The organism is Nitrosospira sp. Nl5, from assembly GCF_900102495.1.
Taxonomy (GTDB): domain Bacteria; phylum Pseudomonadota; class Gammaproteobacteria; order Burkholderiales; family Nitrosomonadaceae; genus Nitrosospira.
The window spans coordinates 1-57,671 of record NZ_FMVQ01000001.1 but is presented as its reverse complement, the minus strand read 5'-3'; the positions used below and the strand labels follow the sequence as shown (position 1 = coordinate 57,671).

Sequence of the window (57,671 nt, the reverse complement as noted above, 5' to 3'; positions counted from 1 at the left end):
AGCACTGCGCCGCGCTCTGACCGAGGGCGAGCAAAGTGGCCCTTCTGATTATTCCCTGCAAAACATACTGGATGAACTGGAAAGTGAAGACTAGATGGGGACGTTCATCCTCACCCAGAAAGCCAGGGAAGACTTGCTTGCCATTGGCCGTTACACGCGCAAGCAATGGGGCAAGGTCCAGCTGAGACGCTATCTGACCCAGCTTGACAGCGCCTTTCATGATCTGGCGGACAAGCCCGGTCTGGGTCGGGCATGCGATGATATCCGGGAAAATTATTTCAAATACGGGGTTGGCAAGCATGTGATTTTTTACCGTCTCACCCGAAAAGAACGGATCGAGATTGTCCGCATCCTGCATGGCCGTATGGATATCGAACAGCATTTATAGTTCTGTTTTCCGTTAACGGCCCTGATTCTATTGCCACCGAAGGTTAAACTGAGAGCGCTTGCATGACGTATCCCATTATTTCCACTTTCCCACTAAATAATTTATATCTATAAATCGACCACTTGCACCCAGCGATAGTTCAGCGAATGCGAAGATGCCCTTATAAAGTCCGATAGCGTCTTGTCCTTTCCCGATTTTTCCCGTATTTTGCCCAATATTACCAATCCCAACAACCCGGTGAGGAATGACAAGCGAGATCATGACGATCAAGGAAGTCGCCGTGTACCTAAAGATCACGGAGAAGACCGCATACCGCCTTGCAGCCGATGAGAAAATCCCCGGCTTCAAAGTGGGTGGAGCATGGCGGTTTCGTAAGGACGATATAGACAACTGGACGCGAGAGCACACAACGGGGCGCAAGAAGCATGGTTAAGAAGAGTGAACATCTCGATATAGGCGCAATGGAAACATGGCTGTGGGATGCCGCCTGTTCGCTCAGGGGGGCTCAGGACGCGCCAAAGTATAAAGACTTCATCTTCCCTTTGGTGTTCTTTAAACGCCTATCAGACGTGTTTGATGATGAGTTTACGCAATACATCGAACAATTCGGTGATGAAAATATTGCGCGTGAGATCGTTGAACAGGACCATGCGGACGCGCTCAAAAACAACCGGAAGCCGATGGTGCGCTTCTATATCCCCCGTGAATATAGTTGGAACAAGCTGCGCAACTATGGCCAGCAATCCGGCGATAGCGGGGGAAAGAAAAGAACGCTTGGCGAGTTTGTAACCGATGCGATGCGCGAAGTAGCGCGTATGAACCCGGACTTGCAAGGCGTTGTCGATGTTAAGGATTACAATGAGCGGCAATCAGGTCAGCGCACGATCGATGATGACCGCCTTGCCAAACTGATTGAGGTGATCAGTCGTCACCGTTTGGGATTGAAAAACGCAGAGCCGGACATTTTAGGCCGCGCCTATGAATACCTGCTACGCAAGTTCGCAGAAGGACAAGGCCAGAGTGCCGGGGAGTTCTTCACGCCGAAAGAAGTGGGCTGGCTTATGGCGCGTATTCTCGATCCGAAGCCGCGTACAACCGTTTATGATCCGACATGCGGCTCAGCCGGGCTCTTGATCAAAACCCGCCTTCATTACGAAATGGCACACCCGGCTAAACGGGCGCAAGCACCAAAGCTGTATGGGCAGGAAGCGATGGCCACAACCTACGCAATCGCTAAGATGAACATGTTTCTGCATGATTACATGGATAGTTACTTTGCGATTGGCGACACGTTCCGCAGTCCCGGCTTTGCCGCCGAGGGTGCGGGACTGAAACGCTTCGATTACGTGGTTGCCAATCCGATGTGGAACCAAGGCAAAGACAGCCTTCCCTACCTTGGTGAAGACTTCTATGCCAATGACCGTTACAACCGCTTCATCAAGTTCCCGCCAGATGACAATGCAGATTGGGGATGGTTACAACATATCTGGGCTTCGCTTAATGATACTGGACGGGCGAGTGTTGTGCTTGATACAGGTGCAGTTTCACGAGGCTCAGGCAGTCAGAACAAAAGCCGCGAACGTGATGCGCGGCAATATTTTGTTGAAAATGACTGGATCGAGGGCGTTGTCCTTCTGCCTGATAACCTGTTCTACAACACAACGGCGGCGGGTATTCTTGTCTTCTTGAACAAAGCCAAGCCGAAAGAACGCAAAAACAAGATCATATTGATCAATGCCAGCACGTACTTTGATAAGGAAAAGCCGAAGAACGTGCTGCGAATTGGTGATGACATTGCCAATGTGGTGAGTACATTTCAACAATGGAAAGAAATCGATAAGCTCAGCAAGATCATAACTCTGAAAGATGCCAAGGCAACCGATTACAATCTAAGTCCATCACAATATGTAGAAAATGGTGAGGCTGCATCACACCGCTCATTACCACATATCCTTGAAGATTTAAACCGTGCCCGTGCAGAGCGGGAGCAAGCTGATAAAGAGCTGGATGATCTTTTGAAGAAGTTGAAGGTGGCTTAAATGAAAAGTTGTGAGCTTCCTAAAGGCTGGAAAAGGACGACAGTAGGCGAAGTCTATGACTTCACTAAAAAGCCGCGTGGCCGTTCTTACTCTGAAAAAGTTGCCTTTATACCTATGGCTCTAATCCCGGAAAACTCATTGGAAGTAAGTGAACATGAGCTAAGAAACCTTGAAGATATAAGCAGTGGAACATATTTCGAAGAAGACGATCTTCTTGTTTCCAAGATAACGCCCTGCTTTGAGAATGGCAAACAAGGCATAGCAGTAAATATACCAAATGGCTATGGTATCGCCACTACAGAAGTCATACCCGTGAAAGGAAGGGCTGGTGTTAGTAACATTTATTATCTTGCAGGTCATATAAAAAGACAATCTGTCAGAGCTTATCTAACAGGAAAGATGCAAGGATCAACTGGTCGCAAGCGACTAAAGCAGGATGCTCTTGAAACATTGGAACTTCTTCTGCCTCCTATAGAAGAGCAGGAAGCCACTGCAAAGACATTGAAGGCTGTGCAGAGAGCCAAAGAAGCGCGAGAGGCGGAGCTTGCCTTGGAGCGTGAGCGCAAAGCCGCATTAATGGCCTATTTGCTCACGCATGGCACTCGCCGCGAAGCTCTCAAACAAACTGAAATCGGTGAGATGCCAAAAAGCTGGGATGTTTGTTCTCTGAAAAACTGCGCAGAAAAGCCGGAGTATGGCTATACGGAAAGTGCAAACAACCATCCCGTCGGGCCAAAGTTCCTAAGAATAACTGACATTCAAAATGGCTATGTAGATTGGAATAATGTGCCTTATTGCGTTTGTGATGAAAGAACATTCACAAAGAAAAGGTTGATAAAAGATGATTTGGTGATTGCTCGAATAGGGGCAACAACGGGAAAGGCCTTTTATATCTTTGATTGTCCAGATCAAGCGGTTTACGCGTCTTACCTTATTCGCGTAAGAGCACAGAAGAATGTTATGCATCCTAAATATTTCGCGCACTTCGCTGAAACTCCCCTTTATTGGGATCATATCAACAAAAACAAAGGAGGAAAGCTAAAGGGAGGGGTGAATATACCCATTCTGCAAGCTATGAAACTCCCTCTTGGATCGCTGGAAGAGCAAAAAGAAATCGTCGATATACTAGATGCGCAAGAAAAGAAAATACGTGCGTTGATAGAAGAGATGAAAGTGCTTAATGAGCTTTTCCATTCCCTGCTTGATGAACTTATGAGCGGTAAGTTGTCGGTTGAACCGCTTCTTGAACCTAAGAAGGTCGTTAAGAAAAAGGTGGCCGCATGAGTGAATACAGCGCAGTTCAAGAGCCCATGCTGAAATACGCCGATCAAATTGGCTGGGGCCGCGTGAGCCAAGAGCAACAACTGGAATGGCGTGGCGGGGAAGAAGGTTTGTTCTTCCGTGATGTGTTGCGTGAACAACTGCTTGTCTTGAACCCCGGCATTATAACGCAAGGCAATGTTGATGAAATCATTCGCCAGCTCTCGCTGATCAAGCCTACGATTGACGGAAACCGTGAGGCTTTGGGCTGGTTGAAAGGTGAGCAATCTGTATTCGTTGCCAGTGAGAACCGTGAGCGCAATGTGCGCGTCATCGATTTTGGCAGCATCGAAGATAACAAGTTCCATGTCACCGATGAATGGTGGCAAAAGGGTGTGGCCTTCCGTAACCGGATTGATGTTGTGTTCCTGATCAACGGCCTCCCGGTAAGCATGTGCGAAACCAAGGCGGCAGAAAAACGCGATGCGCTGGAGGTGGGCATTACGCAAATCCGCCGTTACCACCGCGAAACGCCGGAGATGTTTACCCATGCGCAGATGTTTGAGGTGACCGAGCTGATCCGTTTCTTCTATGGTGTAAGTTGGGGCGTAACGCGTAAGGGGCTCTTCAGCTGGAAGCTCGATGCGCAGCCGGGGCAGACCGACAACTATGAGAAGACGATCAAGAGCTTCTTTGACCGAACGCGTTTCCTCAATATCCTGCAACATTATATCGTCTTCTTGACCACGGAAGATCAGCTTACCAAAGTGATCTTGCGCCAGCATCAAACCCGTGCTGTGGAGAAAGTGCTGCAACGGGCGCAGGAAGAAGACAAATACCGGGGCTTGGTATGGCATACACAAGGCTCCGGTAAAACCCTTACCATGATCACGATTGCGGTGCGGCTGATCCGTGAAGCACCGGGCGATGTTAAGCCTACCGTATTGATGTTGATCGACCGGAACGAGCTGGAAGGTCAGCTTGATAAAAATCTCGATGCTTATGGGATAAAGACCTATGAAGTCGCCAAGAACAAGAAAGAGCTGCAAAAGTTCTTGTCTTCGGATTATCGCGGCCTGATCGTTTCCATGATCCACAAGTTCGACAAACTCCCTGCCAATATCAACACGCGGGATAGCGTTATCGTGCTTGTCGATGAAGCGCACCGGACAACGGGCGGCAAGCTCGGAAACTATCTTATGGGCGCATTGCCGAATGCAACCTACATAGGCTTTACGGGAACGCCGATTGATAAAATCAGCAAGGGTGAAGGCACGTTCAAAATATTCGGTACGGATGATGAAATCGGGTATCTTGATAAATACCCGATTGCTGAGAGTATCGAAGACGGTACGACATTGAAATTGAACTATGCGCTTGCGCCTTCTGATCTCACCGTTGACCGTGCGACACTTGAAAAGCAGTTCTTGCTGCAATCCGATGCCGAAGGTGTAAGCGATATTGAAGAGCTGAATGCCATACTCGACCGTGCCGTTGAACTGAAAGAAATGATGAAGACGGATAAACGGGTGGATGAAATCGCTCGGTTCATCGCGCAGCACTTCAAAGAGAATGTTGAACCAATGGGCTTCAAGGCGTTCTTTGTGTGCGTTGATCGTGAGGCTTGCGTTCTGTACAAGAAAGCTCTCGATAAATACTTGCCAGCCGAATATTCCGTTCCTGTCTATTCAGGGGGGCACAACGATGATGATGATCTTCGTGCCTATCAGCTTTCCGATGTTGAAGAGAAGGATGTGCGTAAGCAGTTCATCCGCAAGAACACGCAGCCGAAGATATTGATCGTCACGGAAAAGCTATTAACGGGCTTTGATGCGCCAATCCTGTACGCGATGTATCTTGATAAGCCTATGCGCGATCACGTCTTGCTGCAAACGATTGCACGGGTAAACCGTCCTTATGAAGATGATGAAGGGCTGATCAAGCCATACGGGTTTGTTCTCGACTTCGTGGGTATCTTTGAGAAGTTAGAGAACGCTTTGGCATTCGATAGTGACGTTGTCGCGGCCTGTATCCAGAATATCGATGTCTTGAAGCAGCTCTTTGAAACCATGATGAATGAGCGCGGGAAAAACTATCTTCCGCTTGCGCAAGGATTTGACGATAAAGCCAAAGACAAGGCCATTCAGCACTTTGCAGAGCAAAAGGTCAGAGACGAGTTCTTCCGTTTCTTCAAAGAAATGCAACGGGTGTTTGATGTTCTCTCCCCTGATCCGTTCTTGCGGCCTTGGTTAGAAGACTTTGAGAAGCTGGCCGCGCTCTACAGTCTGATCCGTAATGCTTATGATCCCAAGCCTTATGTTGATAGAGAACTCACAGAGAAAACTCGTAAGCTCTTGCGTGAGCATACGGGCTTTAGCGGCCTAAGCTTGCCGGGTGAAATCCATGTATTAGGACCGGAAGAGCTGCGCTTGATCCGCGATGCAGGAACATCCGATACAACAAAAATCCTTAACCTGAAAAAACTGTTAAGGACGATGATCGATAACGATGCCCGAAGCAAACCCTTCCTGATCTCTATTGGTGAACGTGCTGAGCGTTTGGCCGAAGCGTATGAAAGCCGACAACTTACAACGCAAGAAGCACTGAAAAAATACCTGGAACTCGCGCAGGAAACCGTTGATGCAACGGAAGAGCGGAATGAGCTGGGCGTTAATGAAAATACCTTTGCGATTTACACCGTGCTCAGAGCGGTTGGTGCTACGGTTGAAGTTAATCAAGCGATTGAGATAAATAATCTCTTCTTAAAGTATCCTGATTATCTCTGGAACACGATGGAGAAGAACAAGCTACGTGCAGAGCTTTACAAGGCGTTGCTTGCGATTGTTGGGAAAGAGCGAATGATAGATGTCGCCAATACGTTACTCAGGCTGCAAAGGGTGTGATCATGCTAAACGCTGTGACAAAGAAAAGTATAGCTTATTGGGATGATGCGGATGATCTACGTTGGGCTGTGCGCCATTGGGCAAGCAAAATCAATGTCAATCTTGCTGAGATACACTTGCGTCTTATGACCCAAAAATGGGCTTCTATTTCAACGCGTGGCCGCTTGACCCTAAACACAGAGCTCTTAGAAGTTCCCCGTCATCTTGGTGAGTACGTGATTGTGCATGAGCTTGTTCATTTGCTTGTCCCCAATCATGGCAAAGTGTTCAAGTCGTTTATGAGTGCTTATATGCCCGATTGGGAAGTATGCGATGATGCTTTGAAGGATTATGTAGCGATAGCGAGGTAAAGGTGGATGATCGGAAATAGCGGCGGAAGTTCGCAGACGACTTTATTAATATAGGTATGGTCGGCATTGGTTGGGATGTGTCAGTTCTCTATAAGGGGAATGATCGTTGCCTGACCCATTTTTTCAAGTTCGTCATTAACAAAATCGTTAGCGTCATTATCGGGTAAACCTTTATCATTAACAGCCGAAAATGTTTTTTCAGTGATACCTAGATAAGCATGTCTTACAAATGTTAAAAATTCCAACGAATCTTTTTGCTCGCCATTAAGAGGGCTTTTATTACGATAATGAAAAGCTTTTGTAAGAGGGAGTAAGGGCTGAAACGCAAAAAGATACGGTGATTCTTCGTTTTTTGAAGTTTCTGTAATTATCCCGTCATGTGGCATGCGAAGCTGTGCTACCGATTTATGTAATAGATGTTGAGATTTTAGATTAAATTCAGCGATGATGGCGTTACGTTCTACCCTGTCTCCGGGTTTTACATTCCAAACAAAGAAGGGTTGTGAAGATGAGCGGTCTTTGGCCAAGGTGTTATAAAGTTTGGTAGTCAGTTTTGGCATAGCGAGCACGAAAGGTATTGCCTCATAAATTGTGCTGTTGGAAAGATTTTCGTTGGTATTAATCCCGCTGGATTTTTCTTCACCTTTTCCAAACCCTGATAAAAATTTCATTTTTACTCCTAGCTGCTTATAAGGAAACTTCTGGCAAATCCTGTTCAAGACATTATCAGTTTCAGGTGAATTTGATAGGGTCCTGTCCTGTATCTCGCTCTACCCATTTCGGTAGCGTCTTCTTTTAATTCGTTTTGTAATTTTTCTATCTCTTTTTGGCTGCAATTTGCAAAAACGTCCTTATATTTTTTGGGATTGTTCATCACTTGATGTACGAAATCTATGATTTCTCCATGAGTTCGTTCCGAATTTTTCGAGATATAAGCATGCTTTAAAGGCTGAATTGTACATACATATAAATACGGCAAAACCGCGCTATGCTGGGCCTTCGGATATATCTCATTTTGCGACATGACTACAGTCTGCGGACGGAAGCGTTCCAGCACGCTACGCACGTAGGACGGATAAAAAATCGCAAAAGAAAACGGCTACCAGTTAAGAATAAACACCGAATATCAAATATGTACTTCTTCATGGGGTTTCCACGGATTGATTTTCTGGATTTTTATACCCAGTTCTGTTCTCGCCTTATCAAGCTCATAGGTTTTTTGCAGGTTCAACCACAGCTCCGGGCCGGTGCCAAAGAACCGTCCTAACCGTAGAGCTGTATCTGCTGTCAAGTCGCGTTTGCCACGAATAAGCTGCGAGATACGGTTTGCAGGCACATCGATCTGCCGCGCAAGCTCTGTGCGCGTCATAGCAATTTCTTCCAATTCATCAGCAAGAAATTCGCCGGGGTGAATAGCTTCTCTCGTCATGTTCCGTTACCTTTCTCTCTATAAAACTTAGTGATAATCCACAATTTCCACATCATTCGCGCCTTCGTCCCACGTAAAACATACACGCCATTGTTGATTGACGCGAATGCTGTATTGTCCCGCCCTGTCACCGGACAAGCGCTCAAAGCGGTTACTGGGTAAAGCAGCCAGCGCTTCAAGCGTATCGGCAGCATCCAGTATTCTAAGGCGCTTTTCCGCCTGGCGTTTAAAGCCGGAAAATGCCGCAACATGCTGGCCTTCAAAGAGGCGCTCTGTTTTCCGGCATTTAAAGCTCTTTATCATTCTTAACCCTATCACATATTGACGGTTTACGTCAATCGTCAATATAGTAGAATACCGTTAGTAAACCTCAGCCGGAAGTAGTGTTAAGACGGCTGGACACAAAACGTCCCAGATACACCGTCGTGTGATTCGCAACCCTGACCTCTGAACGTGCTTATTGCTAACCAATGCCTCTGCGGCCTATCGACGCAATGATCTTCTGATTGATTCTCGTTCTGGTTGCCATCTGAGCCTCGCTGAGATTCCGCTTCCGCATCGTGCTTTGCTGGAAGCGGTACTCCCAGTCGTTGATGATGCCTTGTTCGTAAAAAAAGGCTGTCGCGTCGGTTCCGACGCTCGCTTGGATCTCTTTTCGGATGCGTTTGAGGGATGCGAATATCAAGTCTGATCTGAAGCCAAGAAAGCGCTTCACGCAGACGTTCCCGACATCAACGGATACGCCAGTTACTCGATTGGAGATGCTGCAAAGTTCGATAATGGGGAAGTGAGAACAAAGACACCTTTCGGGCTCGTGCGCCTCCGAAATTGCGACGAGCTGCCATTCTTTCTTGGCGAGCTCCCAATCGCTAGCTCTGCTGCGCGCCAATATCTCACGCTTCAATTCCTCAAAATTGTAGCCATCCCCCATGAAACTCTCCCTCTGGCCCAGCTTATCACGGCAACATCTAAGATCCACGGGCAGGTTCTAATCGACTTTCCTGACCGACAATACCCAGTGGAAGTTAAAACCAAACCAACTGGCTTCGAAATCACCTTTAGGCTAGCATACCCGCGATTAATGTTAATAGCCGCTCGGGGAAAATCATGATCAAAAGAGTTGCGGTTCGAAATTTTCGCAGGCTGGAAGAGATTTCAATCGACCTCGAAGCGAAAGAAACCGTGTTTGTGGGGCCTAATAATAGCGGCAAAACATCTGCAACTGCGATATTCAGGAGCTTCCTTGCTGACCGCATTTTCAGCATCCATGACTTTTCGGTATCTAAAATCAAAGATATTGACGGTTTCGGCGACGCAGGTAATGGGAAGAATTTGCCTGCGATAGAGCTGGATATCTGGTTTGCAATCGACCCAGATAAGATCGAATTTGGCAGAGCCTTCGGCCTCCTACCGAACTTGACTGATAATTTTGAGGAACTTGGTGTCCGTCTTTCCTATAAGAGCAAGGACCCTGAGAAACTCCGCGATGCATATCTCTCAGCATATCCTCAAGGTGACGGGGGAAAATCTACCAAACGTCTTTCGGAGTTTCTATCTCAAGACAATAACTTAGGTCGGCATTTCGAAACAACATACGCATCCCTCGAAAAAAAGGATGGTGAGATTGTCGCCATGAGTCTTGATCAACGAGAAGGTAAGGCTCTCCTTCAAACTCTCATCCGCGTCGATTTTGTAGACGCGCAACGTAATGTCAATGATGACGAAGGAGGCAGGAGCAATCGCCTTTCGAATGCCTTCGCTAGCTTCTACCGAAAAAATCTGGAGCAGACGGACGCGGCAGCCGAGGCGCACCAAGTCATTGATGAGAACAACAAGCAACTTACCGAGCATTACGAGAAGCAATTTGATGGCTTGATGGTGATGATCAAGGGGCTCGGCGTGCCATCGATCAATGACCGTCAGCTACAGATAGTATCCTCACTTAGTCCAGAAACCGCGCTGCGTGGCAGTACCGATCTTCTTTATGTGGACTCCGACCGGGACCACAAATTGCCTGAGCTATATAATGGCTTGGGTTTCAAGAATCTGATCTACATGGCGATCCAGGCAAGGCACTTTCACTCGCAGTGGCTAAGGACCGCCGAAAATCGCCCTCTTTGTCAGATGATATTCATCGAAGAACCTGAAGTTCATCTTCATGCTCAGGTGCAGCAGACCTTTATATCTAACATTTGGAAGGTAATATCCCAATCGGCAAGGATCGAGAAGGAGAACTCTCTTTATCCGCAATTGGTGGTAACAACGCATTCCTCTCACGTTTTGGAGGCCACTGAGTTTGGAAAAATCCGCTATTTTCGTCGCTGTCTGCTGAAGGGCGAAGTAACAGAAAGTGCCAAGATTCTCAACGCTACTCAGGTTCATAGCTTGCGTGATTTCAAACCGAAGCCGGTAGATATTGAAGGCCAAAAGGCCAGCGAAGAGCAGGCCCTCGAATTTTTGAAGCGCTATTTGCGACTCACGCACTGCGATCTCTTCTTTGCGGATGCTGCAATCTTAGTGGAAGGCTCAGTCGAGAAACTTCTGCTTCCAGAAATGATAGATAAGTGCGCAAGCCGATTAGGTCAATCATACTTAACTATTTTGGAGATTGGCGGAGCCTATGCTCATCGTTTCGATGAGTTGATGAAGTTCTTGTGCATACCCTACTTGATAATTACTGACTTGGATTCTGTGTCAAAAGCTGGAAATCATGCCACATGCCGAGGCGACAAAGCTGAAGCGCTCACATCTAACGCTTCGCTAAAAAAACTACTGCATGTCACCACAGTTGCGGAGCTTCAAGCTCTGGACGCCCCGAAGAAAAGTGCTGGCGCACCAGCGAGATACATCAGTTTTCAAACTGCGGTGCTGGTAAGTGAAGGCGAAGCCAACCAGAGCATGCTAGCCAGAACCATTGAAGAAGCTTTTGCCTATCAAAACTTTTCTATGCTGCGTGCAAAGAAAATCGACTTAGGAAAACCCATCCCGCAAGGTCTCGCCGAAGCTTACGAGGCGATCTATCAACGCATCAAGTCGGATCAATTCAAAAAAACGGATTTTGCTATGAGCATACTAGCAGGCGACAGCTCATGGGCCGTTCCAAGCTATATTAAGGAAGGTCTAACGTGGCTTGAGACGAAGCTCCACGGCCCTGCTGAGATGGGGATGGAGTGATGGCAACCCTAATCCCCACAGAGGCTGACCGTGAAGTAGCCGAATGTCTTAAAGCCGAACGTGACTTCGCTTTGATTGCCGGAGCGGGATCAGGAAAGACAACTTCCCTGATTGAAGCGCTCACCTATATCGGGAGGGAGAGCGGGCCTAAACTACGGCAAGCGGGACAGAGGGTAGCGTGCATTACTTACACGAACAGAGCCGTCGATGTCATACGCTCTCGGCTAAAGTTTGACGACCTTTATGAGGTCACCACTCTGCATAGCTTCCTGTGGAGAGAGATTGGGCGATTCCAACATGATATTCGCTTAGCGCTTAAGAAGGATCGTATACCAGCCCTTCTAGCCAAGGCACGCGAGGATGACTCTGGGAAAAATACGAAGATAGCTCGACGAGCGCGTACACAGGTAGAGCGCTACGAAGGCGCGCTATCTGGTATCGATGACGTCCCTAAATTTAACTACGACAATTCTTCCTACAGCGATTATGTAGGCGGAACCCTTAGTCACGATGACGTAATAGAAATAGCCGGATATCTCATCGTCGAGCGTAAAAATCTGCGCAAGCTATTAGGTATGAAGTATCCATATATTTTTGTTGATGAGGCTCAGGACACTTTTGAATCTATAGTTTCAGGTCTCAATCTGATATGCAGCAACCAAGGTCTCCCCCTCGTGGGCTATTTTGGTGATCCTTGGCAGCAGATTTACGACGGCAGAGCCGCTGGGTTTGGCCCTCCAGAAGGCGGTCTGACGATCACCAAGAAAGAGAATTTCCGCTGCTCTAGGGCGGTAATCAAGTTGCTCAATGCGTTCCGCGACGACGTTGAACAGATGCCGGCGGGTGAAAACGCAGAAGTTGAAGGCAGTGTTGAGATTCGCTTGGTGCAAGCTGAGGACCCTGAGGGCGACCGTAAGCGGTATACCAATCCCCAGGTCGACCGTGCATTGGAACAAATGGACCGTGCGCTTGATGCTTGGGGCTGGAGAAATCGCGATGATGTCACCCGCTTATTTCTCGTCCGACAGATGATAGCACGGCGACTGGGGTTTTCAGAATTGCAGACCCTATTCACCGGGCCATTTGCCTCTGCTCGCGCAGAGGATGACTATGAGTCTGGCGAGCACTATCTCCTCAAACCATTCATCAAAACGATTTGGCCCTTAGTTGCAGCGCAGGCGAACGGCGACCAACGGGCTGTCATTGACATCTTACGGGCCAATAGCCCTGCGTTCGACATGAACGGCCCGAATGCGAAGAAGAGCCTCAGGTATATGATGGAGCTTTCGAAGAAGCACCTTGAGCGGCTGGGCGAAATATGGACGCAAGGATTCACCAAGGAAGCGCTCATTTACGTTCGGGATCACGAGTTAGTCAGCATGTCAGATCACTTCCTCGAACAACTTGCGAGAGAGCCGAGAAGCGAAATCTTCGATGAAGATGAGCACAGTTCGGAGAAAGGGGATTGGCTGGCAGACTCTTTTTTTTCGATGCATGCGAGCGCCCTGAAGCCGTTCTGCAAGTTCATGTTGAAAAATACAAACTACAGCACCCAACACGGCGTAAAAGGTGAGGAGTACCCTAACGTACTGGTTGTTTACGACGATATCGAAGCCGCTTGGAACAACTATAGCTTCACCAAGCTACTCACCCCTCAAACGGCGGGTGAGCCAACAGACGGCCAGCGTGAGCGAGGTCGCAAGTTGGCTTATGTCAGCTTCTCACGTGCCGAGGAGAATCTGCGCGTTCTGTTGTTTACACCTGATCCGGATACAGCGCGGCGAGAGTTGATCGAGCGGAAGTTGTTCAACGAAGAACAGATTACCATTGTGTGATCGGAGATATATCGGCCATTAAGGTACTGCATGGTTTGGGCGCAGGGAAGGCAACCTTGCGCATTTAATCCGCACAGGGTTGATCTCGGGAGATACTGGTTTCAAGGCAGCACGCCATTGGTTGGTAGGGTCCAAGGAAGGGCCGAAAGCGCCGCCGGTCATGGAGGTGTCGGAGGAGCAGGAACGCTCCTCTGACTGGCGGGTGTCAGGGGTCATTACCCTGACGCGTGATCGACCGGCGCAACGGTTGCTGGTGCAGGAAGGCTCGATGCCTGAGCTGTGCCAATGGCCGGGGGGATGCAACGGGGACGCGCTAGCGGGTCCCCTTGCCAAGATGCGCTGGACGAAAAAATTTCAAATTTTGTAGTACAGCGCACCTCTTGCGCGCGTAGCGTGGCGCAGTGTAGGACAGAAATAAATCGTACGTTAGGCATCTTAAATTCCACCTTGAGTAAAAACAAGGAGCATCATTTCTTCGTCAGATAGGGTGATCCTTACGTTTCTCTCCGCGTCGCTTGTGAAATGCCCTTTGATTTTGACGAGGCCCATTTGCACTCCTTCAGCTAAGCCTGTGGGCTGATCTTGCCAGACTTCCTGAGGCAAGCTATCAATCGATGTCCGCAAAGCATCCCAGACCAGAGTCACATAAGTTGGGCCACCATCGAAGGATGAGGAGACAATCCCAATTAAGCGGCCACCCTCGTTAAATACTGGACCACCGCTCATTCCTCCCAATGTTTCCATAGATACTTCAATGCACGGTGATCTCATGCGCTCACCCCGACCATGTGGATAGCAGGCTGTTACCAAACCCGAACTGACGAGCGGTGTTATTGGAGCTACGCCCGAGTCGATTGCTCCATGCCGAAAGCCTACAGCCCAAAGCCTCTGCCCCGGAAGTGGGAGACATAGCTCAATTGCTGCTAGCGACAATGGATGCGTGATGTGAGCCTCGGAGTTAAGACCGCACGAAACAACGGAGAGATCGGATATAACTTTATTATCATTCATCACGAACTCGCTCTTTCCTGAAGCAGTAACTGTGGCTGTGGGAATCCACGCGCGAGCCGCGCCCTCAGGAAGAAACGTGAGCATAACTGGACCAGGACCAGATCTTGGAAACTCATTAAGAACATGCGTAGCGGTAAGCATCAGGCCCGGCCCAATCATAATTCCGCTCCCGATACTGACTAATTCATTATCGAAAAAACTTACTACCGATACGACCGCATCTCCCGCTTGATGGAGATTGTCTAAAGGCCCTAACCCATCGTCTGCCGTAAATTTAGGCCGCCCCCATTGGAGTTCAAGTTTCTTTAACTCTTCGTTACAAGCAGTTATTTTTACCTGATGAATTATTTCTTCCTTGCTCATGTGCTTCCGATTTTCAGCCGTCGAACGAGTAATTATACTTAGGTCAATTAGACCTATATCATCCTAAAATGGGCACGATCCCGCATTATCGCCAGCTCTTCTTTGATATCAGGAGCTCGCGACAGAGCGCGGTAAATCGTGCGCGTGGAAACACCGAACTGGGCTGCGATTTGGGCGGGGGTCATGCTGGGGTGGCATTGTAACAGGCCCTGCATTTGGGTAATTTGGCGATGTGACAGCTTTTTCGGCCTGCCCAGATGGGCCCCGCGTTGCCGTGCGGCCTCCATTCCGGCCTTGGTGCGTTCCCGGATGAGATTACGCTCCAATTCCGAGAACGCATGACGTATCTGGTACATACATTTTCCCATTGCGGTGGTGGTGTCTATGTCCTCGGTCAGGCACCGAAACTCGATGGCGCGGTTTTCAAACTCCTCAAGAATGTTCAGTGCGTTTTTAAGCGAACGAAAGGCGCGGTCCATTTTCCAGACAACGAAAACATCGCCTGCCTGCAAGCTGGACAAAGCCTGCTCGAAGCCGGGCCGCCGCTTGGCCGTGGCCGATATACCTTGATCCTCGAAAATGGCGCTGCACCCGGCCAGCTTCAGGGCATTGATCTGAAGGTCCAGATGCTGGTCTTCTGTCGAGACGCGGGCATAACCGATGGTGCGGCATGCATCTTTTTGCGCGTGACTGTGCTTCCTATCCATTCCGGTCCTTTAACGATAGACAAAAGGGGACCCTTTTGACCTATCCTCATAACCGTTCCCCGTCAATAAAAAATGGAAAGATTGTGTCGAAAAAACACATCAGATGGGCTGCTTTTCATGCGTAAAGAGATATGTGAATTGTGACAAAATGGTCCCTTTTTGTCACAGCGCAAGGTTCTGAAAAGAAACGTTAGTTTCAGTTATTTGACTGCAATTCTGGGGGCTCTGTTCGTGACTTTCAGCAGTGTTACTGGATACGCGCAGGAGGCCTTATTGTCAGCCAAGAAAGACTATATCACCTGCTGGAAGCAGCCCTGCGTGGACGTGGCAGGGAGCGAATGGTCGGAGAAGAATCCCAACGGTGTGGGAATTTCTGTGCGTATGGGAACGCAGTCAGGCGTTACGGACGATCAGATCAAGACTGTGCTCACGCGGGATTTTAAAAAGGTCGGCTTGACGAACATCAAATTCTTCTTTGAACAGAACGATGCGCCCGCCGCCGGCATTGCGTTTCATGTTCGGGGCGGCACGGAAGGACTATTTTTTATTGATAACGTACGTGAACAGGTTGCGGGTATCGCCAGACGGGCGGCCAACACAAACCCGGTTTTCCAATAACCTACGACATAAATTTCAAGGGGGCGTCAGAAGAGCGTGCTTGTGACAGCATTTCATCATGCTTACCATCGCGGGTATCCCGTACAGATGTCTGTGTATCCAAATTGTTGGATACGCGGTCAGCAAACACCATTTCCTGAATAAATCCTCGTTCTTTCATTTCACTGAGGATTTGTTCTTTTCGTTGCAGGTCGGTGTTGTCGTCATCCAGTTCCGCGACAACAGCTCTAGCGCTGTTTAGATGGAACTGTTTCTGCGCCCATTCCGCGTAGTCTCCGTATTTCGCATCGTTTTTATATTTATCCTTGATCGTGCCATCGGCATTGAGCATTTCGTTGATAAGGTGCTGTTCCAGCCGCTGGCGGTACGCGTTAATGTTTTCGCCGGATCGCTGCTGCGGAATATCGTCCGCTCCCAGAATATCAAGCGCCAGCTTTTCCCGCCATGCGTCGCCGTCTCGCTTTTCGAACGAGGCCACTAATGCCTTAACATCGGTTTCCATCCGCTGGATGGAGGCACGGATTTGCTCAAGCAATTCGACAAACTGCGCCGTTCGGCGTTCTTTCGACTTACGTTCCTCGGCCTGTCTGGTTTGACCTGTATTGGCTACCGAATTGCGCTCGGTAACGCTGGCGACAGAACCGCTGAGCTGGCCGTTGTGAATATAGTTTTCTCTTTCGGTAGATTCCAAGCGGTGTAGACGATCAAAATCTTCGTCCGACAGACAGGTATGACAATGAATGAAGGTATTCGTTAATCCACCAGAAACCCGCAATTTTGCATTGGTCGGCTCAACCATTAACGGCTCCTATGGAGGAGCCGTGCCGCCGAAAAAGCGCGGTATGCTACGGCATACCGAAGGTTCAGAACAACTACGTTATTCTGAACCACTGCTGATGAAACTTTGGACCCATCACGCCCCAATGTCCCTGCCTCCCGGTTAATATCGACTTGTGCAGGTGTTATGCCTGCAAAAAAATGTCCTTTTACGCTAACAGCAATGGGTTAATAAGTGGTTAATTTATGGTTAAAACGTCTTTCCATTGCCATCCGGTAGGGTTTGTAAAAAATTCAGAAAATGCAGTACAGGTTGAAATTTGGAAATGATAATTTTGTGCACAATGAGCACTATATTTGCTCCCAGTCGTGCAACAGCCTCACCGTTCCGAAGTGAAAGTTGATGAGGGCCCAGATTAGCGCCGTCCAGCCCTTTTTATCGGCGATGTCCTTCCTCGCTCCTCTCTCAAGCAACAACCTGACTGTCTCGATGTGACCATTGGTGCAGGCCCCAATAAGCGCCGTCCAACCATTGTTGTCGGCGATATCCATCGTTGCCCCTTCATCGAGTAATAGCCTAACCATCTCAATGTGACCGTTGGTGCAGCCCACCATAAGTGCTGTTCGACCATTATTGGCGGCGGTGTCTATCTTCGCTCCCTTTTCTAGCAACAGCCTGACCGTTTCGATGTGGTTGCTGAAAGTGGCCCAGATGAGGGCTGTACAGCCATCTTCATCGGCGACATCTATGTTTGCTTGCCCATTAAGCAGACACTTTACGGTCTCGGTATGCCCCATCATACTTGCACACATGAGCGCATTAATATCATTGGGAAGCCTTGCTTCTATATTCACTTTGTTTGCTATTAATACCTTGATTACATTATTAAGATTATGATAACTTGCAAGCATCAGGGGCATGCCCTCGTTACCATTGGTTGCCTTAAATCGCTCAAACAACGCAAACATTTCATCAGGAAACTCAGGCGTTTTTTCAGTAAATTTGTGTGATATTTCGAAATAAAGCATGGCACGGATTACGGAATCTCTTAAAGAATGATCATTGGTATCATGATAGAGAATCGCGGGTTCGACCTTGGTGAGCAAAGCGACAATTTCGTCTTCGGGAAACCGATCTTTTATTTCGTCCACGATATCGATTAACCCAGCAGTTACAGCCCACTTCATAGGTTGAGCATCTTCGAAATTCGAGGGCGTCATGAAGCCAAAGAGCGCATTCCATAGTGATCGTGTTTCTTTATTGTTCTGGTCGTCATTTAGCAAGTTCCGTGTCAAGCGCTGGATGAAGCCAATAAATTCCTTGGCGTCCTTCGCCTGTGAATTCGCGTCCCCTGTTATAAATGCTTGCCGGAATTCTTCCTGATATTCCGAATCTTGAAGGAATTGAAGAAATTTGAGAAAAAAGCTTTCCCCGAGGATATCCGGCTCGAAAGGAGCTAAAATAATTTCATCGTGCCTAGTAATAACTTTTTGGCATATTTTTTTTACTTTGCCAAAATTTTTAGGAACAGAGTTAAATTTTTTTGCCGCTGTATATAACTCCCCATAAGCCATATTACGTCTTGCCGTCGCTACCGCAATAAAGTGCGATGCCCATCGCCCTGTTTTGGTCCCGTGTTCCCATGGCAAACGATCATTGCCTGAAAGATAATAATCGATCAATTCACGCCGATTCCACACTGTAAAATCTTTGCTCGACCTGATTGCATCCCCCACAAGCGCTGCGAAAAGAGGGAGATATGCACCCTGTTCCTTCAACCCGAGAAGGTATGTGTTGGCGTTAGCGACTGGGTTGCTTCCCTCATCGATATTAGCGCGACGCGCAATAATCGATTTGATGATTTCTTTCTGCGTTTGCCGCAGATCAAGCGGCTTTAATTTAAAAAAATAATCTTCATTTTGATTGAAACTGGACTGGGTGCCCGTAAGCCCCCAGCGTTCATCTTTGTGTAAATCCTCAGAAAATATATGATCGATAACGAGCAATCTTATTTTCGGTGAGGTTGCCTCGAAGCGATTCTTCATTAATTTCTGAATCACTTTTTCAAACCCATACATGTAATCGATGATGATCAGTATCGAGTCAGCGGAGGATCCTCTGACCCATTTGCCGGGGTCGGGTTCGGCTCGATCTTCTTTATGCAATACGCGGCAACGCCAACCGGTCAGTTTCGGCGATGTCGTCGACCACTCGGAAACCAGTCTTGTTTTGCCTGCACCGGAAGGCCCGGCGACGGCCCAGATTTTGAATGGACCGTCAGCTTCGATAAATTCATTGAGAAAATTAAATTCATCTCCTCGGCCTCTGAGGGGTAATTCCGTGTAGTTATTAGGGTCAAGCCATTTATCTTTACCAGTAACTGGTTTATAACCAGTCGAATTTTTGGTGACCGGTTGTTCAGGAGGTTCTTGATTGTCCTGAGAAAAAGGCGGAGGAGATATTGCTTGCGATTGCTCGACTAAATCCAGCGCATCCTGCAAAAACCTTTCTATGACTTTTTCATATTTTGCGTATGAAGAAAGTCGTATTTTTTTGGTCTCGCAATCTTCAAGAAACTGAGCCAGTAAACTGATGAGCGGAATTTTCAGAAATCTGGAGGCAGTACATATTCCTGTCGTTACTACTTTATTACTGACATTTCGATTGCGGCCTCGGCTAAACGCGGCCCACTCAATTGAAGAGTTATCTATCTCCAAATGAAGTTTCTGTAGACCAGTGCCAGTCCTTACCTTTAGAAAATCGAAAAGATGGATAAAATCGAGTCGTAGATAAGGAGGAGGATACAAGGGATGCGCCAGGACGGGAACTTTCTTCCCGTCCTTTTTCACCCATTTACTACGTAATCCACAATCCCCAATTTCTCTAAAAAGATTTCGGTAATTCGAATTAACAATAGATTCTGCGGTGAAAATTATATTGTTCTTTTTTTCTTCATCTTCCACATCCACTTTCTCCCCATAAATTCCGAGGAGATAAGTGTATCCAAAAATGAAAGAATGCGCCGCGGAGATATTTTTTTAACGCGGGAAATGAGAGTTATCCCGGTCCGCCGATATCGGAATCAACTATTTGATTTTGTCCCGACTGTTCAGCAGCATCGGCGCCAGCCAGCCTGTCACACAAATCCATAAATTGATCAAAGCTTTCCTGAGAAGGCGAGATGTCCCTGACTTTGAGTTTCAGGGCATGCCCTATTTGATCGGCAACAGGAATGCCACGATCTTCGGCATGCATTCCTATTGCATCCAGGAATTCGGTGTATTGGGTTCCCCAGTTTTGCGCATTAAACGTAATGGTAACTTTATCGTCCTTAACTTTTATCTTTAACGATCTTGAGCCAAGTGTTCTTTTCTGTGCCACTACTCACTTCCCTTCTCCAGCATCTTACCCTGTCCACTGGTGCTGCTTTTCCGTAGCATGGAATATCTGCCGTGCGCAATAAGTTTATGTAATCCCCTGATGTTTTTAATTTATTGAAGTCTCTTTCAGCTTTAATCCCCGCCATTTTTAGCAAGAACCAGAAGTAGCACTGTGGTCTGGTTAACTCCTGCTTCATCCCGACCAATTGATCTGAGGACTGTCCGCCGTACAAAACAGCGTACACGTCAGCGGACATTTGTACGCCATTTCATCCTGCAAACTTGAGTCGTTTTCGAGAGGATCAGATGAGGTGTGAGGTGAAAAACAAAATTAACCTGATTTTCAAATTCCTGACGCTTTCTCTTCTTTGCGCGGGTTTCACCTTAGCGATCATGGAAGGTCAGTGGATCTGGGCCTTCAGTCTTTCCGCTGCCTTGATCCACGAGCTTCGGCGGCTTCTTCTTTCTTAATCTTTCATCATAAATAAGCGAGTACAGACATGGACCATTTCCTAACCGAGCTGCACCGTCACTACACGAAACTGGATAAACCCCTACAGGCAATGGCGGACGCTCTCTTGGTGCTGTGCAAAGAGGCCGATGATATCAAAGGGCGGATCAAGCCTGACCATAGCGCCGACACTTCGCCCAATGCCCAGCTTGAAAGCGTCATCATCAAGGCGGAGCAGACGCTCCCGCAGAAAGTGCTGACGCTCCGGCAAGCCGAACAGTCGGAGAGAGCTTTCTGCACCACCCACAAACTGATCGATAAATCCGTCCAGCCGAACGCGGTGATATCCATGCTCTGGATTTCCGTTTGCGTGTTTATCGATGCGGCAGTCAACAGCTCTTTTCTCTACAACGCTCATATGGTCAGCGGTCCGTTTGCGGCACTGCTCGTGAGCTTTTTGATCTCCCTGACCAACGTGGCGCTATCGGTTTCCGCAGGATATTTCATTGGCCGTTTCCTTAGCTATGGCAGTAATAGTGCGGACCCGGAAGCGACGGAATTCAAAACGATCAGAAACCGCGCCAGATGGCAGTTCCGGGTTTTCATTGGCGTAATGGCATTCTTCATCTTGACGGTGGGTCTTGTGCGTTCCATGGGTTCTCTCGACCGCGTAGCGCATTCGCTGGCGCACTATCACGAATTGCTTGTGACGCCGGAAGCTGTATTTCTCGTACTCCTGAATGTCTGCATTACGATTTTTTCTTATAACAAAGGACGGACTGGATTTTCCCATCTGTATGGCGATTACAGTACGTACCAGCAAAGCGTTGTCGCTGCCCGTGACGATCTGTACCGGTTTTACGATGACCTTGTTGAAGAAATCGAGATGATCTGCGATGACTCCGAGGATAACGCGAAAGTCCAGGTAACTGCCCAATCGAAATCCGCCAAGCAGTACCACAAAAAAGTCACCGAGTGCCATCAGGCCTACCGGGAACTACAAGAAGCCATACGCGGAGCCGAGAATGAATTTTCGGCATCAGTGGCAAGGCTGATTAATTCCCAATCGGTGTTGGAAGGCAAGAACCTCACGATTCCCCACGATCTGCTCGTTCCCTTTGCCTTTACCAATATCGCCGCCATCAAGCTGCCCGATGCTTATCGTCCATCCCACCCAAGCGTGAGTAGTTCCGTGCTCGCCAAGGAAAAAGCAGCAGCGCTTAAACGGCTGAGCGACGTATTCAAACGTGCACTTCAATCCTGACTCTTTTTAAGGAGACTCCCATGAAACGAAGAAAGAACCGCGATTTACACAAGATCGTCATGCTGAGCGTTGCGCTGGCTTCAGGCATCGGGGCTTTGGCTTACGCCGCCTTGACCACCTTCGATCAGCCGGTATCCGATCAGTACGGCTGTTTCGAGGGCATCGAGCAACGCCATACCGTGGTGCTGTTCGACGCAAGCGAGCCCCGGTTGAACACGATGCAAACGCGCTCGGTGCGTCATTACCTTGATGAGCTTTACGCCAACCTTAGCTTTAACGAGCGCCTGAGCTTTGTCACCACCGAGGGCGACCAGATCAGCTCGACTCCCAAGGCACGCTTCCATATCTGCGGCGCTCCGCGCAATTCCGACGATCTTGAGAATATCGGCGCACAGGGCGTATCCGCCGGTTATCTGAAGAAGCAAAAGAAGCGCCTCTTTTGAGACAGTCTATGTCCCGCAGATCGAGGCCATGCTGTCGCCGACGCCGGAGGAATCCCGCAGGCAGCTCTCGCAATCGCCGATGCTGGAGATTGATCAAGAACGTTTCAGACATGAAGGATTTCGTGCCGGGCAGCCGCCTGATCGTATTGAGCGACCTGTTGCAAAACTCCGATACCGCGCAGTTCTGCTACAGACAAAACCAGATGCCGCCCTTCCGCATATTTCGGGAACGGGAAACCTATAAGAACCGGCTAGCACCGCGCTCGCTCGAAGGAATCGAAGTTGAGGTGTTGCTATTGCAGCGTTACGGCTACGGGCAAGGATCTTTGAAATACTGCCAAAGCGAGGAAGAACTGACTGGCTTCTGGCGGGATTATTTTACCGGCAACGGTGCGGTGAACCCAGTGTTTACCCGCATTCGCGACGGTCATACCGCTGGATAAGAATGATGGCTCCGCACTCTCGCAGCCATCGATCCCCCGCCACCCTACTGGCCCTTGCCGGTATTGCAACCGGGATGGCGTGGTGGGCCTATCACCTTAATCCGCCAATGATGGCTGGCCGCATTGACTGGTTTTCAGCACTCATCCATTTGTTGGCGGGTTTGTTCTGTCTGCAAGCCGTTATCCGTGCGCTCGACAATGCTGCGCACTTCATCGATTTCTTCGCCAGTCGCGAACCTACGGGAAAACATGGCACTTCTGCATGGGCGACGCTCAAGGAAGTCAAAGGCGGATTGACCAAAGGCAAGTGCGGGCCTTTCTGGGGGCAGTATGCGGGTGCTGCGGGGTCCGCTCTATTCTTTCGGTATGCATCGAATGTCCTCACCCTAGCCCCTGCGGGGGCCGGAAAGGGCATCTATACGGTTGTGCCTAACATCATGAGCATCGGGCACAGCAAGGTTGTGGCGGACTTCAAGGGCGAACTCGTATGCATGTGCAAGGCTGCGCTGGAAAAGCGCGGCGAGATCGTGCGTGTGCTGAATCCCGGAAATTTATGGGCGGACATCGTTGGGCACGGGGATAGTTTCAGTCCTCTGGATATTATTGCCGACGATCTTGCTCGCTCTGGGGGTCTGCGCGATGTCATGGACGATCTTCGCGAAATGTGTGCGCAAATCCTGTCAGAGCCCGGTGACAAGGAATCGGACGATACTTTCTTCCGGGAGGGCGGACGGCGGTTGATCACCGACGCCGTCCTTTTCGAGGTCATGGTCGATTTACACGACGCGACGCTTTCATCGGTTGCACTGCTGATCGAAAACCGTACCCGTCTGGGCGATATGGCCCGCTGGATCGTTGGGGTAGATATCCAAGACAAACCACATCCTGACGGCCCGTTTCCAATCGAGCAGACCGAATGGGCGAAAGTGCACGATGCAAAAGATGTCACGGAGTTTGCGGAGCTGGTCAGGGCCAGAGCGCAAAACCTGATCGCATTGATGTCGGGCACCGATAACCGCACCTTCGAGAGTTTTCATTCAGGGACGCAACAAAGTATGGCTGCCTTCGCATTCGGGCGGCTCGCCCCGGCCATGAGCCGCTCGACCTTTAGCATGAACGATCTCAAGGAGGGCAAGAAGCCCACCACGTTATTTATCGTGGCCGACGCAAGCCGCATGGAGGCTTACAAAGCATTTATCGGTTTGATGCAGTGGTGCTGCATGACGGCGGTAAAGCGCCATTCAAATAAAGAACGGCCCGTGTATTACATTCTGGATGAGGCCACGAATTATAAGGTCAATGGGCTAGAGACCCTCCTCACATGGGGCAGATCGTACGGTCTCCGACTTCATCTCATATTTCAGGATTTAGATACTTTTTCAAAAGTGTACGGCCCCACTGCTGTTGAAACGCTCTTAAGTCAAACTGAAATCAAGCAGTTTCTACCCGGACAACGCTCGCCCAAAACACTGGAACTGATTTCCAGACAAATGCTGGGGGATCAAACCGTGATGGCCACCGGCACCAGCCGCACCATCGACCAGTTCGGCTTGAACGAAAACTTGAGCGAAGCAGCTCGCCCGCTCGCCACCCCTGATGAAATCAGGCGCATGCAGGAAGGCATCCTGTTCGTGCGCCAGCACCGACCCATTCTGTTCGAGCCGGTGAGTTACGCCGAGATCGAGCCGTGGCGCTCGCAAGTGGGGATCAACCCATTCCACGGCAAGCCGTTCCGCAAGAAAATCAAGCTGCGTCTCTAGGAGAAAACAATGAAAACCTATTCCCCCAAAAAATACCGTCCGTTTGCATGGCTGTCAGTGTTACTGCGGAGCATCACCTATCTGCTGCGCCACTGGTTCTTGCTGCTTATAGCCGTGTGGGTAATCTCGCCTGTCGGGCCGCATCTCTTGGTTTGGTACACCTATAAGCAATACGGCACCTACCGCGACTACAGCGATTGCGTCTATCTCGGCGGGCGCGGATTGATCGAGCGCAACGTGGGCGATGACTGCCCCGTGATCGTGATCATCGACCGACGAACAGGACAGCAAATACAACTGTAAGCGTCGATTTTTTAACTGCTCCCGGCATTCGCCTGCATCCGGGTGCGGCATCGATACATGCAGGCAACTCAACGAGGGTTCGATTATGAGCAACTGAAATTCAAACGACATGCCTGATGAAGATTCTCCATCGCAGGTGGGACGCAAGCCCGACCAGATTGCCTATGCGGTGCGGGGTACGCCGGACGGCAAGGAATACTGGAACCGCGTGGGCGCAATGTGGAAGCACAAGGATGGACGCGGTGCCGAGCTTGTTCTGGATAGTATTCCGATTGACGGGCGCATTACCTTGCGCGAGCAACGCGATCAAAGGATGCAGGATTATCAGGATGAGCGGGCTGCGCAGCAGCCGGTAAATAATGGCCGAGCGCCGGATCATGGCCCCGAGCGATAACAGCTCGGCGGCGCAAACGACGAGCTTTGCCGGAAAACACCCAGAACTGGCAAACGATAATCCTGAAAGCTTCCGGCAAGCGCCGCCGCTCCATCGAGCGTTCGATCTTGCCCGCGATCCGTATATCGCCAAGCAGATCATGGCGATGGAGCAAACCGAGGCGCAGCGGCGCGGCGATACTGAGCGTTCCGGGGGCGGCTCGCAGATGGTAAAGCGGGATAAACCGTTTCCCGAATTGCGGCCTGAATTCGTGCAAGCCCCCATCCGCGAGACGTTTAACCGCGCATGGCTGCGCGAACAGCGTGACGCCCGGCTGGCCGATCTCAACCGGCAACGCGAGCAACACCGGACGCTTGAACAACCCGAACAAACCATGCAGATGAATGCAGAGACAAAGATGCAGAAACAGCGGGTGCCGCAGCGCTAGGAGAGGCAGCTTAATGAATCATTTCATACGGAAAACTGTTAGGGAAAAAAGACGGATTCCCCCCGGAATCTCGAATGTAAGATTAGGATTTTATTGCTATTTCATGAAAACTATGTTCTATATTTGTTCTTGTTGAGTTGTTTAATTTTTTTAAACAATGAAGGGGAAACGATAGATGAACTCATAGCCAACAAGGCATGGCCTTGATAACGTAAAGGAGGCAATATGAACGACGAAACGGTAACACAGCGTAAAAACGAACAGGTCATCTCTGCGCCTATCCTCGATTGTGACGCCTACCGTACGGACTTGGCCGATTTCGATCTGACTGCCGAGCAGGAAAACGAATTACTATCGATCCTGTGGGATATTATGCGCACCATGTGCGATCTCAATCTGGACATGGATGCGGTGCAGATGATCATGCCGACATTTTTATACGCTGCGTTGAATGAAGAAAAAGATGAATCTGAGAAGGCAAAGCAGCCGTTCAATGAAAGAGCAAGCAACGGTGAAAGGAGCACGCCCAATGGATAAAGCCGTGATTTATTGTAGAGTTTCAACGAAGCGACAATCCAAGGAACATGACGGCCTGATGTCTCAGGCAACGAGGTGCCGCGAGTTTGCACAATATCGCAATTTGGAAGTGATGCAGGTATTTCAGGATTCTGAATCCGGCTCCCTGATCGACCGGCCCGGCATGCAGGCGATGCTCAAATTTGCGCGTGCGCATCGCAAGGACAATCTGACAATTATTATAGATGACTTGTCCAGGCTGGCTCGGGGAATTCAAACACACCTTCGCTTGCGCACGGCCATTGCCAGTACAGGCGCGAAGCTTGCCTCCCCAAGTATCGAGTTCGGTGAAGACTCGGACTCATTGCTGGTCGAGCATTTACTTGCCAGCGTGTCGCAACATCACCGGCAGAAGAACGCCGAACAAACACGCAACCGCCGTAGGGCGCGTATGCTGAATGGATATTGGGTTCATTTCGCCCCCATCGGTTATAAATACGCTGCGAAACCGGGCCACGGGAAGGTGCTGGTACGCAACGAACCGTTGGCCAGTATTGTTGCCGAGGGGCTGGAAGGGTATGCCAGCGGTCGCTTCCAACTCAGGGCCGAGGTGAAACGCTTCTTTGAACAATTTCCGGAATTTCCCAAGAACGCCAAGGGGGAAGTCAGCAACGAACACGTCAACCGGATTCTAAGCCGGGTGATCTATGCCGGACATATTCAGTCGGACATCATGGATGTGTCCTTGCGCCCGGCACAGAATGAGCCTCTTATTTCTTTGGCGACGTTTCAAAAAATCCAAGATCGCATGCAGGAAAAAGCCAAAATCCCTGCTCGTAAGGACTTGAACGAAGACTTCCCGCTCAGGTCATCGGTATGCTGCGCGGATTGTGATAACCCGCTTACCGCATGCTGGACCAAGGGGCGCAGCAAGCACTATCCCTATTATTATTGCTTTACCAAACGCTGTGAGAGCTACGGCAAGGCAATCCGGCGCGAGAAGATCGAGGGGGAGTTCGAAAGCCTGCTGCACAAACTCGAACCTGCCGCACCTTTATTCAAAACCGCAACCAAGATGTTCGAGACGTGGTGGAATTACCGGCAGGCGCAAATCGCGCATCGCAGAAAAGCGCTTGAGGATGAAATACGCAAGCTGGATACCAAGATCGAGCAACTGATGGACAGGCTGGTGGAAACGGATGGCGATGCGATGATCAAGGCTTATGAAACGCGGATCAAGAAACTCGAAACCGACAAGGCTGTTCTTGTTGAAAAATCCGGCCAATCGCTGCGCCCGATGCGTTCATTCGATGCGGCACTTAGAACCGCTCTGGATTTTATCTCAAACCCGCATAACCTCTGGAGTTCCGGGCGATTGTGCGACCGCCGCACAGTGCTGAAACTCGCTTTTCCGGAGGGATTTCAATATCATCGGAACACGGGACTTAGAACCGCTGAAACCCCATTACCTTTCAAGCTGCTAGGAGCACTTGCAAGCAAGCGAATTCAAGTGGCGGAGAGAGAGGGATTCGAACCCTCGATAAGCTTTTTGAGCCTATACTCCCTTAGCAGGGGAGCGCCTTCGACCACTCGGCCATCTCTCCGAAAAAGAGGCATTAGGATAGCGGTTTACCACTCTTCGGTCAAACAATGCATCTCGGTGCCCGGCACGGTTTTCGCGTAACTCAGGATACCTGATCCAGGTCGAAAACCTTATGCAACACCCGCACGGCAAGTTCCATGTATTTCTCGTCCACCACTACGGAAATCTTTATCTCGGAGGTGGAAATCATCTGGATATTAATCCCTTCTTCCGCCAGGGCACGAAACATTCTGCTGGCAATTCCGACGTGCGAGCGCATTCCCACGCCCACCACCGATACTTTGGCTATCCGGTCGCCCCCCATTACGCCGCGTGCCCCGATATGCGGCTGCACCTGATTCTTCAGGATATCCACGGTCCTGGCGAATTCGTTGCGGTGTATGGTGAATGAGAAATCCGTCATGCCGTCGTGGCCGACATTCTGGATAATCATATCCACATCGATGTTGGCATCGGCTACCGGGCCAAGAATTTGATAGGCAATACCAGGACGGTCCGGCACACCGAGCACGGTAATCTTCGCCTCGTCGCGGTTGAATGCAATACCTGAAATTATCGCGTGTTCCATGTTTTCGCCTTCCTCGAACGTAATCAGCGTGCCCTCGCCCTCTTCATTGAAACTGGACAACACCCGTAACCTGACCTTGTATTTACCGGCGAATTCGACCGATCGGATTTGCAGCACCTTGGAGCCGAGGCTCGCCATTTCGAGCATTTCCTCGAAGGTAATGGTCTTGAGTTTTCTGGCTTCGGGCACAATGCGCGGATCGGTCGTGTAAATGCCATCCACATCAGTATAGATCTGGCATTCTTCGGCTTTAAGTGCCGCCGCCAACGCCACCCCGGTTGTATCCGATCCGCCGCGGCCCAACGTGGTAATGCTGCCGCTTTCATCCACTCCCTGGAATCCTGCCACCACCACGACGTATCCCGCATCGAGATCGGCGCGTATTTTGTCCTCATCGATTTTCAGTATGCGTGCTTTGGTATAGGCATTATTGGTAAGTATCCTCACCTGCGCCCCGGTATAGCTCTTTGCCTTGACGCCAAGATCCATCAGCGCCATCGACAGCAGGGCGACGGATACCTGCTCACCGGTGGAAACCATGACGTCCAGTTCGCGCGGATCGGGATGGGCCTGAAATTCCTTGGCCAGCGCAATAAGACGATTGGTTTCCCCGCTCATAGCGGAAACCACGACCACGATCTGCTGGCCTCGAGCCCGGAATCTCGCTATCCGGCGTGCGACATTTTTAATGCGTTCGGTGCTGCCAACCGATGTGCCGCCGTATTTTTGAATAATGAGTGTCACGCTTGACGACGTTTTCTATATTGAGGATAAGGAACTCTGCCGTAAACAAAAGGGTCTCATATGTTGAATCAATGACGTTGCAAGTCTGGAAAAATTTGACCACCGAGCGAATATAAATTTTACCCGATTACGGTAAAGAACACTAAACATATGCTATATGATAACCGGAACAATTATGATAAATGTTAAATCGAGCGTACTTAATACTTGCATTGAATAGGAAAACGAATTAAATTTATGAATGTGCGATAATCCGATAACATAACCCATACGATAATTTATTGAGAACTGTTACCATGAAACTCTTTGAAGAAATATCCAATCCTCGTGAAATCCGCCGTAAACTGGGCCTTAACCAGCATGACTTCTGGAGCAAGGTCGGCGTCACGCAAAGTGGCGGCTCCCGTTATGAAAGCGGCCGAAATATGCCAAGACCGGTGAGAGAGCTTGTACGCCTTGTACATGTCGAGCACATCGATCTGTCCAAAATCAAGAAGGATGATCTGATCGTGGCCGCAATGCTGAAAAGCCAGGATCCTGACCTGTACAAGAGCCTGAAGAAAGCCGCCAAGTCGAAATAATCCTGACAAAAAGATTTGCTGCGACAAAACCACCGTTGACCCTGTCCCGTGAATAGTATCCGGCAGAATGGAGTTCAACTGTTAAGGATTCAGCTTAACGGTGAGTCCGAGGGCGCGGATTTTCGCGCAAAACGCTTCCATCCATTCCTGGTTAATTTTTGTGAGCCGCGTTGCTTCCGGCTGCATGGAGGGACGCGCAAGGCCATATAGCAGCACTCCTTTCAGCGGCACACCTTCCCGTAACAATTCCTCTGTGAATTTCAGATAGGCGCCAGATTCCACTTGGGAAGGTGGCCTGCCGTCGGTTTCAAATATACAGGTTTGCAGCCAGGTGGAACACTGGAATGCCGCCAGTTGCAGATTCTCGCGCATCCGCTTCAGGCTTATCCGGGTGCTGTTGATGCGCAGTCTCCCCTCCCGGGTCACACTGTCCAGCTTGAACCAGACTTCGCCGTTAAGTTCCGCCATCCGGCGCAATCCCGCCTGCACGCCAGGCCGGTCAATCAGGCTGCCATTGGTAATCAGCACTAGTTTAAGCTCTTCAGGCAAATCGTAATCACATTTCACCCGTCCAATCAGTTCGATCACCTGCTCGAATTCCCTGGCGCTGGTGGGCTCGCCATTGCCTGACAACGCGATGTCATTGATGCGTCGTGCTTCCGGAGGCACCTGCGCCCGCATAAAATCGCCATGCAGAATTTCATGAAGAAATGTACGCAACTCCGCTTCGAGCTTGACCAAATCGATCACGGGCGCTGTGCCGCGTGCGAGTTCCGGAACCTGGCAATAAATGCAACGCCAGTTGCAAGCGTTATTGGGGTTAAGATTGATTCCCACGGACACGCCTCCAGCGCGGCGCGACACCACCGAGTAGATGTAGGTCATCCCTGCATTGTCGCGGCTGTGATCAGCAATATTCAATAGTTTGGAGGCAGGTTGCAATGCTACAATCCTGATAATGTTAATTACACGCAGGCTGGAATTCGATGCCGGCCATCGCATACCTTCCCACAAGAGTCAATGCCGACATCTGCACGGCCACCGCTACGCCATTGAGATTACCCTGTCTGGTGACATTATCACCGACGCGGGCGTCGCCGAGCAAGGAATGGTAATGGATTATTCGGAAGTTAAGCGTATTGCCAATAGTGTGCTGGTAGACAAATGGGACCACGCTTTCCTGGTGTACTCGGAAGACGCTGCGTTATTCCAATTTCTTCAGTCCCTCGAAGACCACAAGACAGTCGTGCTGGATGTGCCGCCAACTGCGGAAAATCTCGCGCTCGCCGCGTTCCGCATACTCGATGCAGCCTATCAGGATAGCTATGGCAATCACCTCAGGCTGGAGCAGGTGCGCTTATTTGAAACACCTAACTGCTGGGCGGATGCGACGCGGGAACAAACACGTGGTATCCCCGCCCAATAAGCGCGCCGCTTCGAGATATGCTCCTACGCACGCTGCATCTGTTCATTTGCGCCCGATTTGCTTTATGTGATCTTTTTGTTACCATGCAAAATGAAAAATTCTACAAGCAAGTCATTTAAAACGGCCTTTTCTCATGTTAACACAGCGCATTCCCGATTTTGAATTGCCCTCCACCAGCAACAAAGTATTCCATCTATATGAAGCCTCCGGGAGAAACCTGGTAATTTATTTCTACCCCAAAGACGACACGCCAGGCTGCACCACCGAGGGCCAGCAGTTCCGCGATGCTTATGCCGAATTCGCCAAGCTCGACTGCGACATCGTGGGCGTCTCGCGCGACAGTATCAAATCGCATGAGAATTTCAAAATGAAGATGGATTTCCCTTTCGAGCTTTTGAGCGACACCGACGAAGCTGTCTGCAAGCTGTTCAACGTCATCAAGCTGAAAAACATGTATGGCAAGCAGGTTCGCGGCATAGAGCGCAGCACGTTTGTATTGGATAAGAAGGGGACGTTGCGGAGGGAATGGCGGGGAGTCAAGGTCCCCGGTCATGTTCAGGAAGTGCTGGAATTCGTCAAAACATTGCCCAGAGAGGAGTCATGAGTCCCAGGAAACCGGCTTCTCCCGTTACCACGGTCACTCGTTTGCGAACTAACCCCAAACTATTTGTACTCGACAGCAATGTGCTGATGCATGACCCCACCAGCCTGTTCCATTTCGAGGAACATGATATCTATATCACCATGGTCACGCTTGAAGAGCTCGACAACAATAAGAAAGGAATGTCGGAAGTGGCCCGCAACGCCCGTCAGACAAGCCGCTTCCTGGATGAGATCGTGAGCAGTGCGGTAGCCGATATTGATGAGGGAATCTCGCTGGAATCGCATGGCAGCAAGAATGCGACCGGGCGGCTCTTCCTCCAGACCCAGGCGATCAGCAGCGTCCTGCCCATGCGCCTGGCCAGCGGCAGTGCCGATAACCAGATCATCGGCGTAGTCAAGTATTTGCATGAGACCTGCCCGAATCGCAGCGTGGCGCTGGTTTCCAAGGATATCAACATGCGCATCAAGGCGCGTGCATTAGGGCTGGCGGCGGAGGATTACTTCAATGACAAAGTGCTGGAAGATACGGATCTCCTTTTTTCCGGCATACAGGAATTGCCGTTGGATTTCTGGGAAAGGCACGGCAAGGAAATGGAATCATGGCAGCAATCAGGGCACACGTTTTATCGCGTGAGTGGCCCTCTTTGCGTGAATTTTCTGATCAATCAGTTTGTTTATCTCGAGCATGACAAACCATTTTACGCCCAGGTCAAGGAGCGCAGCGGCAAGACTGCGGTTCTACAGACTCTGAAGGATTACACTCACCAGAAAAACAACATATGGGGCATCACCGCACGTAACCGCGAACAGAATTTCGCGCTCAATTTGCTGATGGATCCGGAAGTTGATTTTGTCACGCTATTGGGACAGGCAGGTACCGGTAAGACTTTGCTTACGCTGGCTGCCGGATTGATGCAAACGCTCGAGTACAAAGTTTATTCGGAAATCATCATGACTCGGGTCACGGTGCCGGTGGGCGAGGATATCGGCTTCCTGCCCGGTACAGAAGAAGAAAAAATGACCCCGTGGATGGGCGCGCTGGAAGACAATCTGGATGTTCTCAACAAGACCGACAACGAAGGCGGCGACTGGGGACGCGCGGCAACCCGGGATCTGATTCGCTCGCGCATCAAGATAAAATCGCTCAATTTTATGCGTGGGCGCACTTTCATCAACAAGTTTCTGATAATCGACGAGGCGCAGAACCTTACGCCCAAGCAGATGAAAACGCTCATCACCCGCGCTGGCCCGGCGACGAAGGTGGTATGTCTGGGCAACATCGCGCAAATAGACACGCCCTATTTGTCCGAGGGAAGTTCGGGATTGACCTACGTGGTGGATCGCTTCAAGGGGTGGAATCACAACGGACATGTGACGTTGCAGCGTGGCGAGCGTTCCAGATTGGCGGATTATGCAGCGGAAGTATTGTAGTGCAGGATTGGACTTCGTCAGCCGGTGCCCCGTACTTGATCCACGCGGACTTAAGAATAGGACCTAAGAATAACTTTTAATAATGCCCGGATTTGGCATGGCTCTCGAATCTAGTGTATTCGCCAAGGAAAGTCAGGTCAACTTTACCGATAGGTCCGTTACGCTGCTTGCCGATGATGATTTCGGCAATTCCCTTGTCCTGTGTCTCGGGGTTGTAAACTTCATCACGGTAGATAAATAGAATCAAATCCGCATCTTGTTCGATGGCCCCCGATTCGCGCAAATCCGACATTACCGGACGCTTGTTCGGGCGCTGCTCCAGGCTGCGGTTCAGTTGCGATAACGCCACGACAGGCACTTGCAATTCTTTTGCCAATGCTTTCAGCGAACGTGAAATTTCTGAAATTTCGGTGGCGCGATTCTCGCCTTGACTACTGGCGGACATGAGCTGCAAATAATCCACCACAATCAATCCGAGTTCACCATGCTGACGATGAAGCCGCCGCGCCCTCGCCCTTAATTCCAATGCATTCAAAGCTGCACTCTCGTCAATAAACAAGGGGGCATCGCTCAGCTTGCCCAAGGCATGAGTTAGCTTGGACCAATCTTCGTCCTGCAAGCGGCCGGTACGCACCTTATGCTGATCCAGCCGGCCCACGGAACCCAGCATTCGCATTGCCAGCTGCGCGCCGCCCATTTCCATGCTGAATACCGCTACCGGTTTTTCCAGTTCCAGCGCCACATGTTCCGCTATATTCAGCGAGAATGCGGTTTTGCCCATGGACGGTCTGCCGGCGACAATGATCAGGTCGCCCGGCTGAAAACCCGATGTTTTCTGATCCAGATCATGAAACCCGGTGGCAACACCAGTCACATCACTCGGATTGTCCTGGTTGTAGAGCGTCTCGATGCGCTCCACAACCTGCTTCAGAAGCGGCTGGATGTCGACAAATCCTTGTTTTCCCCGGGCCCCCGCCTCGGCAATTTCAAACACCTTGGCCTCGGCTTCGTCCAGCAGATTCGCAGCAGAACGTCCTCCGGGATTATATGATGAGTCAGCAATCTCCGATCCGACTTGAGCAAGCCTGCGCATCACTGCGCGTTCCCGCACAATTTCCGCGTAACGGCGAATGTTGGCTGCGGAGGGCGTATTTTGAACCATCACCCCGACGTAGGCCAATCCACCGACATTCTGCAATTCGGCGGATATTTCCAGCGACTCCGCGACAGTTACGACGTCGGCCGGTTTACTGTGCTCAACCAGCTTGCAGATATGACGGTAAATGAGGCGATGATCCTGCCGGTAAAAATCGTCCTCGGTGATGACGTCAGCCACCTTATCCCAGGCATGGTTATCCAGCATCAAACCGCCCAGTACAGACTGCTCCGCTTCAACCGAATGCGGCGGCATCTTGTAGGATTCAAGCAGCGGGTCGTTGGTGGCCGCGGTCAGGAATTGAGCCATGAAATCCGGGTGAAGTTATCAAACATCGGAAAGATTCTACCACTCGCAGCTTGTCGAACTGGAAGAATCGAGGCAAAAAAAGTAACTGGGTGAGGGATAGATGCGAAGGATCAACAATCCACATGCGACAGTCGGACAGGATTTTTGGCGACATAGATAAAATAAAAAGGGCTGTTAACAGCCCTTTTTATTTATCCGGAAAGAAGGCGTTCAGGAGCCGGCTTCGCCCAGGACTGACACGACTATATGCGCCAATACGTCGCTGTGCAGGGCAATATCCAATGGATAGTCGCCCACCTGTTTTAACGACCCTTGAGGCATGCGTATCATCGATCGCTCAACCTCGAAGCCCTGCGCTTTGAGCGCCTCTTCGATATCGGCATTCGTGACCGAACCGAACAGCTTGCCATCCACCCCGGCTTTCTGGGTAATTTGCACCATCAATCCGTCCAGTTTGGCGGCATAAGCCTGAGCCGCGGTCAGTATTTCCGTCTGCGTTTTTTCCAATTCGGCGCGTTTTGCCTCGAACTCGGCAATGGCGACCTGAGTTGCCCGCTTTGCCTTGCCCTTCGGTATCAAAAAATTGCGCGCATAACCATTTCTTACTTTGACAACGTCCCCTAACTGGCCGAGGTTAACAACCTTCTCCATCAGTATGATCTGCATGCTGTTACTCCTCAGTGTAAATCGGTATAAGGAAGCAACGCGAGAAAACGCGCACGCTCAATGGCGATACCCAACTGGCGCTGATAACGCGACTTCGTGCCAGTAATGCGCGCGGGAATGATCCGGCCATTTTCGTTAATGAAATCCTTCAGTAATTCAACATCCTTGTAATCGACCGCGATGATGCCTTCCGCGGTGAAGCGGCAGAATTTCCTGCGCTTGAACAAGGGCCGATTGGCCTTCTTGTCCTTCTCTTTGTCCTTGCTATCTTTCCGTCTTGACGTAAAACGAGCCATAATTTTTCCTATTTCTTTAGATGAAATGCCTAAATAAGATCGATAGTATTTACATGCAGCACCAGCTGCGAACTCATGCGGCTTTTTTTTGCCAGGAAACCGATCAGCTTTACCTTGGTGCCCGCCGTTATACCGATAACGGTTTCAGCCATCTGCGCTAGTGCGACCGCGAAAATTTCACACTCTACCTGGCGCGCCATGCCTGCTTCGATTTGACGCGAGACATGGCTAACTTTAAATTCCGCCACCGTCACTCCCGCTGGCGTGTAACGCGGACCGGCAATTTCGATAATCGTGCCGCAAATTACAGCCTGGTTGCAATTCAATTGGTTTCGCTAGGCCTCAACCTTAACTTTACGTGACGAGAGTGGTTTCTCTGAGATCCTTTGCCGCAGGCGAGGCCGGCCTTGCCTTTTCTTCGCGCATCATGGGCGAAGCCACCGTCACCGGCCCGTCCATCTTAACTGTCAGGTGACGTAATATAGCGTCGTTGAATTTGAACGCATGGTCCAGTTCGTCAAGGGTTTCCTGATCGCATTCGATATTCATCAGCACGTAATGTGCCTTGTGAACCTTCTGGATCAGGTAGGTGAGCTGGCGGCGGCCCCAGTCTTCCAGGCGATGAATCCGCCCGTTTTTGGCGGTTACTATGCTGCGGTACCGCTCAATCATTGCGGGCACCTGCTCGCTCTGGTCGGGGTGGACAATGAAAACGATTTCGTAATGGCGCATGCAGTCTCCTTATGGGTAGAGCCCCCCGCGATGCGGACACGGTGGGGCAAGGTTGAAGAGGTCGGTACTATACTGAACCCGGGGGGAAATATCAATCGGGAAAGATGCGCTTTAGGCCCTAAAAACACCAGGAGGTACGTAAGTCGAAAATTGAGATTTTGCCTTTTCCCGATTTCTCAACGCGAAAACCAGGAATAGGGCCCGTTTCGGTTAGTTCATCAACCTGGAGTCCGCGATGCACGCCCCGGAATCACCCGCCTTATCATGTTGCGCCACCTTTTTTTGCACGCTGCCGGCGTGTCTCAAACAAGCATATGCCTGCGCTAACTGAAACATTCAGGTTCTCTACAGTACCCAGCATCGGAATGGAAACAAGCCGGTCACAAGTTTCTCGTGTGAGCCTGCGCATCCCTTTCCCTTCGGCGCCCAGCACCCAGGCGACAGGTCCCTCAAGGCTGGCGGAGTTAAGGTCGCTGTCCGCGTCAGCGGTGGCTCCGATCACCGACACGCCGCGCTGCTTCAATTCCCGTAAACTACGGGCCAGATTGGTTACGGAAATATATGGAACGGCGTCAGCAGCGCCACTCGCCACTTTGTGTACTGTTGCGGTAAGCCCGACCGCGCGGTCTTTTGGCGCTACCACGGCATGGGCGCCAAAGGCGTCCGCCACACGCAAGCATGCGCCCAGATTATGCGGATCATGGATGCCGTCCAGCACCAGAAGCAAGGCGGGCTCCGTGAGCGTGTCGAGCACGTCTTCGATGTCCACATGACTGCGGGAGGCATCGATATTCGCCGCCACGCCCTGATGACGGGAATTGCCCGCCATGCCCGCGATTCTGGTGTTGTCGCACGAGATCAATCTAACACCCTGGTTCTCGGCGAGGCCTGCTAAATCACGCGCCCGCTGATCGTGACGGGCAGCGTCAAGAAAAATCTCCTTGATGCTGTCAGGATTTTGCCGCAGGCGACTGGTAACAGCGTGAAAGCCGAATATAAGGCGGATATTGGACATTTATCAAACAGCGATATCAACGGGATCGAGAGTTTACAGTTAACTGGAGCCTGCAACGTCAGCTCCTGGCGTCAACTCTCGAATTCTATTCGTCATCCCTGGCGGCCAGTACAAAATCTATCTTGCTAGTTTCCAGGTCGACCCGTACGATCTTGACTCTGAGCCGGTCACCGAGACGGTAGCGCTTGCCGCTGCGCTCACCCAGCAACATGTGCTTGGCGGCGTCAAAATGAAAATAATCGCTGGGCAACTCCGAGATATGTACCAACCCTTCCACATAAATACCGTCCAGTGCTACAAAAAGGCCGAAACCAGTTACGGCACTGATGACGCCTTCAAAACATTCGCCGATCCGATCCTGCATGTAATAACATTTGAGCCACGATTCCACGTCCCGGCTGGCGTCGTCAGCACGGCGCTCTGTCTGCGAGCAATGTTTACCCAGCTCATGCCAATTTCCGGGGGAATACGTCGCGCCCTTCAGCACCGCTTTGATCGCCCGGTGCACCAGCAGATCAGGATAACGCCTGATCGGGGAAGTGAAATGGGTATAAGACTCATACGCGAGCCCGAAATGACCGACATTATCCGGACTGTAAACCGCTTGGCGCAAGGATCGCAGCATTACTGTCTGCAATAGTTGTGCATCAGGCCTATCCTTGGTTTTAGTGAGTGTCTTGGCATAATCCTTGGCGTGGGGCTCCTCGCCGCCACCGAGTTGCAAGCCGAATTCCTTGAGAAAATCACGCAGGGCAACCAGCTTTTCCGGCGTCGGACCTTCATGGATACGATAAAGTGTGGGTTGTTTGTGCTTCTGCAGGAAATCCGATGCACATACATTGGCGGCTAGCATGCATTCTTCAATGAGTCGATGAGCGTCGTTGCGCTTTATCGGAAGAATGCGCTCGATTTTGCCCTGATCGTTGAAAATCATCCGGGTTTCAATGGTTTCAAAATCAATTGCGCCCCTGTTCTGCCTTGCTTTCAGCAAAACCTTGAATAATTTGTAGAGTAACTGGACATGCGGCATGAGCTCTCTATCCTGCTGCGCGTCTTTCCCTTTGGGATTTTCCAGCATCGCAGCCACTTTGGTATAGGTAAGCCTGGCATGGGAATGCATCACCGCCGGATAAAAACGGTAATCGCGAAAATCCCCGATGGAATCAAGATTCATCTCGCATACCATGCATAAACGGTCCACTTGCGGGTTAAGCGAACACAAATCATTGGAAAGCGCTTCCGGTAACATCGGGATTACCCGCCGGGGAAAATACACGGAATTACCGCGATTGAGCGCCTCCTGGTCGAGTGCATCCTGAGGACGCACGTAGTGACTGACATCAGCGATGGCAACATATAATTTATAACCTTTCCCGTCGCGCTCGCAATATACCGCGTCGTCGAAGTCTCGCGCGGTTTCACCGTCTATCGTTACCAGCGGTAGATGCCGGATATCCTCTCTTTCCGCCAGCTCTTTTTTCAGCACTTTGCCAGGGAACTTGGCGGAAAGCTTCTCCACCTTCGGTGGAAACCGGTAGGGTAAATCATGCTTGCGAAGAGCAATCTCGATTTCCATTCCCGGCGCCGTATAATCACCCAGAATTTCGAAGATGCGGCCGATGGGCTGTGCGTTTTTGCTCGGCTGCTGGATGATCTCCACCATCACCACCTGGCCAGCCCTGGCATTCATGGATTCTTCCACAGGTATCAGAATATCCTGGCTGATGCGCCTGTTCTCTGCCTCCACAAACAGGATGCCGTGATCGGCGTGAAGTCGACCTACCAATTGCGTGACAGCGCGCTCCAGCACTTCCACGATAGCTCCTTCCCTGCGTCCGCGCCGGTCCACGCCAATCTCTCGCACCATGACACAATCGCCATGCAGCGTCTTGTGCATTTCCTTGGGGCTCAGAAACAAATCCGGACTGCCGTCGTCGGGAATCAGGAAACCGAAACCATCTGCGTGGCCCTGTACCCTACCTTTGATAAGATCGAGCTTCTCCACCACGCAAATATCGCCCTTCCGGTTACGCATGACCTGGCCTTCACGCATCATTGCGGAAATACGGCGGCTGAAAATCTCGTTTTCTTCTTCGGTGATGTCGAGCAGGCTCCGCAATGCTTCCTCGTTCACGGGTACCCCCTGCTCCTTCAGGGTTTGCAGCATGAACTCCCGGCTTGGCAATGCCTGGCCATAACGCTCCGTTTCACGCGCAAGGTAAGGGTCCAGGCTGCGGAGTTTGCGTTTCTTCTTGATTGACAAAGCAATGATTTCCTATAAAATTGCGCGTCTGTCCCACCAGGCATTGCCCAGATGGCGGAATTGGTAGACGCACTAGGTTCAGGTCCTAGCGGTGGCAACACTGTGGAGGTTCGAGTCCTCTTCTGGGCACCATCCTTAAAACACGCCCTCGTCAAAATCGTCAGCGGCCCCGTTCTGAAGCTACCGGTTTTTTCGCGGTTTCGACACATGCTGTCGCCCTTACCCCAGAATTATAGCAGGCAGCAAAGCGAGGTATCGAACAAAAGGCTGTTTAAGACCATGCCGCTTAACAGGCGCTCGAACATGCGTTAAGTCCGCGGTGCAGACTGTGGTGAAAAGACATCACTTCCACAACCATAGCCTGAAATTTCAACTGAAAAAAAGATATCCCGCGCTCCCCGCAGACCAGCTTTGGCTAGAGATTAGCGCCAGTTTTGATAATTTCTAGCTGTAAAATCTTACAGCTATCCATGAATCTCAATCCGTTGTTTTATAGCACGTCGTCAATTAGCGACAGATGCTGAAACCGGGAAAAGAAAACCAGCGCTATACAAGGCGGAGGATTACCTTTTCGCCTTGCTAAGTATGGCGGTCGGACCAGGTGAAGTGGTGGGGTTTTTGGTTGCAGGGCGAGGACCAAACGGGCGCGGAGTAGTACGCAGGGCAGGGCAGCGCCTTCCGGAGAAGCACTGAAGCGTTATAGAGCGAGCGCGTGATAGGCGAGGATGAGAACGTGATCCTGTTTGATAATAATCAGTCCGAATTCGAATTCGGGAAAACATCGCCACTCCCCAGCGCCCGGTTTCTCTTTCATTATAGTTCAACGCCATATTGGCAAACGAACGACAGCAGCGCAGGGAATAGCCGGGCTCAACGACTCTATAGTGAAAGCATCCGAGCAAAAGAAGTTGTCACCGCACACGATATTCTTGATGCATGCTTCGCAACGGAGTCCATGCTGCGCAAACCACGCCGGAAGAGAATGAAGCTTGTCCCGCCATCACTTCTATCATTGTGGCATAAAAATACCGGTTTCTGTTCCCACAATACGACAGGGCAAGCTTTTCTGCTCAGCGATGATGGCATCTGCCCATTCAGTCCATATTTTTTAGCATGCATGGATGATCAGAAATGCTTCCTCCAGCTGACCCTATTCATATTTCATCCTGTCCACAGGTTAATGATATCGGGTCCCGAAAGCTTTTCTACCCCGTATCGTGAAGGCGGCATGCAACCAGATACCCGCGAAAACAAACCCCGGCGGATCAGTCCGGGTGCAACCGGCAATCGATCCCGGCGAAGTCATTTTAAAAAAATTGAGATTTCCATTAAAGTTAGGGGCTTCTTCCAATGAACGACATAGTGATCGCCTTTAACGAATATTTTGAAATTATCGACGCCCGTTCTCCGGAACTGTTGCGCGATGTATTTCACCTGCGTTATCGAGTGTATTGTATCGAGCAACGTGCGCCGGGATTTGACGCATCAAACTATCCCACCGAGATGGAAAGCGACAGCTACGACCGTCATTCATCCCATATACTCCTACGGCACCGTCCATCCGGTGAATTTGTCGGAACGGCGCGCCTGATACTCCCCGATCCACTGGATCCAAAAAAGCTGTTTCCTACCGAGCAGCACACCCAATTTGATCCCACACTCATTGACACCAGCAGGCTATCTCGGCAAAACACCGGGGAAATATCGCGCTTAGTCGTTATACGCCGATTCAGCCGGCGGAGAGACGAACTATTCCATGCAATTGAGAATGGAACGAGTATCGAAAAATGGACCCCGGCAAAACAGCGGCGCTTCCCTCATCCTATGCTGGCCCTTGCCGTTGGCATCATACATATGTCGGTAGAACACAATATCACCCACTGGTTCTCGGTGATGGAGCCCGCCTTGAACAGACTGTTGGGACTCTATGGGCTACAACTCGATCCTATCGGGCCGATAATCGATCACCATGGCCTACGCCAGCCTTACTACGTCAATCTGATCGAGATGTTGGAAAGGATGTATAAAGATTACAACCAGTATTGGGAACTGGTTACCGACTATGGCAGAGTCAGCCCAATATCCAGCCGCCACGTATCCGGGCCCGGCATCGGATTCTCAGCATTATCGGTAAAGGCTGAACGATAAATATTCAAAGATTTTTACAGCTTTACCTATTGCATCCGTTATTAATGTGCTGGTGAGGCTAAACAATAAATGAGACAAGGCTTGCAGGTAACGCTGCGCTGTCACAATCCGGTCCATTTCACGTTCATCCATTTTTCTTTCGTTGATCTCAACCTCAATCCGGTTTCTGCGGACCCGATGAATCGGATGAATTATATAAATCGTGACAGTTAGCATAAATATTGGCCGTTTCATCCTATTCGTATGTCTGCTGCTCGGCATAATTTATGCAGGGACTGCCAGAGCAACGGAGCCGTATGAGATCGTGACTTACCCGGGTGTCAAGGAGAAAACTCTCTCCAAGAATTCCCTTCGCGCCATCTTTGGCATGCGCCTTCATATCTGGCCGGACGGTGCCGCCGTCAGAGTATTTGTGATGCCCGACGATTCACCCCTGCACGCCGCCTTCTCCAAAGAAAAGCTGAATGTTTTTCCATATCAATTACGTTCGGCATGGGACCGGCTGGTATTTTCCGGCACGGGGCAAGCGCCTACCACCGTAGGTTCCCCCGAGGAAATGCTTGCCAGGGTTGCCAGCACGCCAGGAGCAATCGGCTATTTAACCAAATCCAAGATAGATGACAGAGTCAATGTCCTCGAAATCAAATAACAGCATGCGTAACCGTTTTGTCGGGGCAATCATTCTAATTGCCCTGCCGGCCCTCCTGTGGAGTTTACCCGCGCAAGCTGAAAAACTGCTAAAACTGCCAAAACTGCCCGAACTGCCGAAACTGCCGGAGCTGCCGAAACTACCTCACAACCTGCAAATTCACGGCTTCGCAAGCCAGTCGTGGCTAAAAAGTTCGGATAATAACGTTTTCGGAAAAAGCAGTTCCGATAGCGGCAGCTTCGGGTTCACCGAAGTCGGATTGAATGCTTCCATGCGGCCGTTGACCAGGTTGCAATTTTCGGCGCAAATGCTGTCACGCCGGGCTGGCGAAGGTAGCCCCGGCAACGTCCGCCTCGATTATGGGTTCATGGATTACACCTATTTCTCCGGAGAGAGCAGTCAACTGGGAATACGCCTGGGCAGAATGAAAACTCCCTTGGGCTTCTACAATGACACGCGTGACGTTCCCTTCACGCGGCCGAGCATTCTGCTGCCCCAGTCCATCTACTTCGACCGTACACGCAAGCTCGCGCTTGCCGCCGACGGCGTGCATTTATACGGGGAGCGCCGTTCCGATATGGGAGATATTTCCTTTCAGGCTGGCGTAGTGCGGCCCCTGGTTCGCGGCGATGAAGCCGAAGTAGCCGTGTTTCAGCAACTGTTGCCGGGGCATTTGGCCCCCGAAATATCCTATACCAGCCGCGTGAATTACGACCTGGACGGCGGACGCATCCGCTTTGCGGTCAGCGCGTCACAGCTGAACATGAGCTACGCTCCCGGTGCGGTTGATGGACTTCGCGCAGGCTCGGTTCGCTTTACGCCCTTAATTTTCTCCGCGCAATATAACGCCGAACGCTGGAGCCTGACTTCGGAATATGCACTCCGCCGCCTTGAATATAACAATTTCGGCGTCATACCCAATCTGGATTTTGTCGGCGAGAGCTATTACTTTCAAGGCGCCTATCGGTTTACCCCCGAGTGGGAGGCTGTCGTTCGTTATGATGTTCTCCATACGGACAGGGATGATCGCGATGGAAGCAAATGGGCGGCCTCACCGGCCAGCCGAGGGCGCCCCGCCCATACCCGCTATGCCAAAGATATCACTGTCGGTCTGCGCTGGAATGTCACGCCGGAATTCATGCTGCGCGCCGAATATCACAACGTCAATGGCACCGGCTGGCTCTCGACCCTGGATAACCCTAATCCCGGTGACCTGGTTCAGCGCTGGCATCTTTTCTCGGTCCTCGGTTCCTATCGGTTCTAGAGACGATGCCGATGGAACAGAAACTCCATAAAGGTACGGCAGAACGTGATGGTACCGAAAGGTCCAGGCCATACAAATTTTTGGGCCTGAAATGGAAAGTCCTGTTGTTAAGCAGCTTGATACTGTTCGCTATCGTCGCGTCGTTCAGTGTAATCACCTACTCAAGCCTGATAGATAATTTCGAACGCCAAAGAGATGTACAACATCAGCGTTATGCCAGCGAAGTTGAAGGCTTGATCGAGCAAATTTCGCAGAATCTGCATCAGCTTGCAGGATTGATTCCTTTTTTGGAGGGGATGGCGCCGGTGCTGCTCGCGAGCAACGGAAAAGATATCTCTGAAACATTCGATCCGCACTGGACACCGTTGCAACTCAATAAGGGTATCGAACTGATACGCTTCTACGGTAGCTCAAATCAGCTTCTGGCAAGCTGGGGCGGCGACAAACCCGATACGCATGGAAACGATCTCATAACGAATTGGGTCCGTGAGGTCAATGCCCGAGAACAGCCCATCAGCCCTTTCAATTGCGAGGAAAGTTGCATGCAGTTCGCCGTAGCGCCTTTGCTGGTAGAAGGAATCAGTGTTGGCGTAGTAGTCATCGGCGCACCTCTGGTTGACGCTATTTTAGGATTCAAGAATATTTCAGGCGCGGATATCGGTTTGCTCATTAAAGAGCAAAGTGGCGTTCCAAAAGGTAGCGACGCGAGAATTTCAAACTGGGGCGTGCGGGTTGCGGCCCTCACCAGCAGCGAGAGAAATCGCGCGATTCTCAATAGCGTTGCGCAGCAATATCCAAGTTTTAACAGCCTGGAAAATGGGGTTCAGGGTTTCTGGGGCGATCGTCATCAGCAAATAAAACTGCTTTCCCTGGGAAGAGTCAGCGCATCCGACAAGGCACAGTTGGTCGTTATCACCGATATCACTTCCACTATCCATACGATTCGCAGTTCGACCCAACAGAATATGATAATCGGTCTTGTGGGACTCTTGCTCTCCGAAATATTATTATTTGTAATTCTTACGAAACCACTGTCGCGGCTCAAACACATCGTTTTTACTTTGCCCCTCCTGGCTCGCAGCAGCTTTAAGGATTTCCGCTCCTCACTTCATTCTGCCGGTCACAAACAATGGCTAAATAATGAAATTGACATGCTCGATGAAACAGCGGTCGCCCTGTCCTATCAACTCGAAAAACTTGAAAATCAGGTCGCGGACCGGACGCGGATTCTTGCGAGGAAAATGGATGAATTAAGCAAGGAGAGAGATTTCATTACAAACCTCCTTGATATCGCTCAGGTGATTGTGCTGACACAAAACGTCAATGGTGAAATTCTCACGCTTAATGCCCATGGCGAGACGCTGATTCAGTATACGGAAAAAGAATTGCGCGGAAAGCCTTTCATCGAGCTTCTTGTTCTCGAAGGTGATCTGCAAGACCTGCCTGCCCATCTCGAGGAAGTGCGGTCTGAACAAAGGGAACAACTGCGTCATGAAGCGAATATATTGTGTAAGGATGGATCAGCGCGTCATATTCTCTGGCTGCATTCCCGTCTGACACGGCATACCGCGGAGGACCCGGCAATGTTATCGGTAGGCCTCGACATGACGGAACACAAGCGCACGGAGGGCAGGCTGGCTTGGCTCGCCGATCATGATCCGCTGACGGATTTATTCAACCGGCGCCGCTTTCAGGAAGAGTTGGAGCAGATGCTCAATTTAGCTGCCCGTTATAACTATTCGGGTGCGCTGCTCTTTTTCGACCTGGACCAGTTCAAGTACATTAATGATACGAGCGGCCACCAGGCCGGCGATGCGTTGCTGAAGATGATCGCGCGCATGTTGCTTGGCAGCATTCGCAGCGTCGACATACTCGGGCGTCTGGGTGGAGATGAATTTGCGGTGATTTTGCCTCAAACCACTGCGGAAGGGGCAATAGAGGTTGCAAAAAATGCTCTGATCTCTCTCAGTCAGGGAAAATTGACGATAAACGGACGAGCGCATAAAGCTTCAGCCAGCATTGGTATTGCCCTCTTCCCGGAACATGGAAATAATGTTCATGATCTGCTGGCGGCGGCTGATCTCGCCATGTATCAGGCAAAGGAAGCGGGGCGTGGAGGCTGGCATCTGTTCTCTGACGAGGAGAAGACCCGTGAGCGCATGCATACCCTTGTATATTGGAAAGAGAAGATTGAATATTCTTTTTTGCATGACAAATTCTTCTTCCACTTTCAACCTATCATGCATATTCCGAGTAGAACCATCGACCATTACGAGGTACTGCTGCGCATGCCTGACAACGATGGAGCCATACTTGCTCCCCACCTCTTTATACCCGCGGCAGAACAGACCGGCCTGATTCATGCCATTGATCATATGGTGTTGCGGAAATCCATTGCGCTCTCGGCCGAAATTCAGCATCGCGGGCACAACGTGCGTTTTTCCATCAACTTGTCCGCCCATGCATTTCATGATCCGGAGTTGTTATCGATCTTGACCGAAGCTTTCGTTCACTATGGCGCGGATCCAACAATGTTCATGTTCGAAATAACCGAGACGGCGGCTTTAGAAGATCTACCCGCTGCGCGGAAGCTCATGGAAACGATCAAGATGCTCGGTTGCAGTTTTACCCTGGATGATTTTGGCGTGGGCTTTTCTTCCTTTTATTACATCAGGCAACTTCCGATTGATGTAGTAAAAATCGACGGCTCGTTTATACGAAATTTGGCCGACAGTCCGGACGATCAAATCCTGGTAAGAGCTTTATGTGACGTAGCGAGAGGATTCGGGAAGAAGACAACGGCCGAGTTCGTAGAGAACTCAGCCACACTTTCCGTGCTTGAAAGAATGGAGGTGGACTATGCGCAGGGCTATTTTATCGGGATGCCAGCCCCAGCCAGCGAATCGCCCTTAAAGGATCTCCTGGGAGAATGAGCTGGTAAATTTATTGGAGCTCGAAAGAAAGCAATCAAACTGATTTGCTGGGAGTTTACTTATTGGTAGGATGCGTATTCATTTACAGCCGGGTAGGTGGTAGCTCTTTCTGTTAGCTCGCAAGGAGCCTTCTCAGCGTGATTACCCAGATAGGTATTTGCATGGGAAGCGATTAATATCATGACAGCCAGCGCAAAAATTCTTTTCAGGTCCATCTTCCCCATGCTCTCCGAATAATTTTCGGTCTCCATTTTCATATAAAAGTGGTGGCCGGATTATTAACAGCATCTTACCGAGTTTGGGGATTTGGACAATTGGACTTAAGTACACCCTCACGGTCCAGGCGGCGGCCTCCGGTATTCAAGCCTCGTCCGGTTCCGGGTTTTCCGCGAAGTCCGGTCCTGCCTCAAGACGGGACGGAATAGATCCTTCCTTGCCAATTTTGCCGGGAATTTTAGGCATTGTACATACGACGTCGGCATTCTGCGCACGGTGGCGCAGGGCATGATCCATCAGCACCAATGCCAGCATTGCCTCGGCGATGGGAGTGGCGCGAATCCCCACGCAGGGATCGTGCCTGCCGTGAGTTGTCATGATCACCGGCTTTCCGGATTTGTCTACCGAGCGGCGTTCCAGGCGGATGCTTGAAGTGGGCTTGATGGCAATATTAACGACGATATCCTGACCGGTGGAAATACCGCCTACTATGCCGCCTGCGTTGTTGCTCAAAAAACCTTCCGGGGTGATTTCATCAGAGTGCTCGGTGCCCTTCTGGGCAACAGCCGTAAAGCCTGCGCCAATCTCCACCCCTTTTACCGCATTGATGCTCATCATTGCGTAGGCAATTTCCGCATCCAGGCGATCATACACAGGCTCGCCCCAACCGACCGGCACACCTTCCGCTACCACGCTGATCTTCGCGCCGACCGAGTCGCCGGACTTGCGCAGCTTATCCATGAATTGTTCAAGATGCGGTACAAGGCTGGCGTCCGCGGCAAAAAATGGATTCTGGTGAACCACGTCCCACTGTTTGAACGGAACTTCCATTGGTCCCATCTGCGCCATAAAACCGCGTATTACCACCCCATATTTAGCAAATAGCCATTTTCTTGCAATCGCCGCCGCCGCAACGCGTACGGCAGTCTCGCGTGCGGAGGAACGCCCGCCTCCCCGGTAATCACGTATTCCGTATTTCTGCCAGTAGACATAGTCCGCGTGCCCGGGGCGGAATGTATCCATGATTTTGCTATAGTCCTTGCTGCGCTGATCTTCGTTACGAATCAGCAGCGCAATAGGCGTGCCGGTGGTCTTGCCCTCGAACACCCCGGAGAGGATTTCCACCGTATCGGATTCACGCCGCTGGGTGACATGACGGGAAGTACCGGGCTTACGCCGATCCAGGTCCTTCTGGATATCCGCGGCAGATAATTCCATCCCGGGCGGACAACCATCGACCACGCAACCAATGGCGGGGCCGTGGGATTCTCCAAAAGACGTGACGCAAAAAAGCTTGCCGAGAGTATTGCCAGACATTTTGTTTTTCTCGCTAAATCAATGCGTCAAGTTTAACATATCCCCTCTACTCCGCATTTCATCTACCGGTGGATTCACCATGACAAAACCTGATCCCGATAAACTCAAAGGCCCGGGCGGTCTTGCTCTGCGCCCGGTTCATGCACAGGTAAAATTGAGCACGAGCCGCGATCGATTGGCACGCGTACAGAAAAGATCCCCACAGGCGATCAGCCTCGGCCGCTGGTAGCGGTTTGTCCGTTACGTATGGGGACAGAGATAAAGGAAAATCATGACGCCATGCTGATAACAGGGGGTAAAGCTCACGACGTCAAGCTTGCGAGCTTAATAGTATTATCAGGCAAGTTACCCGATGATTCTATGCAGGATGGGTAAAGCGCGGCGTAACCCCACCAACACAAAGACAGCAGGCTGGATACCGGTGTCGCGGGTGAGGTGTAGAAGTACCAAATGATGGGGCGCTAAAACAGCTGGGCATATCAGTCCGTCTGAAGTACCTCCCCCAGCATCTCAATTCCCCACGCCACACCAAAGCCCGTAACATCGCTCCCAACCGCGCCCAGTCCCCCTTTGTGATGATTGGCGGAGAGATCCATATGCAGCCAGGCTATATCACGCACAAAGCGGCTGAGAAAACGGGCAGCGAGAATGTGGTCTGCCTCGCCTTCCAGAGTACACTGCTTAATATCGGCAATTGTACTTTCCAGCTCCGTGTCGTAATCGGCGTCCATTGGAAATGCCCAGATTCGTTCGCCACTTGATTTTCCCGCTATCAGCGCCTTCCGTATCAGGTCCTCCCGATTACTGAGAATGCCGCTGTAATGCGATCCGAGCGCCGTGTGCATGCTACCGGTCAAGGTCGCGAAATCCATCATCATGTCCGGCTTCCGTTTCGCCGCCAGATCCAGCGTATCTGCGAGCACCATCCGGCCCTCGGCGTCGGTATGGATAATCTCGATGGTGGTTCCATTTAAGGCTGTTATGACGTCGTTCTGTTTATAAGCACGGGGGCTGATATGGTTTTGAGCGATGGCGAGCCAGCAATCGATATTCACTGGCAGATCGGCGCGGGTCGCGGCCAACAAAAGGCCCAATGCTACCGCCGAGCCGTTCATGTCCTCGTGCATGCCATGCATGTAGCGAGCCGGCTTCAAGTTATGGCCCCCCGTATCAAAGCAGATGCCTTTGCCGACCAGCGCCACAGTTTTGTTCGCATTCTTGACGACCCGTTGCAAATGCACAATCGCGGCATCTTCAGGGTCACTACCCTGGGCTACAGCCACAAACGCACCTGCACCCATTTTACGCAGCGTCTTGACGTCAAATTCCTGATATTTCCAGCCTTCGCCGGCTGCAAGTTTCCTGACGTGCTTGCGATAAAGTCCCGGCGTCAATTCGTTGGGCGGCAATACCGTGAGTTTGCGCGTGAGCAGATTGCCTTCCGCCTTGGCGCGGAGTAACGCAAACTTGCCTGCTTCCTTGTATCCGTGCAGCACGAGTCTCGCCAACGGCTTCCTGCCCGCTTTTTTCTTGTCGGTTTTGCGCAACGGCAATACCGGACCGTTGATCCAGGCGGCATATACCGCCAGTTGCGCAAATGCGCGCTTTTCGTCTGTATCGCCATAAACCGCAAGATGTATTTCAGCGGGACTTTCGTCCAGCAGCATCTGGGCGGCTTTGCGAACGATGGTTTGCTGCTCGAATATGGATTGGCTTGAATCCACCATCACCCAGACGCACAACGCGCCGCCTGTGAGATTAGCGGCCGCCATACCGCCAATCTCCTCGAACTGTATCTTGCGCCGCGCCAACAAGGCTTCCAGTACGCCTTTACCTGGAAAATCAAACTTCTTCTGAAGCGTATCCGGTGATTTGCCCGACTTTGGCAGCACCACCAGAATGTGCATGGCCTTGCTTGATTCGCTTAGGGGGGACGCATTCTGCGTCAATGTTGCCAACATATTGGCGGCCTATCTTGTAAAATATAAGTCCACTATTATATACGCCACGCGCCTATTCTGCCCGCCGCATCCTTAGCTCAAGTAGGACTTTTCCATTGCCTGATTTCCTATGCGCCAGTATCTCGAACTAATGCAACATGTGCTCAAGCACGGGCACAATAAATCGGACCGCACCGGCACCGGCACCCTTTCCGTATTCGGCTACCAGATGCGTTTCGACTTGTCAGAAGGCTTCCCCCTGGTAACCACCAAAAAATGCCACGTGAAATCCATCATTCACGAATTACTATGGTTTTTGCGAGGTGACACCAATATTAAATATTTAAAGGACAATGGCGTTTCCATCTGGGATGAGTGGGCCGACGAGAACGGCGGCCTCGGCCCAATCTATGGCCGTCAATGGCGATCCTGGCCGGGTCCGGATGGACAGCATATCGATCAGATCACGCAGGTAATCGAACAGATCAGGAATAATCCTGACTCCCGGCGCATAATTGTTTCATCGTGGAATGTGGGTGAGCTGCATGAAATGAAATTGTCGCCGTGTCACGCCCTTTTTCAGTTTTACGTCGCCGGTGGAAAGCTTTCATGCCAGCTTTATCAGCGCAGTGCCGATATTTTCCTGGGCGTCCCGTTCAACATTGCCTCCTACGCCCTGCTCACGCAGATGGTGGCGCAAAGTTGCAATTTGAAACCAGGGGACTTTGTGCATACCCTCGGCGACGCGCACCTCTACCTCAACCATTTGACACAAGCACAAGAACAGCTAAGCAGGAAACCAAGAGCGTTGCCGGTAATGAAACTGAACCCGGCAGTGCATGACATCCTCGATTTCAAATATGAAGATATCATGCTCGAGGGTTATGATCCTTATCCGGCGATCAAGGCGCCAGTCGCAGTATGACCCGCCAGCGTCTTTCTCTCCTGGTGGCAATGTCTCAAAATCGCGTCATTGGCAAAGATAACGTATTGCCCTGGCGGCTGCCGTCCGATCTGAAGCGCTTCAAGGCGCTCACCATGGGCCATTCCATCATCATGGGGCGCAAGACTTACGAATCCATCGGAAAGCCGTTGCCCGGGCGCACCTGTATTATTGTCACACGCCGACCAGATTACGAAGTCGAGGGTGCTATCGTCGTGGGCTCGATCCCTGAAGCGCTGGACGTTTGCTACAAAAAAACGACGGATATGGAGACTGAAAGCTTTGTGATCGGCGGGACGGAAATATTCCGCCAAACCCTGCCGCTATGCAATCGGTTGTATCTTACCGAGATCCAAAGAGATTTCGACGGTGATGTGCTATTTCCCGAATTCAATTACGACGAATGGCGTGAGACCTCTCGTGAGAAATACCGTCTGGATGAAGACAATGGGTTGGAGTACGATTTTGTAATACTTGACCGCAAAAATCTGATTCAAGGATAAATCAATCCAACGTTGAAAGCTGTAAAAAAATGGCGGGCACATTATCGTCCCGCCATCCTTATTTCTGTTTCTGAAAATTCTGCTTATCTTGGCAGTCTCATCGTTACAATACGACCACATCCGGTAACGGAAAGCCATTGAAATTGCTGGCGTAGGCGGTAGTGTAGGCGCCTGCATTGGGGATATAGATGAAGTCGCCTTCCTGAATGTCCTCCGGCAGCATTTCGTCACGCATCAGGATATCCACTGAATCACACGTAGGTCCGGCAATTGACCAGGGAATGTCATGCCCGGTACGGTCTGAAAGAATTTCATAGCGCAGCCCCTCGGTGACTTCGATCACGCCGCCAAACATTCCTGCATCCCAGTACATCCAGCGCTTGCCGTTGCGGGTGGCGGTGCCTACCACGCGGCAGACGAAATAAGCCGCGTCCGATACCAGGTAGCGCCCCGGCTCGGCCATGATGCGAATATCCTTCGGCAAGTCCGCGATGGCGGCATTCACCACCTCTCCTATTATTTCAATCGAAGGAATCGGCTTCATATGGCGTACCGGGTAGCCCCCACCGATATTGAGCAAGCGCGGCGTCAACCCTACGCGCCGCATGTCACTAAAAACCTTTTTGGCCCGCTCGATGCCAACTCTCCAGTTCTGCGGATTACGGCACTGCGATCCCACATGGAACGTCACGCCCGCGAGATCGGCTTTAAGTTTCGCCGCCTCGCTAATAATGCCTTTGATCTCGGCGGCATGAGTGCCAAATTTTCCTGCCAGTGGCCAATCGCTGCCGATATTGGGGGTATCTATGCGCAAATACAGTTTGGCATCCGACTTGACACTCACAATTTTACGTAGCTCTTCGACACTATCCAGTACGTACCATTCGACGCCTTTGGAAGCTGCGTATTCCAGATAGGCTCGTGATTTCATCGGATTGCTATAATAAATCTCCGCAGCGGGTACGCCCAGGCTCATCAAGAGATCCAGTTCAGAGATGGAGGCAATTTCAAATCCGGCACCTTCCTCGATCAGGGTTCTCAGCACGCGCGGCTCGGGATTGGCCTTGACTGCGTAATGCGGCTGTACCAGCGGCATGGCAGCTTTGAAACGACGGGCTTTATTGCGGATAATGTTGCTGTCAACCAGCAGGAACGGCTTGCTGTAGCCATTTTTCAGGGCTGCCTGGACATATTCAAAATCCAGGCTCACTTCGGGATGGGTGTCGAATACAGCTTCGGCTTCTACTTTTTTACGTAGAGCGGTAGTGCGCATTTGCATGAGAGTCTTCCTTCAGGGAGGCTACGTTACGGGAATATGGATGTTTACCAGATCAGCCGAACCGAAATAGTTTGCTTTGCTTTTCATGATGACCTCCTGTTCTTAATACGTCGGAAAAAAAGCGGATTATAAACGTCATTCCGCGGGAATCAAGCGTTTTTTTCAGATTAAAAAAAATGACATAGTCCCGAGAAAATTCTCTCAAAAAATCCACTCCACATCATATGAGTCATGCTAGCCTGGAAGGAAGATATTGGGGGGGACATCCCCCTACAGCGCTACAATTTGTGGTTTCTGCAGAAATATGCTAAAACTGCGGCGGCGCTCGTTCTGGTTCCTTTCGCAGCGGGATGTCTCGTTCCTGCAACAAAATCAGATCTTCGGCAAGGTTACACCATGCTGACCCTGATATTTTCCGCCGCGATCCTTGTACGAAATCTCGCATACTTCATCTGATTCAAAGAAAATGACCTGGGCAACCCCCTCATTTGCATAAATCTTGGCGGGAAGGGGTGTGGTATTGGAAAACTCCAAAGTGACATAGCCCTCCCATTCCGGCTCAAACGGGGTGACGTTAACGATAATGCCGCAACGCGCATAAGTGGATTTTCCCAGGCAGATAGTCAGCACATTGCGCGGAATGCGAAAATACTCAACGGTGCGCGCAAGCGCGAACGAATTGGGCGGGATGAGGCAAACATCGCTTTTCACATCGACGAAAGAGTTGGAATCAAAATTCTTGGGATCGACGATGGCGGAATTGATATTGGTGAACAGTTTGAACTCATCCGAGCAGCGAATATCATAGCCATAACTCGACGTTCCATATGAAACGATCTTGTGGCCGTTCACATGCTTGATCTGATTGGGCTCGAAAGGTTCAATCATGCGATGTTCCGCCGCCATGCGACGTATCCATTTGTCGGATTTTATAGTCATTTTTAGGATGAAAGTGGCTAAACGATGTTAGGGGTGAACAGGCGGCAAATGAACCACGGACCGGCGGCCATTTCGCTCGCCGGTTTCGCGAGTTATCACGTATCCTGAATCACAATCTTTGCGAATAACGCAGAGTGATCCAGCGACAGTTCGTCGATCTTGACCGCGAGGCGGCGCGCAATGCGGCGATAAGTTTCCGCTACGCGTCCCTCTGGATCGGCGACCACTGTGGGAGCTCCGGAATCCGTATGTTCGCGGATTTTAATGTCGAGCGGCAAGTCCCCCAGAAATTCCACATCATAATCCTTGCACATTTTCTCGCCGCCGCCGGTGCCAAAAATATGCTCCTCCTGTCCGCATTTGGAACAGATGTGAGTACTCATGTTTTCGACAATGCCGATAATTGGGATACCCACTTTCTCGAACATCTTGAGCCCCTTGCGTGCGTCAAGCAGTGCGATATCCTGCGGCGTGGTAACAATAATGGCGCCGGTAACCGGCACTTTTTGTGCAAGGGTTAACTGGATATCACCGGTGCCTGGCGGCATATCCACGATGAGGTAATCCACGTCGTTCCATCGCGTGTCGTTCAACAATTGCTGCAATGCCTGGGTAACCATCGGTCCGCGCCACACCATTGGCGTTTCCACGTCTATCAGGAAACCAATTGACATGGCCTGGATGCCGTGCGCTTTCATCGGTTCGATGCTTTTGCCATCGGGAGATTCGGGGCGGCCAGTGATCCCCAGCATCTGCGGTTGTGAAGGACCATAGATATCGGCGTCCAGAATCCCGACGGAAGCGCCCTCGGCGGCCAGGGCCAACGCCAAGTTTACTGCTGTGGCGGACTTTCCCACGCCGCCCTTGCCGGACGCCACGGCAATGATATTCTTCACTCCGGGGATGAGTTTTACCCCCCGTTGGACGCTGTGGGAAACAATCTTGCTCGTGATATTTACATTCACGTTGCCAATACCGGGAATGCTTTTGAGTTGGTCAACCACCTGTTTCCGAATACCTTCGATCACGCTTTTTGCCGGATAACCGAGCACAATATCAAGCGATACGTTATCGCCCTCTATTTTTATGTTGCGCGCTTCATTGCTGGCCACATAATCCTTGCCCGTGCTGAGATCGGTAATTTGCCCGAGGGCGAATTGTACTTGCTGTTCTGAGATAGCCACGTTATCACTCCTTTGTCCTACGGCAACAAACCGGTGCCCCGGATATTAACAAATATCACGGTCGAGAATCTGGGGGCCGGAAAAATTAAAGCAACAATAGATCGAGAACGAATATGCTGAACAGGGGCTCGCAAATCTGTAGCTGGATTGCATATTGCCCCGATCAACAAGAACTGGAGAGCTCAGTTAGAAATCACTCTCTATCGGCCCCCTTCAGTTCAACAGACCGCCAGGCCCGCAGTTTGTTACAATTGTATTTGGCTATTTCTATAGATAATTGATGAACAAACGAAAAATTCTGGTCACTTCAGCCTTGCCTTATGCCAACGGAAGCATTCATCTCGGCCATCTGGTGGAGTACATCCAGACGGACGTATGGGTCCGCTTCCAGAAAATGCAAGAGCACGAGGTGCATTATGTGTGTGCGGATGACACGCATGGCACGCCGATTATGCTTCGCGCTGAACAAGAAGGGATTACACCCAGGCAACTGATAGATCGAGTATGGCATGAACATAAGGCCGATTTTGATGGGTTTCATGTCGATTTCGATAATTTTTACACTACCGATTCGCCCGAGAACCAGGAATTTTGCGAAGATATCTACCGAAAACTCGAAGCAAGGGATTTGATTGCCAAACGCCCGGTCGAACAATTCTATGACCCGGTCAAACAGATGTTTTTGCCGGACCGATACATCAAGGGTGAATGTCCGAATTGCCATGCCAAAGATCAATACGGCGACTCCTGCGAGGCTTGTGGCGCCACATATTCACCGACCGATGTAATCAACCCTTACTCGACTGTATCGGGAGCAAAACCGGAACGCCGGTCTTCGAAGCACCATTTCTTCAGACTTTCCGACCCGCGCTGCAAGGCATTTCTTGAAGAGTGGGTGTTTGAATCATTTGAAGGACAATCCGGTACGGCGGTGGAACTGAAACCGCGGCTGCAGCCTGAAGCAGCCAATAAAATGAATGAGTGGCTTTCGGGCGGATTGGCGGATTGGGACATTTCCCGGGATGCCCCTTATTTTGGCTTCCCGATTCCCGGCACAGGACGCAAGAAATTTTTCTATGTCTGGCTGGACGCCCCTGTGGGGTACTTCGGCAGCTTCAGGAATTACTTCAAGCAGAAGCAGCGATCGCAGGCAGAAATCGACGAATTTCTACAGCCCGGCGGCAATACCGAAATGGTGCATTTCATCGGGAAGGACATCCTCTACTTCCACGCCCTGTTTTGGCCGGCAATGCTGAAATTCTCCGGTTACCGCACTCCAACCCAGATATACGCCCATGGATTCCTTACCGTCAACGGACAGAAGATGTCCAAATCCCGCGGCACTTTCATTACCGCGGAGAGCTATTTGAGACAGGGGCTCAATCCAGAATGGCTGCGCTATTACTATGCCGCCAAGCTCAACGACACCATGGAAGACATCGATCTCAACTTCGATGACTTCATTGCACGCGTGAACAGCGATCTGGTGGGAAAATATATCAATATCGCCAGCAGATGCTCCGGTTTCATCACCAGGAGATTTGGGGGGAAGCTCATCCATACCATTTCAGAAGCCAATAGAAAATGGTTCAATCAATTTCTCTTCTGCCAGCTTGGAGAGGGAGATACCTTCCTTGGTCGCCACGTCTCAATTGCACATTTTTATGATCACAGGGAATACGGCAAGGCAATAAAGGAAATCATGCTGGCGGCAGACGTCGCCAATCAATACGTGGACCGGATGAAACCATGGGAACTGGCAAAAAATAGTGCGAAACACGCGGAGCTGCATGAAGTATGTAGCGTGGCCTTGAATATGTTCCGCATTCTGACTATTTATTTAAAACCAGTTCTGCCAAAACTTGCCACAGAAGCGGAGCGGTTTCTCGGAGTGAGTCCTCTCGTCTGGAAGGATGCCAGCTCACAAAACAGATTATTACCTGATGGCCACCAGATTAACGATTACGAACACCTTATGACCCGCATCGATCCCAAACAGATCGAGAAGCTGATCGAGGTCAATAAAGAAAGCCTCCAGCCACCACAAATCAAACCTGCGCAAACTATGGAAAACAATTCCTCCACCCCCTCCACCCCCTCCTCCCCTTCCCGTAATGGAGAGAACGTAAAAGGCGACACGTCGGCAATGATGACCATCGACGAGTTCGCCAGAATGGATCTCAGGGTAGCAAGAATCGTCAATGCCGAGCAAATAGCAGGCGCGGATAAATTACTGAAGCTCACCCTGGACACTGGTACGGAACAGCGCACCGTGTTCGCCGGCATAAAATCAGCCTATGACCCCGAACAGCTCAAGGGCCGCCTGACTGTGATGGTGGCGAATCTCGCACCGCGCAAGATGAAATTCGGCATATCGGAGGGAATGGTGCTGGCCGCAAGTGACGGGAACGACGGACCGTATCTGCTTGCTCCGGATGAAGGAGCACAGCCTGGGATGAAGGTAAAATAAACGGCTGTATAAACCAAAGCCTGAAACAGGTTCTTTAGCAGGCACGATAATGAATCGCGCCGTGATGCCAGCAGAAGAAACCTGCTGCTGCATCATTTTAATTCCTCTTGAATTGACAAGGATAGATGAACAGCGTGCGACAGATATTGCACGCTCACCCAACGCCCATGAAAATCCCGAAAAGAATTGAACCGCTCATCGAGGAGGGCATCATTGATGAGGTCCTCTACCAGCTCATGAGCGGCAAAGAAGCCATG

At 50.6% G+C, this 57,671-nt stretch carries 56 protein-coding genes, 2 tRNA genes and 2 pseudogenes (1 of these 60 running past the window's edge); 35 read left to right on the top strand and 25 right to left on the bottom strand.

The window, feature by feature from the left end:
* The 7 genes from BLP45_RS00305 to BLP45_RS00275 all read left to right on the top strand — a co-directional run.
* On the top strand, positions 1–94 hold the 3' portion of the coding sequence (locus BLP45_RS00305; protein WP_090368680.1) for a type II toxin-antitoxin system ParD family antitoxin. It extends 149 nt beyond the left edge of the window; the window shows 94 of its 243 coding nt (coding positions 150–243); its start codon lies beyond the left edge, outside the window; its stop codon occupies positions 92–94.
* Positions 95–388, top strand: coding sequence for a type II toxin-antitoxin system RelE/ParE family toxin (locus BLP45_RS00300; protein WP_090368678.1), 294 nt, complete (start codon positions 95–97; stop codon positions 386–388). It begins immediately after the preceding gene.
* A gap of 244 nt (positions 389–632) precedes the next feature.
* Positions 633–821 (top strand): methylation-associated defense system helix-turn-helix domain-containing protein MAD1, encoded by a 189-nt coding sequence (locus BLP45_RS00295; RefSeq protein WP_090368676.1) that lies wholly within the window; start codon positions 633–635, stop codon positions 819–821.
* Positions 814–2,427, top strand: a complete 1,614-nt coding sequence (locus BLP45_RS00290) for a type I restriction-modification system subunit M (protein WP_090368674.1) — start codon at positions 814–816, stop codon at positions 2,425–2,427. Before BLP45_RS00295 ends, BLP45_RS00290 begins: the two co-directional genes overlap by 8 nt.
* Complete coding sequence (locus BLP45_RS00285; protein WP_090368672.1) at positions 2,428–3,711, top strand: restriction endonuclease subunit S; 1,284 nt, start codon at positions 2,428–2,430, stop codon at positions 3,709–3,711.
* Positions 3,708–6,590 carry a type I restriction endonuclease subunit R gene (locus BLP45_RS00280; RefSeq protein ID WP_090368670.1) on the top strand — a complete coding sequence of 961 codons (2,883 nt, stop codon included), beginning with the start codon at positions 3,708–3,710 and terminating at the stop codon, positions 6,588–6,590. Before BLP45_RS00285 ends, BLP45_RS00280 begins: the two co-directional genes overlap by 4 nt.
* A 2-nt stretch (positions 6,591–6,592) precedes the next feature.
* Positions 6,593–6,940 (top strand): M48 metallopeptidase family protein, encoded by a 348-nt coding sequence (locus BLP45_RS00275; RefSeq protein ID WP_090368669.1) that lies wholly within the window; start codon positions 6,593–6,595, stop codon positions 6,938–6,940.
* 80 nt (positions 6,941–7,020) lie between these two features.
* Here the strand turns inward: BLP45_RS00275 and BLP45_RS00270 are convergent, their stop codons facing one another.
* From BLP45_RS00270 to BLP45_RS00250, 4 genes are all read right to left on the bottom strand, one after another.
* On the bottom strand, positions 7,021–7,611 hold the full coding sequence (locus BLP45_RS00270) for a hypothetical protein (protein WP_090368667.1): 591 nt from the start codon (positions 7,609–7,611) through the stop codon (positions 7,021–7,023).
* A 455-nt stretch (positions 7,612–8,066) separates the two neighbouring features.
* On the bottom strand, positions 8,067–8,369 hold the full coding sequence (locus BLP45_RS00260) for a HigA family addiction module antitoxin (protein ID WP_090368663.1): 303 nt from the start codon (positions 8,367–8,369) through the stop codon (positions 8,067–8,069).
* Between the two features lie 27 nt (positions 8,370–8,396).
* Positions 8,397–8,672 (bottom strand): type II toxin-antitoxin system RelE/ParE family toxin, encoded by a 276-nt coding sequence (locus BLP45_RS00255; RefSeq protein WP_090368662.1) that lies wholly within the window; start codon positions 8,670–8,672, stop codon positions 8,397–8,399.
* Between the two features lie 160 nt (positions 8,673–8,832).
* Positions 8,833–9,300 carry a hypothetical protein gene (locus tag BLP45_RS00250; RefSeq protein WP_090368659.1) on the bottom strand — a complete coding sequence of 156 codons (468 nt, stop codon included), beginning with the start codon at positions 9,298–9,300 and terminating at the stop codon, positions 8,833–8,835.
* 176 nt (positions 9,301–9,476) lie between these two features.
* Here BLP45_RS00250 and BLP45_RS00245 point away from each other — a divergent pair, with 176 nt between their 5' ends.
* The 3 genes from BLP45_RS00245 to BLP45_RS00235 all read left to right on the top strand — a co-directional run bounded on the left by BLP45_RS00245 (position 9,477) and on the right by BLP45_RS00235 (position 13,745).
* A complete protein-coding gene (locus BLP45_RS00245) occupies positions 9,477–11,543 on the top strand; it encodes an ATP-dependent nuclease (RefSeq protein ID WP_218117911.1) in 2,067 nt (688 codons plus the stop codon).
* Complete coding sequence (locus BLP45_RS00240) at positions 11,543–13,378, top strand: UvrD-helicase domain-containing protein (RefSeq protein ID WP_090368655.1); 1,836 nt, start codon at positions 11,543–11,545, stop codon at positions 13,376–13,378. Before BLP45_RS00245 ends, BLP45_RS00240 begins: the two co-directional genes overlap by 1 nt.
* 160 nt (positions 13,379–13,538) lie before the next feature.
* Positions 13,539–13,745, top strand: coding sequence for a hypothetical protein (locus BLP45_RS00235; RefSeq protein WP_143002355.1), 207 nt, complete (start codon positions 13,539–13,541; stop codon positions 13,743–13,745).
* 68 nt (positions 13,746–13,813) lie between these two features.
* On the opposite strand, the gene BLP45_RS00230 is transcribed toward BLP45_RS00235, so the two are convergent.
* On the bottom strand, positions 13,814–14,752 hold the full coding sequence (locus tag BLP45_RS00230) for a trypsin-like serine peptidase (RefSeq protein WP_090368651.1): 939 nt from the start codon (positions 14,750–14,752) through the stop codon (positions 13,814–13,816).
* Positions 14,753–14,805: 53 nt separating this feature from the next.
* Positions 14,806–15,459 (bottom strand): recombinase family protein, encoded by a 654-nt coding sequence (locus BLP45_RS00225; RefSeq protein WP_090368649.1) that lies wholly within the window; start codon positions 15,457–15,459, stop codon positions 14,806–14,808.
* A gap of 273 nt (positions 15,460–15,732) precedes the next feature.
* Here BLP45_RS00225 and BLP45_RS00220 point away from each other — a divergent pair, with 273 nt between their 5' ends.
* Positions 15,733–16,077, top strand: a complete 345-nt coding sequence (locus BLP45_RS00220) for a hypothetical protein (protein ID WP_090368648.1) — start codon at positions 15,733–15,735, stop codon at positions 16,075–16,077.
* 1 nt (position 16,078) lies between these two features.
* Here the strand turns inward: BLP45_RS00220 and BLP45_RS00215 are convergent, their stop codons facing one another.
* The 3 genes from BLP45_RS00215 to BLP45_RS14235 form a co-directional block, all read right to left on the bottom strand.
* Entirely contained in the window at positions 16,079–16,876 is a 798-nt protein-coding gene (locus BLP45_RS00215) for a hypothetical protein (RefSeq protein ID WP_090368646.1), read from the bottom strand.
* Between the two features lie 329 nt (positions 16,877–17,205).
* Entirely contained in the window at positions 17,206–19,818 is a 2,613-nt protein-coding gene (locus BLP45_RS00210) for an ankyrin repeat domain-containing protein (RefSeq protein ID WP_143002354.1), read from the bottom strand.
* A gap of 94 nt (positions 19,819–19,912) precedes the next feature.
* On the bottom strand, positions 19,913–20,236 hold the full coding sequence (locus BLP45_RS14235) for a hypothetical protein (RefSeq protein ID WP_143002353.1): 324 nt from the start codon (positions 20,234–20,236) through the stop codon (positions 19,913–19,915).
* 499 nt (positions 20,237–20,735) lie between these two features.
* Between BLP45_RS14235 and BLP45_RS00195 the strand changes: the two genes are divergently transcribed.
* The 9 genes and pseudogenes from BLP45_RS00195 to BLP45_RS15015 form a co-directional block, all read left to right on the top strand.
* On the top strand, positions 20,736–21,950 hold the full coding sequence (locus BLP45_RS00195; protein WP_143002352.1) for a hypothetical protein: 1,215 nt from the start codon (positions 20,736–20,738) through the stop codon (positions 21,948–21,950).
* A gap of 20 nt (positions 21,951–21,970) precedes the next feature.
* Entirely contained in the window at positions 21,971–22,393 is a 423-nt protein-coding gene (locus tag BLP45_RS00190; protein ID WP_090368636.1) for a hypothetical protein, read from the top strand.
* Between the two features lie 89 nt (positions 22,394–22,482).
* Positions 22,483–22,836, top strand: a complete 354-nt coding sequence (locus tag BLP45_RS00185) for a hypothetical protein (RefSeq protein WP_143002351.1) — start codon at positions 22,483–22,485, stop codon at positions 22,834–22,836.
* 2 nt (positions 22,837–22,838) lie between these two features.
* Positions 22,839–24,596, top strand: coding sequence for a type IV secretory system conjugative DNA transfer family protein (locus tag BLP45_RS00180; RefSeq protein WP_090368632.1), 1,758 nt, complete (start codon positions 22,839–22,841; stop codon positions 24,594–24,596).
* A 9-nt stretch (positions 24,597–24,605) separates the two neighbouring features.
* Entirely contained in the window at positions 24,606–24,899 is a 294-nt protein-coding gene (locus tag BLP45_RS00175; protein ID WP_090368630.1) for a hypothetical protein, read from the top strand.
* A 109-nt stretch (positions 24,900–25,008) separates the two neighbouring features.
* Positions 25,009–25,293 carry a hypothetical protein gene (locus BLP45_RS00170; RefSeq protein WP_176754608.1) on the top strand — a complete coding sequence of 95 codons (285 nt, stop codon included), beginning with the start codon at positions 25,009–25,011 and terminating at the stop codon, positions 25,291–25,293.
* Positions 25,277–25,720, top strand: a complete 444-nt coding sequence (locus BLP45_RS00165) for a hypothetical protein (RefSeq protein WP_143002350.1) — start codon at positions 25,277–25,279, stop codon at positions 25,718–25,720. The genes BLP45_RS00170 and BLP45_RS00165 overlap by 17 nt, the downstream gene beginning before the upstream one ends.
* Before the next feature lie 225 nt (positions 25,721–25,945).
* Entirely contained in the window at positions 25,946–26,257 is a 312-nt protein-coding gene (locus BLP45_RS00160; RefSeq protein ID WP_090368626.1) for a hypothetical protein, read from the top strand.
* A pseudogene (locus BLP45_RS15015) lies at positions 26,172–26,690 on the top strand (recombinase family protein); the annotation flags it as partial. The gene BLP45_RS00160 and the pseudogene BLP45_RS15015, both read left to right, overlap by 86 nt.
* A 600-nt stretch (positions 26,691–27,290) precedes the next feature.
* Here BLP45_RS15015 and BLP45_RS14715 read toward each other — a convergent pair.
* The 3 genes from BLP45_RS14715 to BLP45_RS00145 all read right to left on the bottom strand — a co-directional run bounded on the left by BLP45_RS14715 (position 27,291) and on the right by BLP45_RS00145 (position 29,151).
* Positions 27,291–27,521, bottom strand: coding sequence for a hypothetical protein (locus BLP45_RS14715; RefSeq protein WP_218117910.1), 231 nt, complete (start codon positions 27,519–27,521; stop codon positions 27,291–27,293).
* Positions 27,522–27,747: 226 nt separating this feature from the next.
* Positions 27,748–27,840, bottom strand: a tRNA-Ser gene (locus BLP45_RS00150).
* Positions 27,841–27,921: 81 nt separating this feature from the next.
* Positions 27,922–29,151, bottom strand: coding sequence for an aspartate kinase (locus BLP45_RS00145; RefSeq protein WP_090368624.1), 1,230 nt, complete (start codon positions 29,149–29,151; stop codon positions 27,922–27,924).
* A 296-nt stretch (positions 29,152–29,447) separates the two neighbouring features.
* Here BLP45_RS00145 and BLP45_RS00140 point away from each other — a divergent pair, with 296 nt between their 5' ends.
* On the top strand, positions 29,448–29,732 hold the full coding sequence (locus BLP45_RS00140; protein WP_090368622.1) for a helix-turn-helix domain-containing protein: 285 nt from the start codon (positions 29,448–29,450) through the stop codon (positions 29,730–29,732).
* Positions 29,733–29,813: 81 nt separating this feature from the next.
* On the opposite strand, the gene BLP45_RS00135 is transcribed toward BLP45_RS00140, so the two are convergent.
* Positions 29,814–30,674, bottom strand: a complete 861-nt coding sequence (locus BLP45_RS00135; RefSeq protein ID WP_256327611.1) for a radical SAM protein — start codon at positions 30,672–30,674, stop codon at positions 29,814–29,816.
* 16 nt (positions 30,675–30,690) lie between these two features.
* Between BLP45_RS00135 and queD the strand changes: the two genes are divergently transcribed.
* The 3 genes from queD to BLP45_RS00120 all read left to right on the top strand — a co-directional run bounded on the left by queD (position 30,691) and on the right by BLP45_RS00120 (position 33,192).
* A complete protein-coding gene (queD, locus tag BLP45_RS00130) occupies positions 30,691–31,158 on the top strand; it encodes a 6-carboxytetrahydropterin synthase QueD (RefSeq protein WP_090368621.1) in 468 nt (155 codons plus the stop codon).
* 133 nt (positions 31,159–31,291) lie between these two features.
* Entirely contained in the window at positions 31,292–31,762 is a 471-nt protein-coding gene (locus tag BLP45_RS00125) for a peroxiredoxin (protein WP_090368618.1), read from the top strand.
* Positions 31,759–33,192, top strand: coding sequence for a PhoH family protein (locus BLP45_RS00120; RefSeq protein WP_090368616.1), 1,434 nt, complete (start codon positions 31,759–31,761; stop codon positions 33,190–33,192). Before BLP45_RS00125 ends, BLP45_RS00120 begins: the two co-directional genes overlap by 4 nt.
* A 76-nt stretch (positions 33,193–33,268) precedes the next feature.
* Here BLP45_RS00120 and dnaB read toward each other — a convergent pair whose 3' ends face one another.
* The 7 genes from dnaB to rnr all read right to left on the bottom strand — a co-directional run bounded on the left by dnaB (position 33,269) and on the right by rnr (position 39,629).
* Entirely contained in the window at positions 33,269–34,657 is a 1,389-nt protein-coding gene (dnaB, locus tag BLP45_RS00115) for a replicative DNA helicase (RefSeq protein WP_090368614.1), read from the bottom strand.
* A 210-nt stretch (positions 34,658–34,867) separates the two neighbouring features.
* Entirely contained in the window at positions 34,868–35,323 is a 456-nt protein-coding gene (gene rplI, locus BLP45_RS00110) for a 50S ribosomal protein L9 (RefSeq protein WP_090368611.1), read from the bottom strand.
* 11 nt (positions 35,324–35,334) lie between these two features.
* Entirely contained in the window at positions 35,335–35,619 is a 285-nt protein-coding gene (gene rpsR / locus BLP45_RS00105; protein WP_090368609.1) for a 30S ribosomal protein S18, read from the bottom strand.
* Between the two features lie 29 nt (positions 35,620–35,648).
* On the bottom strand, positions 35,649–35,945 hold the full coding sequence (gene priB, locus BLP45_RS00100) for a primosomal replication protein N (RefSeq protein ID WP_090368607.1): 297 nt from the start codon (positions 35,943–35,945) through the stop codon (positions 35,649–35,651).
* Positions 35,946–35,973: 28 nt separating this feature from the next.
* Positions 35,974–36,351 (bottom strand): 30S ribosomal protein S6, encoded by a 378-nt coding sequence (rpsF, locus tag BLP45_RS00095; RefSeq protein WP_090368603.1) that lies wholly within the window; start codon positions 36,349–36,351, stop codon positions 35,974–35,976.
* 262 nt (positions 36,352–36,613) lie between these two features.
* The gene (gene rlmB / locus BLP45_RS00090; RefSeq protein WP_090368600.1) at positions 36,614–37,366 is read right to left on the bottom strand and encodes a 23S rRNA (guanosine(2251)-2'-O)-methyltransferase RlmB; all 753 of its coding nucleotides are present in this window, start codon (positions 37,364–37,366) and stop codon (positions 36,614–36,616) included.
* Positions 37,367–37,451: 85 nt separating this feature from the next.
* Positions 37,452–39,629 carry a ribonuclease R gene (gene rnr / locus BLP45_RS00085; protein ID WP_090368597.1) on the bottom strand — a complete coding sequence of 726 codons (2,178 nt, stop codon included), beginning with the start codon at positions 39,627–39,629 and terminating at the stop codon, positions 37,452–37,454.
* A gap of 45 nt (positions 39,630–39,674) precedes the next feature.
* Here rnr and BLP45_RS00080 point away from each other — a divergent pair.
* The 6 genes from BLP45_RS00080 (at position 39,675) to BLP45_RS00050 (ending at position 46,623) form a co-directional block, all read left to right on the top strand.
* A tRNA-Leu gene (locus BLP45_RS00080) sits at positions 39,675–39,761 on the top strand.
* Positions 39,762–40,362: 601 nt separating this feature from the next.
* On the top strand, positions 40,363–40,983 hold the full coding sequence (locus BLP45_RS00075) for a hypothetical protein (protein WP_143002349.1): 621 nt from the start codon (positions 40,363–40,365) through the stop codon (positions 40,981–40,983).
* Positions 40,980–41,777, top strand: a complete 798-nt coding sequence (locus BLP45_RS00070) for a PEP-CTERM/exosortase system-associated acyltransferase (protein WP_090368591.1) — start codon at positions 40,980–40,982, stop codon at positions 41,775–41,777. The genes BLP45_RS00075 and BLP45_RS00070 overlap by 4 nt, the downstream gene beginning before the upstream one ends.
* 202 nt (positions 41,778–41,979) lie before the next feature.
* Entirely contained in the window at positions 41,980–42,426 is a 447-nt protein-coding gene (locus tag BLP45_RS00060) for a type 2 periplasmic-binding domain-containing protein (RefSeq protein WP_256327610.1), read from the top strand.
* 4 nt (positions 42,427–42,430) lie between these two features.
* A complete protein-coding gene (locus tag BLP45_RS00055) occupies positions 42,431–43,690 on the top strand; it encodes an OprO/OprP family phosphate-selective porin (RefSeq protein ID WP_256327609.1) in 1,260 nt (419 codons plus the stop codon).
* An 11-nt stretch (positions 43,691–43,701) separates the two neighbouring features.
* A complete protein-coding gene (locus BLP45_RS00050) occupies positions 43,702–46,623 on the top strand; it encodes a bifunctional diguanylate cyclase/phosphodiesterase (RefSeq protein WP_090368582.1) in 2,922 nt (973 codons plus the stop codon).
* A 360-nt stretch (positions 46,624–46,983) separates the two neighbouring features.
* Here BLP45_RS00050 and aroC read toward each other — a convergent pair whose 3' ends face one another.
* Complete coding sequence (aroC, locus tag BLP45_RS00040) at positions 46,984–48,156, bottom strand: chorismate synthase (RefSeq protein ID WP_090368575.1); 1,173 nt, start codon at positions 48,154–48,156, stop codon at positions 46,984–46,986.
* 79 nt (positions 48,157–48,235) lie between these two features.
* On the opposite strand from aroC, the gene BLP45_RS14480 reads away from it, so the two are divergent.
* On the top strand, positions 48,236–48,385 hold the full coding sequence (locus BLP45_RS14480) for a hypothetical protein (RefSeq protein ID WP_176754607.1): 150 nt from the start codon (positions 48,236–48,238) through the stop codon (positions 48,383–48,385).
* A gap of 250 nt (positions 48,386–48,635) precedes the next feature.
* On the opposite strand, the gene BLP45_RS00035 is transcribed toward BLP45_RS14480, so the two are convergent.
* On the bottom strand, positions 48,636–50,117 hold the full coding sequence (locus BLP45_RS00035; RefSeq protein WP_090368572.1) for a M17 family metallopeptidase: 1,482 nt from the start codon (positions 50,115–50,117) through the stop codon (positions 48,636–48,638).
* A 109-nt stretch (positions 50,118–50,226) separates the two neighbouring features.
* Here BLP45_RS00035 and BLP45_RS00030 point away from each other — a divergent pair, with 109 nt between their 5' ends.
* Together BLP45_RS00030 and BLP45_RS00025 are read left to right on the top strand one after the other, a co-directional pair.
* A complete protein-coding gene (locus BLP45_RS00030) occupies positions 50,227–51,021 on the top strand; it encodes a thymidylate synthase (protein WP_090368569.1) in 795 nt (264 codons plus the stop codon).
* Positions 51,018–51,542, top strand: coding sequence for a dihydrofolate reductase (locus BLP45_RS00025; RefSeq protein WP_090368566.1), 525 nt, complete (start codon positions 51,018–51,020; stop codon positions 51,540–51,542). The genes BLP45_RS00030 and BLP45_RS00025 overlap by 4 nt, the downstream gene beginning before the upstream one ends.
* 103 nt (positions 51,543–51,645) lie before the next feature.
* Here BLP45_RS00025 and BLP45_RS00020 read toward each other — a convergent pair whose 3' ends face one another.
* The 3 genes from BLP45_RS00020 to apbC form a co-directional block, all read right to left on the bottom strand.
* On the bottom strand, positions 51,646–52,821 hold the full coding sequence (locus BLP45_RS00020; protein ID WP_090368563.1) for a type III PLP-dependent enzyme: 1,176 nt from the start codon (positions 52,819–52,821) through the stop codon (positions 51,646–51,648).
* Between the two features lie 372 nt (positions 52,822–53,193).
* The gene (gene dcd / locus BLP45_RS00015; protein ID WP_090368560.1) at positions 53,194–53,760 is read right to left on the bottom strand and encodes a dCTP deaminase; all 567 of its coding nucleotides are present in this window, start codon (positions 53,758–53,760) and stop codon (positions 53,194–53,196) included.
* Positions 53,761–53,855: 95 nt separating this feature from the next.
* Positions 53,856–54,944, bottom strand: coding sequence for an iron-sulfur cluster carrier protein ApbC (gene apbC / locus BLP45_RS00010; RefSeq protein WP_090368558.1), 1,089 nt, complete (start codon positions 54,942–54,944; stop codon positions 53,856–53,858).
* A 280-nt stretch (positions 54,945–55,224) separates the two neighbouring features.
* On the opposite strand from apbC, the gene metG reads away from it, so the two are divergent.
* Positions 55,225–57,414, top strand: coding sequence for a methionine--tRNA ligase (gene metG, locus BLP45_RS00005; protein ID WP_090368554.1), 2,190 nt, complete (start codon positions 55,225–55,227; stop codon positions 57,412–57,414).
* Positions 57,415–57,581: 167 nt separating this feature from the next.
* A pseudogene (locus BLP45_RS14825) lies at positions 57,582–57,671 on the top strand (serine protein kinase RIO); the annotation flags it as partial.

Excerpts from the sequence above, each read along its gene's own strand:
- BLP45_RS00035 (WP_090368572.1), bottom strand. The coding sequence starts at position 50,117 with ATGTTGGCAACATTGACGCAGAATGCGTCCCCCCTAAGCGAATCAAGC.
- dcd (WP_090368560.1), bottom strand. The coding sequence starts at position 53,760 with ATGACTATAAAATCCGACAAATGGATACGTCGCATGGCGGCGGAACAT.
- rplI (WP_090368611.1), bottom strand. The coding sequence starts at position 35,323 with ATGCAGATCATACTGATGGAGAAGGTTGTTAACCTCGGCCAGTTAGGG.
- BLP45_RS00030 (WP_090368569.1), top strand. The coding sequence starts at position 50,227 with ATGCGCCAGTATCTCGAACTAATGCAACATGTGCTCAAGCACGGGCAC.
- BLP45_RS00230 (WP_090368651.1), bottom strand. The coding sequence starts at position 14,752 with ATGAGCAAGGAAGAAATAATTCATCAGGTAAAAATAACTGCTTGTAAC.
- BLP45_RS00180 (WP_090368632.1), top strand. The coding sequence starts at position 22,839 with ATGATGGCTCCGCACTCTCGCAGCCATCGATCCCCCGCCACCCTACTG.
- BLP45_RS00170 (WP_176754608.1), top strand. The coding sequence starts at position 25,009 with ATGCCTGATGAAGATTCTCCATCGCAGGTGGGACGCAAGCCCGACCAG.
- BLP45_RS00215 (WP_090368646.1), bottom strand. The coding sequence starts at position 16,876 with ATGGTTGAGCCGACCAATGCAAAATTGCGGGTTTCTGGTGGATTAACG.
- BLP45_RS00195 (WP_143002352.1), top strand. The coding sequence starts at position 20,736 with ATGGACCATTTCCTAACCGAGCTGCACCGTCACTACACGAAACTGGAT.
- BLP45_RS00240 (WP_090368655.1), top strand. The coding sequence starts at position 11,543 with ATGGCAACCCTAATCCCCACAGAGGCTGACCGTGAAGTAGCCGAATGT.
- BLP45_RS00050 (WP_090368582.1), top strand. The coding sequence starts at position 43,702 with ATGGAACAGAAACTCCATAAAGGTACGGCAGAACGTGATGGTACCGAA.
- BLP45_RS00055 (WP_256327609.1), top strand. The coding sequence starts at position 42,431 with ATGCGTAACCGTTTTGTCGGGGCAATCATTCTAATTGCCCTGCCGGCC.
- BLP45_RS00120 (WP_090368616.1), top strand. The coding sequence starts at position 31,759 with ATGAGTCCCAGGAAACCGGCTTCTCCCGTTACCACGGTCACTCGTTTG.
- rpsF (WP_090368603.1), bottom strand. The coding sequence starts at position 36,351 with ATGCGCCATTACGAAATCGTTTTCATTGTCCACCCCGACCAGAGCGAG.
- BLP45_RS00020 (WP_090368563.1), bottom strand. The coding sequence starts at position 52,821 with ATGCAAATGCGCACTACCGCTCTACGTAAAAAAGTAGAAGCCGAAGCT.
- BLP45_RS00125 (WP_090368618.1), top strand. The coding sequence starts at position 31,292 with ATGTTAACACAGCGCATTCCCGATTTTGAATTGCCCTCCACCAGCAAC.
- BLP45_RS00190 (WP_090368636.1), top strand. The coding sequence starts at position 21,971 with ATGAAACGAAGAAAGAACCGCGATTTACACAAGATCGTCATGCTGAGC.
- BLP45_RS14480 (WP_176754607.1), top strand. The coding sequence starts at position 48,236 with ATGACAAAACCTGATCCCGATAAACTCAAAGGCCCGGGCGGTCTTGCT.
- BLP45_RS00160 (WP_090368626.1), top strand. The coding sequence starts at position 25,946 with ATGAACGACGAAACGGTAACACAGCGTAAAAACGAACAGGTCATCTCT.
- BLP45_RS00225 (WP_090368649.1), bottom strand. The coding sequence starts at position 15,459 with ATGGATAGGAAGCACAGTCACGCGCAAAAAGATGCATGCCGCACCATC.
- BLP45_RS00275 (WP_090368669.1), top strand. The coding sequence starts at position 6,593 with ATGCTAAACGCTGTGACAAAGAAAAGTATAGCTTATTGGGATGATGCG.
- BLP45_RS00270 (WP_090368667.1), bottom strand. The coding sequence starts at position 7,611 with ATGAAATTTTTATCAGGGTTTGGAAAAGGTGAAGAAAAATCCAGCGGG.
- aroC (WP_090368575.1), bottom strand. The coding sequence starts at position 48,156 with ATGTCTGGCAATACTCTCGGCAAGCTTTTTTGCGTCACGTCTTTTGGA.
- BLP45_RS00280 (WP_090368670.1), top strand. The coding sequence starts at position 3,708 with ATGAGTGAATACAGCGCAGTTCAAGAGCCCATGCTGAAATACGCCGAT.
- metG (WP_090368554.1), top strand. The coding sequence starts at position 55,225 with ATGAACAAACGAAAAATTCTGGTCACTTCAGCCTTGCCTTATGCCAAC.
- BLP45_RS00260 (WP_090368663.1), bottom strand. The coding sequence starts at position 8,369 with ATGACGAGAGAAGCTATTCACCCCGGCGAATTTCTTGCTGATGAATTG.
- BLP45_RS00235 (WP_143002355.1), top strand. The coding sequence starts at position 13,539 with ATGGAGGTGTCGGAGGAGCAGGAACGCTCCTCTGACTGGCGGGTGTCA.
- dnaB (WP_090368614.1), bottom strand. The coding sequence starts at position 34,657 with ATGGCTCAATTCCTGACCGCGGCCACCAACGACCCGCTGCTTGAATCC.
- BLP45_RS00295 (WP_090368676.1), top strand. The coding sequence starts at position 633 with ATGACAAGCGAGATCATGACGATCAAGGAAGTCGCCGTGTACCTAAAG.
- BLP45_RS00070 (WP_090368591.1), top strand. The coding sequence starts at position 40,980 with ATGAACGACATAGTGATCGCCTTTAACGAATATTTTGAAATTATCGAC.
- BLP45_RS00285 (WP_090368672.1), top strand. The coding sequence starts at position 2,428 with ATGAAAAGTTGTGAGCTTCCTAAAGGCTGGAAAAGGACGACAGTAGGC.
- BLP45_RS00175 (WP_090368630.1), top strand. The coding sequence starts at position 24,606 with ATGAAAACCTATTCCCCCAAAAAATACCGTCCGTTTGCATGGCTGTCA.
- BLP45_RS00165 (WP_143002350.1), top strand. The coding sequence starts at position 25,277 with ATGGCCCCGAGCGATAACAGCTCGGCGGCGCAAACGACGAGCTTTGCC.
- BLP45_RS00245 (WP_218117911.1), top strand. The coding sequence starts at position 9,477 with ATGATCAAAAGAGTTGCGGTTCGAAATTTTCGCAGGCTGGAAGAGATT.
- BLP45_RS00255 (WP_090368662.1), bottom strand. The coding sequence starts at position 8,672 with ATGATAAAGAGCTTTAAATGCCGGAAAACAGAGCGCCTCTTTGAAGGC.
- queD (WP_090368621.1), top strand. The coding sequence starts at position 30,691 with ATGTTAATTACACGCAGGCTGGAATTCGATGCCGGCCATCGCATACCT.
- BLP45_RS00250 (WP_090368659.1), bottom strand. The coding sequence starts at position 9,300 with ATGGGGGATGGCTACAATTTTGAGGAATTGAAGCGTGAGATATTGGCG.
- BLP45_RS00290 (WP_090368674.1), top strand. The coding sequence starts at position 814 with ATGGTTAAGAAGAGTGAACATCTCGATATAGGCGCAATGGAAACATGG.
- BLP45_RS00025 (WP_090368566.1), top strand. The coding sequence starts at position 51,018 with ATGACCCGCCAGCGTCTTTCTCTCCTGGTGGCAATGTCTCAAAATCGC.
- BLP45_RS00300 (WP_090368678.1), top strand. The coding sequence starts at position 95 with ATGGGGACGTTCATCCTCACCCAGAAAGCCAGGGAAGACTTGCTTGCC.
- rpsR (WP_090368609.1), bottom strand. The coding sequence starts at position 35,619 with ATGGCTCGTTTTACGTCAAGACGGAAAGATAGCAAGGACAAAGAGAAG.
- BLP45_RS00140 (WP_090368622.1), top strand. The coding sequence starts at position 29,448 with ATGAAACTCTTTGAAGAAATATCCAATCCTCGTGAAATCCGCCGTAAA.
- rlmB (WP_090368600.1), bottom strand. The coding sequence starts at position 37,366 with ATGTCCAATATCCGCCTTATATTCGGCTTTCACGCTGTTACCAGTCGC.